A 57,671-nucleotide genomic window follows, 5' to 3' on the forward strand; every position below is an offset into this window, starting at 1 on the left:
CAAATAACAAATAACAAATAACAAATAACAAATAACAAATAACAAATAACAAATAACAAATAACAAATAACAAATAACAAATAACAAATAACAACTGACTAAAAAGTTGAAAACGTCACCGAACACATCGAGGCGAATGCAGATTACAGACGACCTCAACAGATTATTAGACATCGTGCCAGATGAGATCCGGCAGCCCTTAGAGCAGCACCCGCAGCGCAACAATCTCATTGAGATTGTCATGGATTTGGGCCGCCGACCTGAAGCTCGTTTTCCATCCTTGGCCGAACCTCTTTCCCAAACGCCAGTTTCCAAGGCAGACCTCAACTATTGCATCGAGCGAGTCGGCCACTTCGGCGGCGACAATCGAGCCGGTATCGAGCAAACCCTGCACCGAATTAGCGCCCTTCGCAACCGCAGCGGCGAGATTATCGGCTTGACTTTGAGGGTGGGCCGCGCTGTGTTTGGGACGATCGGCATAATCCGCGATTTGGTGGAAACCGGTCAGTCAATTTTGATGCTCGGCCGCCCCGGAGTCGGCAAAACCACGGCCCTGCGAGAAATTGCCCGCGTGCTCGCCGATGACTTGGAAAAACGAGTGGTAATTATCGACACCTCCAACGAAATCGCCGGAGATGGAGATATCCCGCACCCGGCGATCGGCAGAGCTCGCAGAATGCAAGTTTCTCGTCCCGAACTCCAGCACCAAGTCATGATCGAAGCAGTGGAAAACCATATGCCGGAAGTGATCGTGATTGATGAAATCGGCACGGAACTCGAAGCTTTGGCGGCTCGCACGATCGCCGAAAGGGGCGTGCAGTTGGTCGGTACCGCCCACGGGAACCGGCTCGAAAACTTGATGAAAAACCCGACTCTGGCAGATTTAATTGGGGGCATCCAAGCGGTGACGCTGGGAGATGACGAAGCAAGGCGTCGCGGTTCTCAAAAGACTGTTTTGGAGCGCAAAGCACCGCCCACTTTTGAAATTGCCGTTGAAATGCTGGAACGCCAGCGCTGGGTGATCCACGAGCGAGTTGCAGATTCGATCGACACTCTGCTGCGGGGACGCGAACCGAACCAGCAAATCAGAAGCGTCAGCGAGACTGGAGAGGTAATTATCGAGCGCGAGTCGGCCGCTCCCCCCGCCCGGTTTCCAGGGATAACAGCTTCGAGCGGCCCGGCTGCGGTATCGGCAATCCGGCCGGTCACACCGATCTCTGGGTGGCGGAGTGCTGGCAAAATGGTGCCGATGCCCGCTCCCAGCGAGAACTTGGCTGCTAAAAGCGCGCCGGTTGCTGAGACTCGGTATTTCGAGCAACTCCTCGAAGAATCCCTGTCCGTCGAGCCGGTACCTAAGCCCGGACGTTTTTCCCAGAATGTCGGCCCTAACGGCGAAGATTTGCCCCTCCACGTTTATCCTTACGGCATAGCTCGCCACCAGCTCGAACAGGTGATTTCGACGCTGAACCTGCCGGTACTGCTGACGAAGGATATTGAGAGCGCTGACGTGGTTTTGGCTTTGCGATCGAACGTTCGGAACCAGTCGAAATTGAGGCACTTGGCCAAAACTCGTCAAGTTCCCCTGCACACAATTAAGGCCGGCACTATTCCCCACGTAGCGAGAGCTTTGCGGCGCTTGTTGGACATGGATGACCCAGGTACCCCGGAAGTGGCAGACCTCGCCTTATTCGCCCGCAGCGGTTCTTCTGACGAACTCGAAGCTCTCGAAGAAACCCGCTTGGCAGTCGAGCAAATTGTCATTCCCAAGGGACAGCCGGTGGAACTCCTGCCCCGTTCTCCCAACGTCCGCAAAATGCAGCACGAACTTGTGGAACACTATCACCTGAAATCCCACAGTTTTGGGGAAGAACCCAATCGCCGCCTGCGGATATATCCAGCTTAAAGTTGGAGATTGGTGCGTTTGAAGGCAGAAGGTGGAAGGCAGAAGGGATAATTTTTTCCTGGCTTCTGTCTTTTACCTTTTGCCTTTTTCCTTTAAGTAGCTGGCAAGTTTCTGATATGATATGGTGTGACACTGTTCTTGTTCAGGCGATCGGCTAAATTTCTAATTTCCAATTCTCCAATTTCCAATTACCAATACTTCGACTACACGCTCTTACAAGTTCCCCAATTCTCAATAGTTCAGCTACGCACTTCCCTTCAGCTCCCTTCGGCTTTGCGAACGGATGAGCCGCAGGCTAGCAGCTATGCTCAGCACAAACTCAGCACCAGCTCAGTAAAATTTGCCACTTCCCAAATTATTAAATTAATCTCCCTAAGTTGACATGAATGATTCCATAGTTCAGCTATTTATCAACTTAATTACTACTGAGATTGGTGTGCGAATAAGGTCCCAAGATCGAGCTGGTCTGTCTCATAAAATTATGACTCGAATGAGAGCCAAAAAAATCGCAGAACCCGAAAAATATTATAATCTTTTAACTGGCAAAAATTGGGAAAGTAAAAATGAATGGTCAGAATTAGTATTGCTATTAACAACAATTGAAAGTTATTTCATGCGAGATAAAGGACAGTTTTCTCTGTTAAAAAAACAAATTTTCCCTGAATTGATAGAGCAGAAAAGAAAATTGCACAAGACATTGGGAATGCAGCCGACACTGCGAATCTGGAGTGCGGGCTGCTCTACCGGTGAAGAACCTTATTCTTTAGCTATTGTTTTAAAAGAATTGATTCCCGATTGGGAACAATGGAAAATATTAATTTTAGGTACAGATATCAATGAAAAAGTAATCAAAAAAGCGCCCCAGGGAGTTTACAGTCATTGGTCATTTCGCTTGGTTGAACCGCAGATACAAAAGCAGTATTTTCATCAGAGGCAAAATGATTGGCAAATCAATCAAGAATTGCGCGAAAGTGTAACCTTTAGCTGTGTAAATTTAATCACAGATGAGTTTCCTAATATTTACCAAAATCTTTATAACATAGACTTAATTTTGTGTAGAAACGTTTTTGTTTATTTTGAACATAAGTATATTTCACTGGTACTGAAAAAATTTGCCAATACCCTTAGACCTGGAGGATATTTAATGACCGGTCATGCTGAAGTTTACGGTCAAATTATGAACGAGTTTGAACCCAAGATTTTCCCGGAGTCGGTGGTTTATCAGCGTCGGGATGCAGTAATGGAGGAAGGATCTAAAATAGAGTCTAGGGTTGCGACGGTAGGAGAAGCCAACTCGGCATTTCGGGAATTGCCGAAAGCAGATACTATGGGCGATGATAGTGGTGAGTTGCTAACAAGGGAAACGATGCCACCTCGTTTTACTACTAACAGCAATTTTCCAGAGATAGAGATGCCGCCCGTATTAAAAATAAGTAATCCGCTGGGGAAGATGCTGTCCTCTCCCTATCTGGAGCAAGGTTTGCCGAACACTGCCGTGTCAGTTACAGAAAAAATAATAGCAGAAAATACTCAAACTAAAACGCCTCAAATGCTAATTTTAGAGGCTAAAAAATCCTTTAAAAATAAAAATTATGCTGAGGCAATTAACAAGGCACAAGAGGCAATAGACTTGCAGGGGCATAATTTTGATGCTTATTTTTTAATCGCTCAAGTGCAGGCAAATGCAGGCAATTATTCTCAGGCAATAGAATACTGTAATCGAGCTAGAAAAGTAGAGCCTGGATCAGTATATACTGATTATTTACAAGCTCAAATAGCTGAAGAACAGGGGCAATTGGAAATAGCAAAAAAACTATTAAAGAGGACTATTTATATGTGCCCATCTTTTGTTTCAGCTTATATAGAGCTAGGGAATATATACAATAAAGAAGGTCAAGTAAAAAGAGCTCTGAAAATGTACAATTCATCTTGTGAAATCCTGAAAGCACTACCGCCAAACACTCCCATAGATTCCCAGGGTAAAATGACAGCTAGTCAAGTGCTGATGAATGTTAAAAAAAAATTGTTACAATTATACAGTAAAGAAGCTGTACACTAAAATATGGAAACTAAACCGTATCTTATCTTTGAACAGAACGGTTTTCTCTGCGGTATAGAAGCTTGCTACGTTCGGGAAATTTTCTTTCTGCCGGAGTTGACAGCAATTGCAGAAGCACCTCAAGATATTGTTGGGGCGATCGACCTTCGGGGCGAAATTCTCCCCGTGATGGATCTGAATCTCCGTTTTGGATACGCTTGGCAGGATTATGCTGTCACAGATAGTACGATCGTCATCGAGTGGCAAGAATCCAAAGTCGGTATAATTGTCAATCAAGTTCGCGAAGTTAAGGAACTCTCAGAAGATGCCATCACTCCGCAGCTATCTTACGGGCGAGACAATTCAGAAGCTTCTCATCATTTTGTATCTGGATTTGCCCGCTGCGAAGCCGATATTATCATGCTGCTGAATCTCGATCGCTTAATTCGATATTCTCCCAAAAATTCCCAGGAGATCTGGCCTGTTTTTCCAAGCAATGCAGGTAGTGAGTCAGCAGCAGGTGAGGCAAAGACGGAAAATTCACCCTGGCAAATAAATGCAAAATTGTTAGGCAAAAATCCTAAAAGTTTGAGCAATCGTGACGTTTTTTGCCGGCAGGCTACCCCGGAAGAAAAAGCAATTTTTCAATCGCGCGCTAATCATTTGAGACGGCGAGGCGGGGGGGAAAATGATACTGCAATTAATATGTCCGTGGCGGTGTTTGTTTTGAAGAGCGAATACTTTGGTATTCCTTTGGATCTAGTGCGCGAATTTACGGATATTAGCCAAGTAACTCCGGTTCCTTGCACTCCCGACCGCATAGTGGGAAATATAAATTTACGGGGAGAAATTGTGACGCTAATTGATATTCGCAGTGTTTTAAATATGTCTTTAAATATGTTGGATACTGCAAATTATCTCTCTAAGGCGATCATTGTTGAAGTGGCGGATTTAGTCGCTGGTATAGTTGTTGAAGAAATATTAGATATTATATACTTAAATGTGTCGGAAATTGCGGCTGTTCCGGCAGCACTGCATTCTGCTAACCGCGAATATCTACGGGGGACAGCTATTTATGGAGAAAAAATGATGGCCATTCTAAATTTGCAAAAACTGCTGACAAAAGGAGGAGTAGTTGTTGATGAAGAGGTTTGAATCAAGAACAGGGCTTACGCAAAGTATATATCTTATGAGTCAACTGAAGCATCTGGCTTGATAGTTCATTTTCTTCGCAATCCAGATTCAACGCAGAGATCGAGGCTGGTAACCAGCGAAACTTAGCATGAGAGAATTATGTTGAAATGCGTCCAGGACTAAAGAACTTAGTTATACCACAATACGGTTGAGTTAAGCTCGATCCCCCCTTGAGAAAGCAGGGCGGTTTCATTCGACCTAGGCGCACACCCCCGTGGTTGCCCCGATATTTGAAACACCGATTCCCTGGTCCGTGGAGGAGGTAGGTACGGGGGCGCTACCTACAAAACGATGATTTCCTGGAGAATGAAACAGCCCTGTCTTCTCAAGGGAGGGACAAGAACTTACTCAACGTCCTCCCAACGATGGGGGGTATGCGAGGGGGTCTCTGAGGAAGAAATAGTTTTAACCCAAGCGTATTAAGTTATACCAAATCCGCTTTTAAAGCGAGATTTGACTAAGCAATCTAATTAGTGTATTCACGTACTTAAATTAAGGAGAAAAATATGTTTTCTAAGTTAATAAAATTAAATATTAGAAATAGAATGCTGCTGGCCTATGTAGCACCAGCAACTATATACTTGGGTTTTCCTCTGCTAGTTTATACAACTACTAATCAGGTATTGAATAATTTTAAAGAAGTGGAAAGGATAGAAAATGCGATCAGATACACAAATGATATGTCCGCAGGTGCTGAACAAATGGTACGGGGGATGCGTGGGTATTTAATTAATAAAAATCCGCAGTTTTTAAGTGATTTTCAAACAGGTGCAGAATTAGCCCGCCAGTCGGGCAAGAGTGCGGAGTTGAGGATCGAAAATCCTGAGCAGAGAGTTCGTTTAGAGAATATGCTACAACTTTGCAACGAATATTATAATGGTTCTAACCAAATAGTTGTTTTATTACAACAAAATAAGAAGGTCGAAGCATTGGCTATATTTAATACAGGAGAACAGACAAAATTTGTGGAGCAATTTGTGGCCATAAATAAGCAATTTCGCGAAATAGAAGTAAATGCGATTAAGCAAGCTACAGAAAAAACGAAGGAATCTTTAGTTTTCTTGATCTCGGCATTGGTATTTGGTTCTGTATTTTTATTGGTGTTAGGTGCGGTTATAGCTTGGCTGATTTCGTCAGGAATTGCCCAAACTATCGATCGGGCAATTAGCTCGATCGCCTCTTCTTCCACTGAAATTGCAGCCACCGTAGAAGAACAAGAACGCATGGCAAGTCAGCAAGCAGCTTCCGTAAATCAAACTACTACTACAATGGACGAATTGGGAGCATCTTCCAGGGCGACATCACAGCAGATAGAAACAGCCGTGGTTCAAGCAATGCAAGCTTTGAATTTAGCTGGAGGTGGCACAAAAGCTGTAGAACAAACTTTAGAAGCAATGGCAACTCTGAAAACTAAAGTTCAGGATATCCAAGGACAAATTATAGAGTTGAGCGAACAAACAGATCACATTGGTAATATCTCAACTGTAGTTAGCGATTTGGCAAATCAAACTAATATGTTAGCCCTCAATGCTGCTGTTGAAGCTGTGCGGGCGGGAGAAAACGGCAAGGGTTTTGGCGTGGTGGCGTCAGAAATTCGCAAACTTGCCGATCGCAGTAAAAAGTCAGGAGCTCAAATTAATCTATTAGTTGCTGATATTCAAAAGGCGATTAACTCAACGGTAATGGTGACAGACGAAGGAACTAAAACAGTGGAATCCGGCGTGAACATTGCCTCAGAAACCGCAGCGGCATTTGCAGGAGTTGCCAATGCCATTAACAATGTGGTTTTGAGCTCTCAGCAAATTTCGCTGAATGCCAAACAGCAATCGATCGCGATCGAACAGGTAGTGCAAGCTATGAACTCTCTCAATCAAGCCGCAGCCCAAACCGCTTGCGGTATCAGTCAAACTAAAGTCGGAACTCAAAAATTGAATGAAGCAGCCTTAGATTTGAAGGCAGTTTTGTAGGAGATAGATGAATTATGAGTAGTTCCCAAAAAGTGCCAAATATATCCTTAAGAATTAAACCAATCGCTTTGGCGATCGACCTCGCTACAATTCCAGCGACATTAACGGAGTAATAATTTGTTCCTGGTCAAATAAAAATTTGATAAATCAGCATTGTAGTTAGTTGTGAGTTGTGAGTTATTATTAGGGAGTTGTTATTTTTTCTTTACTACCCATTCCCAATTCCCAATACTTCGGCTACGCGATCGTACAATTTTCCAATTTCCTATACTTAGACTATGCGAGCGTACAAATTACCAGTAACCAATTTATAGTAACCAATGATTAACAAATTTTTCCAAAAAATGCAGCACCGACTGTTGCTACTCCTAATTTTAAGTACCTTGATTCCAGTATCTATTGTTGGTTGGTATGGAATTTATTCTTCAACAGAAGCACTGCAAAATTTAGCATTAATAACCCTTAGTGACAGTGTTAATTCTACCGCAAATCAAATGATTAACAAATTTGAAAATATGAGAGCAGATATTTTGTTTCTCCCCAAAACTCCCCCAATTCAGGGAATGATTAGAGCTAAAGAAGGAAATGGAGCAGACAAACAAACTAATTCTAATTATAAAGATTGGCTTTATCGAATGCAAGTCACATTTTTAGCTATGATGGAAGCCAAGCCATATTATATGCAATTGCGTTACATAGATAACAGTGGCAAGGAGATCGTGCGCGTAGATTCTGACGGCACAAATATCCAAGTTATTCCAGAGTCTCAACTACAAAATAAAGCAGACAGAGATTACTTTATGGCAACTATGAAGCTAAAATCAGGAGAAGTCTATGTGTCTTCTTTAGAGCTGAATCAGGAAAGGGGGAAAATAGAAATTCCTTACAAGCCAACAATTCGCTACGCAACTCCAATTTTTAATCCCAAAGGAGAAAGACAAGGTATTTTGATTAGCAATGCTCTGGGTAACACTCTGATCGATAGGGTTAAAAATTTTAATCATGAATTCTCAGATCAATCTTTTATCTTAAATCAAGATGGATATTATCTGGCTCATCCCAATCCTAAAAAAGCATGGGGATTAGAACTTAAAACCAAGGAAAATGTCAAAAACGATTATTCAGCAGGCATTGTTGCTAAAATACTCTCAGGTGGTGAGGGAAATATTGATAATAGGGATCTAGTGATTAGTTATAATACAGTTTTTCCCAGCAAACAAAATACAAATAAATTTTTAGTAATTGTGGATAGTTCACCCAAAAAAATGCTATTTTCTTCTATTGATTATCTTCAAAGAATAGCAGCAATTATTGCTATTGTTTCTCTGGCTGTGGTGCTGGGATTTGGGTGGTTTTTTTTGCAAAAAATAGTTGCTCTAATTCGGGGTTTAATTTACGAGATATCGTCATTTTCAATGCAGATAGAATCTAATATGAACAGGCAAGAGCAAATAGCAAATAGACAATTTGTCTCGGTTAATCAAACAACTATAACTCTAGAAAATTTGGGCAGATCTTCTCAGGAAACAGCCGAGCAAGCTGAGTCTGTTGCCGTTGCCGCTCGCCAAGCTTTAAATCTAGCCGAAGAAGGGACTAAAAAGGTAGATCAAACTCTCAATCAAATGCTGAATCTTAGAGAAGCTGTGGTGGCAATTTCTAAGCAAAATCATCGACTCGACGACAGCACGAGTCAGATTGGCAATATATCGACTCTCGCAAGTTTGGTTAGCGATTTAGCCAGCCAAACTAATATGCTGGCTCTCAACGCCGCTGTTGAAGCAGTCAGAGCCGGCGAGTACGGTAAAGGTTTTGCGGTGGTAGCAAGCGAAATTCGTAAGTTAGCAGATGAAAGCCAACAAGCAGCACAAAAGATTAATGGTATTATTCCAGAAATTAAGGGTGCGATCGACTCAACGGTGAAAGCAACTGAAGATAGTCGCAAAACGGTTGCAGAAGGGGTGAAAACAGCACAAGATACGGCAGAAGCTTTTACGGGTGTGAGGGAAGCTTGCAATATGGTGTTTGCTAGCAACCAGCAAATTTCATTTAACGTTAAACAGCAGGCGATAGCGATTCAGCAAGTAGGTGATGCCATGAGTTCTATGAAGGAATCCGCGTCTCAAACAGTCAGCGGTATTACTCAAGTTAAAATCGGTACTCAACAACTCACAGAAGCTGCATTTAATCTTAAAGAAGTAGTGTATTAATTAGTCATCAGTCATTAGCAATCGACGGATTATTCAACATAATTATCATTACGAATTACCCATGAACCTTGTTCAATTACCTATTACTCAAAAACATATATGATGATTGAAGATCGAGAACTTCGAGATGTATTTAAAGTCGCGAGTCAAGAACACTTACAGAAACTAGACGACGGATTGCTGTACTTAGAACAACATCCGAGCGACTTAGGTAAGTTAGAACAATTGTTGCGCGAAACCCATTCTCTTAAAGGTGATGCTGGGATGCTAGGCGTAAAAGATGTAGCATCTTTAGCTCATCAAATGGAGCATATTTTGGGAGACCTCAAGCGGGGAGAAACTCAACTGAATTCGGATATTAGCGATCGACTTTCGCAAGGTTTAGAAGCCATGCGGAAACTCGTTAACGAAGCCGTTACGGGGGAAGATTCCGGCGTTAATACTTTTTACATCCTAGCTAGCATGATGGGTGCTTCTACTGAGCCACACCTAGCAGCCTCAATAGTAGATGCCTCATCTTCACAAGTACCAGAAGAACCGTTGGTAAAACCGCAATTTACTGAGTCTGCTACCCAAGAACTAGAAACAAATGTTGAAACTTCTCAAGTTCTTAACTTAGAGAAAAATTCCTCTTTTTTACACTTACAATCCAAGCCTGAATTTCTAGTGGAAACTCAAAACCTGCCTGCACCTTCTGAACCAGCCACTGCGTCGGCTTCGCAGTCGGCAGTTACTACCTCCTCAACCTCATCTTACCGCATTGAAACCATTCGCGTTGCTACTCAAAATTTAGACGATTTAATGACTCAAGCGGGGGAACTTACTGTCACAAAAACTCGGCTAGGACACCGAGTTGCAGAAATAGAACAAATTACAACTTTGTGGGAAGAGTGGAGCCGAGAATATTTTGTAACGAGGTTGACTGTCGATCGGATGCAAATAGATGAAAACGGTATTAAAGCCAACGGTAAATTTAGCCAATTGCAGGATTACTATCAACGTACAGAAGAACGTTTAGAAAGTCTCGGAACTTTAGTTAACCACTTGAAAAATCGAGTTTATGAAGATACTGCCAGACTAGAATTAATCGCTGAGGCATTAGAATCAGGAATTCGCACTTTGAGACTGCTGCCTTTGTCTACTATTTTTAATTTATTTCCTCGAACTGTTCGAGACTTAGCGAAACGGGAAGGTAAAGAAGTTGCGTTGGTGATTGAAGGAGGCGAAACTACAGCCGATAAACGCATTTTAGAGGAAATGAAAGATCCTTTAATGCACATGATTAGAAATTCGATAGACCACGGTATTGAGACTGTTGAGGAGCGAAAAAAACTAGGTAAACCTCCCGTGGCTACTCTCCGAATTAAAGGCTATAATATTGCTAGCAATATTATTATTGAAGTTGCTGATGATGGCCGGGGACTAAATCTAGAGAGCATTCAACAAACGGCTGTAAAACGTAATATTTGTACGGTTGAAAAACTGGCAAAAATGACAGAAAATCAAATACAGTCTTTGATTTTTACTCCGGGTTTTTCAACCAAGAAATTTGTTACCGAAGTATCGGGGCGCGGGGTAGGTTTAGATGTAGTTCGGACTAATGTTGAAGCCCTAAAAGGTAGTATTCAAGTAGAGTCTTTACCGGGTAGAGGATGCACTTTTAGACTGCAAATCAGCACGTCTTTAGCTACAGCAAATGTATTAATTGTTATAGTTGAAGACATTCCTTATGCTCTACCAGTCGAGTTTGTAGACACGGCTCAACAGGTGTCTCAGTCTGAGATATTTGCTATAGAAGGTAAGGAAACTATACTTTCAAACGGTCAGCCTCTTTCAGTTGCTCATCTAACAGATTTACTAGAATTAAACAATAGACAAGGATGGCAAAAAAATCGGTATTTGAGGCAGGAAAGCGGGAGCGAAGCTCTGAGAAAAAATCAAAACTACTTCCTAAATTCAACTTCTTCAAAAATGCCTTGTATTGTTTTGAAAGTTGGGGAGGAAAGATTGGGATTATTTGTAGATGCTTTGATAGACGAACAAGATGTGGTGATGAAACCTCAAAGTCAATTGCTGAAACGGGTGCGAAATGTTTCGGGTGCTACAATTCTGGGGACTGGGGAAGTTTGTATGGTACTCAATCCCCACGATTTGATAAAATCTGTACGCCAGCAAGTTTCCTCCCGTATGGTTCCTGGTGCGCGATCGCAACTTGAGACTGCCAGCAGAAAACAAGTTATACTGTTAGCAGAAGACTCGATCGCCACGCGCACTCAAGAAAAGCGCATCCTGGAAGGTGCGGGTTACGAAGTTGTGACTGCGGTAGACGGATTGGATGCTTTCCATAAATTAAAAACTCGCAATTTTGATGCTGTGATTTCTGACATACAAATGCCAAATTTAGACGGTTTGGCTCTGACTATAAAAATTCGGGAGCAAAAAGAATACAGTGAGTTGCCGATAATTTTAGTGACATCTTTGGCATCGGATGAAGATAGAAAAAGAGGAGCTGATGCGGGGGCAAATGCTTATATTCCTAAAGGTACTTTCAATCAAGATGTGTTGGTAGATACACTAAAAAGGTTAGTTTAGTCATGAGTCATTAGTCCTTGGTTATTAGGCATTTGTTATTTACTACCAATTAACAAGGCTCAATACCCAGCATCGATGCACAATTACCAGTGCATCGATGCTGAATACCCAATACTTTGACTACGCGGTTACTGAGCTAGTTGTACTGAGCTTAGCCACTCGCCCTGCGCGGCTTGCCCGCTCACGAAGCCCAAGGGAAGTAAGTCGTAGGGCATTATTACAAGTGCCTAATTCCCCATTCCCCATTTCCCATTCCCCGTTTTCCAGCAAACAGATGTTATCGCCCATTAAACTATTGTTAGTTGAAGATTCTCCAGTAGTTACGATCGTCCTCAAACGAATTTTTGAGTCCTCGCCAGACATCCAAGTTGTAGGAACCGCTTGCAACGGACTAGAAGGACTAGAATTAATCCCCAAACTTCAGCCCCAAGTAATCTGTACCGATTTGAACATGGCACCAATGAACGGGTTAGAATTTACGGAAGAAGTAATGAAGAAATATCCGCTACCAATTTTAGTAATTAGTGCCTCAGTGCAAGCGAATGATACTCAGAATGTATTTCAAGTGTTAAAGGCTGGTGCATTGGATGTTTTTCCTAAACCGATGGGCGGGCTGGTATCAGATTACGCTCTTCTAGCCAATCAATTAATAGCTAAGGTTAAAATACTCTCAGGAGTTAAAGTATTTACACGGCATCAAAAAAAGATGCCAACACAAGATAATAATCAAACTGTAAAAATCAACCAAGCACCTGTCCCTAATTACAAATTTTCCAACGACAATGTTAAATTCTTAACTATTAAAGTATTGGCTATAGGGGCTTCTACAGGGGGACCGCAAGCACTATATACAATTATTTCTAAACTTCCAGCTAGTTTTCCCGTACCTATAATTTGTGTCCAGCACATCAGTGAAGGTTTTTTACAAGGATTAGTTGATTGGCTGGGTAATGAATCAAAACTGCCTGTTAAAATAGCTTCTTTTGGGGAATTGCCACAAGCAGGGACTGTTTATTTCCCGCCCGAAAAACGTCATTTAGAATTGGACTCTCAAGGGCGATTTGTTTATTCAGAAGCTGCTCATGTCGCGGGACACTGCCCTTCTGTAACGGTGACATTTAAGTCGGTAGCTAATTTTTATGGCCGGTCAGCAGCGGGGGTGTTGCTGACAGGAATGGGTAGAGATGGTGCTGACGGAATGTTGGCGATTGCCAGACAAGGGGGGTTGACAATCGCCCAAGACGAAGCTACCTGCATTGTCTTCGGAATGCCCAAGGAGGCGATCGCCCTCGGTGCAGCCCAATATGTTCTACCTGTCAGTGCGATCGCTCCCTTACTCCTGGCTAAATTAAAAATTTAGGACTTACCCCGCAAATAGTGCAGAATACTCCGCCGCCCGACTTGTTAAAGAAGTCGAGGATCAGAGAGCGTGCTCGCAATTTTTTACTTCATTAATTACTCAAATTACTTCATTAATTACTCAAAACCAATTTTTTTTCTAAGTCCGATTATTTGATTTTGATAAACTTACCAATTACCTCGCGCAACTTCTCAGCATCAAACGGCTTAGTTAAATACTCTGTTGCTCCCGCCAAACGCCCCTGTACCTTATCAAAAGCTCCATCTCGCGCTGTCAGCATTACGATCGGCAAATTCTGAAACTGAGGCAAGCTCCGCACCGTGCGGCAGAGTTCCAATCCGTCAATACCAGGCATCGAAACATCCAGCAACAAAACAGAAATTTGTTCGTGATAAATAGTTGACAAAGCATCCACTGCATTGTCGGTTACGAGAACTCGAAACTCTTTGCTTAAGGCCTGTTTAACAAGTCCTTGCATCACGACACTATCATCAACTGCCAAAATAGTTGGTACTTGACTGCTACTTGCAGACATATTCTTCTCCCTGTTTATTTATAGTTCTTGAAAATACAAAACATACTTCCTGCATTTATTTTTTGAGGGTTGCCTCTATACAATAATTGTCAACCCCGTTGGAGCGTTAGTTGAAACATTACCCCTGTTTTTTTACCTCAAACTCGAAAAAAGGAATTGGGAGAGTGGTCGATCGGCAATTACAACAGTTGCCAAATGTGCATCCGGGCCCAGAAATCCTAAAGGTCGAGTTTGAACAACTATTGTTACAAAGTTTAACATCTTACCAATCTTTTGTAATTCATCTCCTAACAGTAGTTGAACTCCCGGCTAAGGCACAGCTCGGTAAAGGACACTGGTATTGTTGCACAAACCCCTGATTTAAATCTACCAGCAAGCAAGCTACCCACGATTAGACAAGTCTGTTAAAATACAATTAAACTGATAAAAAAATTCTAGGTAAGCAATAGTCATATATTTTGGAAAGCGGCTTCCTCCCAACAGAGGCTCTTAAATTTAGAGAGCCGGAGGTATTCAAAAGCATAGTCAACTGGAAGTATAATTTATATAGTCTAAGATTTGGGGTGCTCTAACTCCGATAACTCAAAAGTTTCCCGATCAGTCAAGAGGTTAGTCTGAATTCGGCGCAAGCAACCTGCGCCGAATTTGCGCCCAGAGTCTCCCAGCACAGAATTCATAGCTTGTTTTTCAAGGGAAGTATTGAGAAGGGCGGTTGCCAGCAACTAGACGGGCAGTTACATATGATGAAAGCACCCTTGCCTCTTGGTAAAAAAGTGTTCAAGCTCCATAACATTGACTTGTATCAACTTCTCGGCTCTGCTCCAGACGCTTGCTTGGACAATTTGGTAGGTTTGGCAGCTCAAATCAGCCGAACTCCTATTGCTTTCTTGAGCTTGATTGACGGTAATCGCCACTGGTTGAAGTCGCAGTTAGGTATCGATCGAACTTTGGCCCACCGTTACCTGAATTTTTGCGATCGCGCCCTGAACCAAACTCCCGAAGAGTTCGCCCAGAGATCAAACTCAAACTCGGAATTTGACCGGGCAATTTCCCTGCAACAACCGCCAGTTGCTCCCGAATTGGCGGTTGAACTCCCTATAAATTCCTTTAAAGAACTGCCCGCCGCCATTGTCCGAGACGCTTCCACAGATGTGAGATTTGGCGAACACCCGCTGATCGTTTTCTACCCCTTCGTGAAATTTTACGCCGGCATCCCAGTTGTCAGCTCTGATGGCCAGGTGCTGGGAGTGCTATCCGTCATGGACTCGGTGCCGCGAGACTTGACAAAAGAAACGATAGAATATCTACAAGCTTTGAGCCGGCAAGTTGCGAGTTTGGTGGAGTTGCGCTGGCAATTAGTCAAAGCTCAAAAACAGTTGCCAGAGGTAGAAGATATTAGCTCGGACAGCCAGCAAGTCTCGGAGTTAGTTCGTCGTGACTCGAACCCCTCCAGCTTGTGTGCGGTACATACGCCACAGAGCAGCATGAGAATATACGCAACAAAAAAGCTCCCGACGCTCGATGAAACAGGCAAATCTCAATATTTGTGGGAAACTTCAGCGAGCATCGGGCGTGCAGACGATACCAAACAAATCGGAGAAATTGATGCCGGCCCGCGGGACACCTCCGGTCAACTAACGGCCGCGTCGCTAGAAGAGCGATTGCGCTTGGGAGCTCTGCAAGCTAAAGTCGGTGCCGCCCTCGGACAAGGTGGGAAAATATCGCCCATCCTCAACCGCTGCACCGAGGCAATGGTAGATTACCTCGACGCCAAAGAGGCGAGTATCTGGACGTTCAACCCGCAGACAGAGCAGTTAGAATTGCAGGCCGATTCAGGACTCAGCACCGAAGGGTGGCAACGGGAAATAGAAGATTGGGTGCGAGCAGAACCGGGAAAACTCCAAACGGCTCCTGTATGCCTAATGTCGAACCCGTCTCTCTGCGCCATTGCCTATCCGCTGATAGTGGAGGAGCGACTGGTGGGAGTGATGGCTCTGTGCAGTAGCGCTTTGGTAAGTGAGGGAGCGCTAGAAGTTCTGAGCTGCATGGCTAACGCCATCGCCGTGGCGATCGATCGCATCACGGCCCGAGAAGAATTGTTGAGCCGCCGGGAAGGCTTGCTGTTCGGCCTCGCCAGCCAGATGCGAAATTCCCTCGACCTCGACAAAATTTTAGATACGGCTGTCAACGAAATTCGCAGCTTGTTGCAGGTTGACCAGTGCTACTTTTTGTGGTACTCCATCTCGCGAGACGGGCAGCCAAGCTTTGCAATCACCCACGAGGCGGCAAATCCCGAACTGAAGGAGCGGCTCACAGAATACCCGATCGAACAAGTAACCCTGCTGGCCGAGAAAATTTGCCACCGCCAAACCCTCCGGATCGGGGACGCGGCAACAGCACTGTGCATAGAACCGCCCACGCGAGATTTTTTGACCCGTATGGGGATTGTTTCTAACCTGCTGCTGCCGCTCAAGACTCGCTCCGGTCAAATGGGTGCTGTAGTTTGCAACCATTACAGCAGCCACCGTTCCTGGGCGACGAGCGAAGTGGAATTGCTGCAAGCGGTGGTGGATCAACTGGCGATCGCGATCGACCAAGCCGAACTCTACGCCCAAACCCGCGCGGCAGCCTTAGCAGCCCAAACTCAAGCCCGCCAACTCACGGAAACTTTGCAGCAGTTGCAGCAGAAAGAAGCTCAGCTCATCCAAAACGAAAAAATGTCCTCTCTTGGTCAAATGGTCGCCGGCGTCGCCCACGAAATTAACAATCCGGTTAATTTTATTTACGGCAACTTGACTTATTGCAAGCAGTACATGAAAAATCTGCTGGATTTGCTGCACTTGTATCAAAAGCACTACCCCGAGCCTTGCCCCGAAATACTCGACAAAAACGAAGAAATCGATGTTGATTTCATAGCGCCGGATTTGCTGAAAATTCTGTCTTCAATAGAGATGGGAACTGAACGCATCCGCCAAATTGTCCTGTCTCTGCGGAACTTTGCACGGCACGACGAAGCCGAGATGAAGCGGGTGGACATTCACGAAGGGATTGACAGCACGCTGCTGATTTTGCAGAGCCGCTTGAAGTCAAATGGACTCGTACCGGGAATTGAGGTAATTAAAGACTACGGCAACTTGCCGAAGGTAGAGTGCTATCCCGGGCAGCTAAACCAAGTATTTATGAATATTTTGGCGAATGCGATCGACTCTTTGGAAAATCAGCCTCCACCCAAGACGATTAAAATCTCGACGGCGGTGGTGGGCCCAGGCTCGGAGGCTGATGATTCAGGAAAGTCAAGCGGTCAAGTTGTGGTGATTCGGATTCAAGACAGCGGGCCCGGATTGGCCGAAAAAGCTAAATGCCACTTGTTTGACCCTTTCTTTACCACTAAACCTGTGGGCAAGGGTACGGGACTTGGCTTGTCTATCAGCTACCAGATTGTGGTGGAAAAACACGGAGGAAGCTTGAACTGTATCTCCAAACCAGGAGAGGGAGCGGATTTCAGGATTGAAATCCCGGTAGCTCGCCCGCGTGCGCTCAAAGAATAAACCTGCGGGCGATCGGTTTCAAAAAGATTTTTTAAATTTTATTGTCAAAATGCTTGACAGATTGCTGTGTTTGAATGTTAAGATAGTGAAGGTTAAGACGTTGGGGCGTCGCCAAGTGGTAAGGCAGCGGGTTTTGGTCCCGCCATTCAGAGGTTCGAATCCTTTCGCCCCAGTTAAATTGTTTGATGTCAATCAATTATTTAACTCATAGTTTAGAGTTAGTTCTTGACAGACGATATAAAAAATACTCCATAACTACAAACGTAATTAGGAGTTGCTCACAGGATATAAGAAACCGGCTTTCTTGCGGCGGGTTTTACCTAAAAGCCTAGATTTGTGGTCAAGAAATTGGTTTTTTTGGTCGTCAGTACCCTTTTTTGGTAGAAACCGTTGTTTTTGCGTAAGATCGCTTCTGAGTGCACCGGAATTGTAAAATCGAGTCAACATTCAACACTCATATCAAATCGGGTTGCATTGGAATGATTAAACCGCTCTTGACGCCGAAAAAACAGAGAAAGAGAACACAGAGATGAATAATTCCCATGCTACCGGATTTGATATCAACCATCCTTCAGTTTTTCGACTAACGGTCAACAGTCAACTTTTCGACTAACAGTCAACAGTCAACAGTCAACCCGCCCTACTCCATATCACTGCACAGTGCTGGGGCCACGAGCATTTAGTCGATCGAAAACGTATCGGGAAATTGCCGGAAATGCTGTTTCGTCCTTGGCATAAGCCGGATCGTCTGCAAAAACAACTAAGATATAAATCGCGCGATCGTCTAAAGTTCTAACAAATGCCGCTTCGCTGCGGGATTTGGAAGTATAGCCTACTTTGGAACCAAAATAAATATTAGTTGGTAAAGATTCGCCGAGAAATCCTTGTATCGAATTGCTAGGGTCATTTTTCCACGCCTTGGGGTCTAAGTCTCTCGTTAGCAAGTAAGCCATTTTGCGGCTGGCGACACTAGAAACCGCTTGCCTAGTATAGATTTCATATATTAATCTGGCGGCTTGGTCGGTAGTTACTTGATTGCGAATCGGCTGGGAAGCATCGCCCCGCAATTGCAAGTCGCGACCGATAGGACCTTCTTGCCTCAAATAGTATATGGGATAATTTTTGGTGCTTATACGAATATCATTGTAGCCTGCAGACTGGAAAAATGTGTTAATTTGCGTGCGCTTTTTCAGCCAGGTTTGCAATTCTTCTCCTGCGAGCCGTCCGCCGGATTTTGTATCTGTGATTTTGTCTAAAATCCTGCTGGCAGCATCGTTGTTGGAGACGCGAATCATTTGATCTAGGTCGTTTTTAAAGGTAGATTCTCGTTGCGTAATAATGCCTTTTTCTATGGCTGAGTAAAAGGCTGCCATCCAAAATAACTTGGCAACGCTAGCGGGAAATCGGAGAGTTTGATTTTGATATCCTGCGAAGGTATGAGTTTTAGGATTGCTGACATCAAATAAGGTAATTGATAGCCGTTCTGCCGGCAGTCCTTTGCTGGTTGCAATCTTCACAGATTCATCAACAATCCCTTGCAATTCTTGAGAGTAAACTGGATTGGGAGGCGTTTTGATGTTGTAGCTAAAGGTAGGCTCGCTTTGACGATAGGCTAAATTTTCCGATGGTTCAATTGTCGGAGGCGAGAGTGTTTCTTGAGGCGAGATGGGCTGTTGAGCCAAGATGACTGGCGGTTCTGGGGGACGGCGAATTCTGAACGGTATTGTGACAATCCAACCGATCGCGATCGCCCCGGCAATTAAGCACAGGATGTTACGGTATTTTAACCGAGAAAATTTCGTCCTCACTCGGCGACGGGATTGGACTGGACCTTCGCTGCTTTGGCGGCGGCGTCCGACTGGGCGCTGGCTGCTTTGGCGTCGGGATTGGATTAGACCTGTTGCAGGAATCTTAGCTCGATCGGTCAACCGCAGATACAAGGGAGATGAACGCAGATGAACCCAGATAATTTCAAGAATTGAGAGCGACTTTTGCAAGAGGTCTATGGGGCGTCGGGTCTGGATTGGGCGACGAGATGGGACTGGGCGCTCGGTGCTTTGGCGTCGGGACTGGACTGGACGCTCGCTGCTTTGGCGTCGGGACTCGATTGGGCGTTGGGGCCCGATGGGGCGGCGTCGGCGTTCTACTTGCATTACAGTTTTGTGCTATCAAACTCGCACGATCAGTTTATAATAGGGCGGCATCTAAATGACAAGTGTATCGATCTAGTCCGCTGTTGCCAATTTTATCGGTCTACTAGGCTGATTGAGACTTCTAGTAATTGTAAAATTTTCAGGATAGCACTGAGTTGAAGCAAAATCCTTTGAAAAACATGAGAATTTTTTTGAGTCTGGCTGTTTTGGGATTTGCGATCGTCGGCGTGAATAATTCTTTGATACCTGATGTTTGGGCATTTCAGTCTCAATCTGCTACGGGATATGTTGTCGAGCGACAAACAGCAGGACAGGGCGCGGATTTAGCGTTTTCCTTGACGGGAAAAAGCGAAAATCTGGAAATAACAAACAAGCAAACTGTTTCCAGTTTTCCGAGTATGTTGTGGGACTTCAACAATTTAGCAGAAATTTCCTATTCCGAATTGCTGAATGTGCTGGCAAGACGACCAGACTCAAATAATACCGAGAGAGAAACCGCTGCACAGCCTGAAGACATAGCACGTTTTGAAAAGGTGGTACAGTATGCAAAACAACAAAATTTGCACGATCGCTCGATCGGAGAAATCGTCCAGGCGATCGCCGATAATTTCCGAGGAAAACCCTACGCCGCTGGTTTGCTGGACGAATCCGGCGAAGAAAAGTTGATCGTAACTTTGAATAAATTTGATTGCGTTTTGTTTGTAGAAACTGTTTTGGCGATCGCCAGGGGCATAGCAGTACAAGATTACGACTATCAAAATTTGGTCAATCGCATAGAAGAACAGCGGTATTTAAACGGTAAAATGAACGGTTATTGCAGCAGACTGCACTATTTTTCCGAATGGATTAACGACAATCAAAAACGGCAAACTGTGGAAAATATCACCGCTGAATTAGGTGGAGTACCCATGAATAAAACACTAAATTTCATGAGCCAGCACCGCAGCAGTTACGCGCAAATGGTCAAAGATGAAGCAACTTATCAGTGCATAGTCAGCCAAGAAGCAGAATTAGCCAAAACTACTGTTAATTACATCCCGACAAATCGGATAAAAAGTGTTTATTCTCAGTTAAAACCAGGGGATATTGTAGCAGTAGCCACGGATGTTAAAGGATTGGATGTCACGCACACAGGTTTAGTTTATCGCAATGCTGACGGGAACCTCGGTCTAATTCACGCTTCGCCTGCTGGGGAGGTGACAGTTGCTTACGACTTGCAGAGATATATTAGGAGAGTCGAAAGTGCGATCGGCATTGTAGTCGCTAGGGCGAAAACACCTGATTAAATTGGTTTATACTCCTAGGGTGCATCAGCTTGCATATTTTAGCTGAAAATTTAAAATTTCTGTGGTGACGCACCCTACAAACTACAGAAACCGGGCTTTTTGCCGAATTTACGGTTTGCCACGAAGTATTTTTGTAAAAAAACCCGGTTTCTGGGCCCCCATGCGTAACCCTCAAATCCTATCGTTTCCGGTTGCATCGGAATAATAAAATCGAGTAAACAGTTAACACTCAACCATTCAGTTTTTCGACCCGCCCGTCAACAGTCAACAGTCAACAGTCAACAGTCAACAATAATTCCGGTGCAACCGGAATTGATATCAATTGACAATTTCGCTGCGAGATACCTTACTCTTTCTAGCAGGATTGGGCGTTAATTCCGGTGGCGAAACTTGAACACTTCCCCACTCATTCAAAAAGCTTTTCAGCAAAACCTCTTGCTGAGTGCGAAATGTCTCGACATTTGCCCCTCCATTCATAATCACAAACCACACAGTTTCTTGTTTTTGAGTTGGCAGGGCTCCGCCCAAAGCGCTAACATTATCCAACGTGCCCGACTTGACTACTGCTAATTTGGGAAGGGCGCGTTCTGCCAGTATTCCTTGATCTTTTCCAACTACAGTTAAGACATCAGCAACTGTCATGCTGTAAGGTTCAAGATAGCGTTCTAAAGCTAGAAATAACGCGCAAGCAGCCCGGGGAGAAATGAGATTTTCTTCGCTCAATCCCGAACCGTTGACGAGTTGAATTTCAGCGGGAGGAACTCCGGTTGCTGCTGCTGCTTTTTGCGCGACTGTTTTGGCGCCGCCGACAGTATCAGCTAGCATATCTGCCATGAGATTGTTGCTGTACTGATTCATTTTTTTGATGAGTTCAGCAAGGGGTAAAGAATAATGTTTTACTAAAGGCTGCACCTGGTTGGGAGATGCTGGTAAAACTTGTACAGTACCCTCAATTGCTATTTGGGGTTTTGGCGTATTTGGAGGCAGGGTTTGATACTGGGCGGCGGCTTCGCTGGGCCAGATTTGACTGTTCAATCCTTGTTTGAGCAATTCTCCCGATTTGAGGGGATCGAGTTCAAAGTTCATATAAAACTTATCGACAATTATTAAATTGCCACTGACTCGCTTGATCCCTTTTTGACTTAAGGCGTTACCAAGGGCGATCGCCTCTTCCCAAACAAACAACGGATCGGCGGTTCCCTGAACAATTAAATCGCCTTTTAGTATGCCGTTTTCTATTTTTCCCGTTGTACCAATTAAGGTGATAAATTGATGTTCCGGCCCGAATTGTTGCAGCGCTACCAGAGATGTTGCTACTTTGGTAATAGAAGCGGCCGACAGAGGAACTGTACCTTGGTGATTGGCTAGCAAAGTATTGCCAGATTGCATCCAGACGCCTTGGTTTTCTTTGGCAAAACCTTGGGCTGCCAACCCGTTGAGATATTGCTGGATTTTGGTACTTGTGGGGGTTTCGGGATTGCTAGCAGAGACTATTAAGGGCTGAGGCTGACTTGGTTTAACTGGCGGCGGGGAAGCTTCAGCTACAGGAGAGGGAGATGCAAGTTGAGGTGATTCAGTAGCTGCACATCCGGCAATAATTGTAAGAAGGGCGATCGAACTCGCAGCAGTCAAGTAGCGGTTTTTCAGCATTACTTTAATTTTTTTCATCAAATGTACGATCGTCTGTTCGGCACGCCCGATGGAAATTTTAGCACTAGCCAGCGCGTTGTGGAGCCTCCGCATCTGCGTTACCAGACTCCCGAACCGCTGACATTACCTCTCTTCTTCTCCATCTTCCTTCGCGTTCTTTGCGTCTTCACGGTTCGTTAAATAGATATTTTTTAAAGACTGCGGAATTTTATACCAATAGTCCGGACTGTTTTTAGTTCGTAGTCTGAAACCCTGGATTTTCCGTTGGTAGCTCGATTGCCTTGGAGCCTGGAAACCCTTATTCTACGGTTGGTAATCAAAAACTGCCCGAAGTATTGAAATCTAAAATCTAAAATCTAAAATAGTATGATCTTCAGCGCCTGGGGCCTTCACCCCAGGCCGATCGCTCTCACAAATTTTCGATAAACTGGTTTATCCAGCCATACTCCCTATACTCAGCGGCACCATTTCGCCGTGCATCGTCAGGCCTAATAACATCGGCCCGCCCGGTCGAATCAACTCTCCTGTAAGCGCGCAGCGTTCCTCCTGCTGTGCTGTGGCATTAATGCTGGCTCGAATATCCGATCGAGAAAACATCTGCCGATACTCTCCAGACTTCTGCTGCACGTAATTCCAGAGCAAATCTCGAATCAAAGCTTGATAGCCTTGATTGCCCGCGAGCTCTTTAAGTCTCTCCTTGAGTTCTCTTTCGAGTCGAATGCTGGTGACTTCCATTTCGGTGGTTGAGGTTCTAGGTAGGGTATGCATAATTTTTTCTCCGTGACGGGTGGACATATGTGTAATATCAGTGTAGTATGTTTACAGCTAGATTGAAAGCCTCTTAACCACCTTCTGCCTGCTGTGAAATTTCTCCCCACCTACTCCACCTATCAATTGAAGTGCGATCGCCCCACGGGTCACTCTGAGTCGTTACGGCACGTTTTTAGCACGGGTTTTGCGACTGTCACAGCAACCTCGTGGGCGGGCTTGGGCCTAATTAAACGCGGTTATAGTGGATTAGGACAAATTGCAGAAATTAATTACAACGAGGTAGACCGGGACGGTCTGCAAGTGGCACAGCCACATCGAGATACGCGAAGCGGGAGGTACAGCTAAACGACTGTACCAAGACAGGATGAAAATTTGCCTTTAGCAGTTTTTCTAGCCCCCGCTTCTAAGTAAGAGAAGCGGGGGCATTTGATTGGATATTTGAGAAATTCGATCCGCTTGGGGAACTGGGAAAAAACCAGATGTAGCCAATGCTGACGAAGCAAGCAAAATTCAAAATTCAAAATCTAAAATCCAAAATTGATGAGGAGGAGCAAGCCGTGACCGTAGTAACTGATGTATTGAGGCAATCTGTGGTGGTGTTTTCTCAGAATTACCTACCAATGAGCCGTGTCAACATCAAACGGGCGATCGTACTGTTGGTAACAGGCAAAGCTGAACCTCTGGATTTTAGCATCGGCAACGGCTGGCTGGTACGATCGCCCAGCACCAGCATCCACGTACCCGAACAAATCCGCTTAACTTTTGGTAACAGGGAACGCTTGTGGAAAGTACCCCCGGTCAATCGCCGGGAAGTTCTGCGCCGCGACGCTCATTCTTGCCAATACTGTGGTAGCAATCGGCATTTGACGCTGGATCACGTGATGCCTCGATCGAAGGGCGGCCCGCATACTTGGGACAACGTAGTGACTGCTTGCGAACGGTGCAACTCTCGTAAGGGCGATCGAACTCCTATAGAAGCTGGAATGTCTCTGCGAACTAAGCCAAAGGCTCCCATACACCCCACTGTTGCTTTTGCCGAACTGTTTTGGCACGAATATCAAATAGGGGAATAGGGCATGGGGAATAGGGCATGGACCAAACAAGTAATTGGTAATTGGTAATAGCTAATAGTTAATAGCTAATTAAGTCCTGTAATTGAAAAGGATTTTAGGTCCCAATAGCAAACTTTTCATTCCGACCTATCCAATGTCCGATGGCCAATGCCCAATGCCCGATGCCCGATGCCCAATGCCCGATGCCCTATTCCCCATGCCCAGTTCCCGATTTTCAATTTTAAACTTTCAATTCCAAATTTAGGGCTGTCAATATGCTGAAGTTGACTTACACTGAAACGGGCTTTAACCTCGAGCGTTTGGCTCAATCTCCCGAACAGTTAGTGGCGCTGCGAGTTGTGCTGGCTATGCGAGTTGGTCAAAGCATCAGCGTCGAACCGAGCACTGCGGCATTTTTGCTGCCCGCGAATTTGCCGGCGCTGTCTCTGTTGGAATCTGAGGCCCGCCGAAACGACAACGATGCGATCGAGCTTTGTGTTGCTGATACTGACTTTGTAGAAGTGACTCTGCGCGGTACGTGGATTTCTGAGGCGTCCGAGGGGGCTGACGGCGTGTTTGCGACTGTGTTGGGCGATCGGGCGGAGCTATTGCTGCTCAATCTCTGGCTCGAAACTCAGGCTGCTGCAGAGGTTGTCGGGGAAGTCGGCGATTAATATCGGATGTGGAAGGAAGAGGGAAGAGGGAAATATTTTCTTCATCTTCCACTTTCTCCCACTCCCCACTCTTCACTCTCCCTCTCTCCTTAAGGCGTATAAATTATGTTGAAGTAAATTCCCTTATCTTGCAGATTGTCGCCTTTATCGCTAATTCTCACCAAAGGGAAAGCGTAATCTACCCGCAGGTTCACCCGCTGTATCGGTTCCCAGATTACCCCCAAACCCAGACCGGCTAAAAATGTCTGATTGGTTAATTTATTAGGATTGTTCGCAACGTTCCATACAGTACCTGCATCCAAAAATGGAGCTAATTGTAGTTTTGGATTTCCCGAAGCATCGCGCTGCAAAGTAATCCGATCTTCGATGGAAACTCTGAAGCCGTTATCGCCAGAACGGACATTTTGGCGGTAGCCACGCAAAGATTGCCCGCCGCCAATTACAAATTGCTGGGAAGGCAACAAACTATTAGCTGACAACTGCAAGTCTGCCTGCAAAATTAATAAATGTTTGTCATTCAATCGCTGTACTCGCTGCACTTGACCCAGCCAACTAAAAAATTGTCCGTCCGGGTCAGAACCTTCGTTTTGAGTAGCATCAAACAAGCTAGTGCCGATCGTAAATTGCGATCGCAAAGCCCAAGCGCCCTGAGGGTCGCGCCGAATGTAGTCCTGTCCCAGCTTAATTGAACTCGTAGTGGTGACACCATTGGAATCCGGGCCGATGCCAAAAGCATACGGTTCGCCGGCGAGAAAAGTTCTGCCTGTCTGATAAGTAAAACCGGCAGACAACGCAAATTCTTCGATCGGCGTTCTCCGCAGCGGCTGGCGGTAACTAACTTCAAATAAATGCGATTTTCCTGAAATGTCAAAAGCGTCAAAAGGTGCTTGTACGATACTGTTGCGGTTCGGGGCCGCCCTCAATTGCAAAGTGCCGTTCATCGCATTTAGCGGCACGCGATAGCTGAAATCAAATACGTCTGAATCGCCGAGCGATCGATAATAAGCCGCCGCAAGTTCGTCGCCATTTCCTGTTATATTGCGGTGCCGCAAACTAACTCCCAATCTTTCGGAACCAACACTGGGAGGCGAGTAATTGTCAATGCTGAAAGTAGGCTGAAATGGATTAGCTTCCGAGACTCGGACGATCAGAATGCTCTCGGCTTCATTATCCCCAGCCCGCAGACTGGCCTCTACATTGTCAAATAAAGGATCGACCCGCAACAGCCGGAGTTGGTCTTCTAAGGAAGCTGTGCTTAAAGGCATTCCGGCACCGAGTCGAATCCGGCTGCGGATGTAATTTGGATTCAATCTTTTAGTTCCTTCTACCTCAATTCGGGCTAGCTTGCCTTCAATCACTTGAATTTGGACTACCCCTGCGGTGATAGTTTGGGGTGGCAAGACTGCTCTCGAAGTGATGTAGCCACGATTGAGGTAAATTTCGGTAATTTTGTCGGCGATTTGTTTGAGCTGTTCTAGGGTGGTAGAACGGCCTTCTAAGGGGTTGACTAAGGCATTAATTTCGTCTTGGCTTAAAATTGTGCTGCCCACTACTTGAATTTTCTGCACCTCAATTGGTGTATTCGGCAGGGTTGAGGGAACTGGCGACGGGGACGGCGGCGCTACTGTGGGCGGTACTTGGGGAGGTTCTGGCGAAGGCTGCGGGGCCGGTTGCAGAAATCGATCGCGATTTGGATCTGGCTGAGTCGGCGGCGACGGTAACAGCGGATCTGGTAGTCGCTCGCGGTTTAAGTCGGGCGGGAGGTTTCCCGGTGGCGTCTGCGGGTTCTGAGCTAAAACATGATTACAATTTAGCTGGTTCTGACATTGGGGATCGTTGTCAACCAGATTTGTTTGTTCGGGCAAGATGCCCGCACCACAAGCAGCTTCATCGATTGTGGAACAGGCATATTGGCTGTTCTCGGCGGGGTTCGATTGTGTTTCTGGTTCAGGGTTGGTCTCGATGGAATCGCGAAGCTGATTTAAGTTGGTCGCTGTTTCATCCTGCTTGATTTCCAGTTTTTGCAGTGCTAATACTTGATTGCCCGTATCTGCTGAGTTGTCAGCGGCGACGGGCAACTGAGAAATATCGTTGGTTTGGGATATAGCTTTATTGGTGTAAAAGCAAACCATCGGGAGCGAAGTTAGAAGTGAAATCCCTAACCGAAATAGTGCAATATTTGCATTCGGGCGCATAATTAATAATTTCTCTAAAATAAGTTTGTCGGCTGCTTGACTATGCCAGTTTATCATTTAGTATTAGGCGAAATTTGACCGTCAAAATCTTCACAGTCCGCCTTTCAAGATGCCAGAAGTCAGAACTGCTTGCCGATCGGTACACAAATTTTAATTTATTTAGCACGATCGACCAAACAACCCGCAACAGCCAAAAATCATCTGTGGCGCTGCCAAATACCGCCCTTTAAACCGAGTTTGTCGTACTTGCTGCACCAGTCATACCATTTGAGATTTGAGATTTGGCAATGACTCGCCCAAAAACGGATACCGTACCCCGAACGCTCATCAGCGTAGATCCTAAAATTTTAGACTCCTGTTCGAGATTCCTGATTCAATGCAACAAGTAAATCTAAAATCTAAAATCTAAAATCTAAAATCTAAAATCAACTGACTGATGGCTATCACAGTTTGGGGCTTGCCTACCGTTGCATTCTTTTTTGGAACTGGTGTTTAATTATTTTCTGGTGATAGGTGTTAATTCACTTGTGACTAAGGGTTCTTGGGCTATTTTGCCGAGTTCGACTGAGTTGAGCACTGCTGACCACTCGATCGCTAAACTGGCATCGCTGGGAGACTCGATACGCAATTGAGCTAGAGTTGCCAGGTACTCGTACCAAAGACGTTGTTGGGCGAAGATACTGAGCTTGGTGAGATCGGGCGATCGATCCAACTCTGTTTGCACGGTTGGGGCGAGTGCGGTGCGGTTGATCCACCCGGAAACGAGAACATCATCTCTTGTATTTTTGGGGTTGCATTTGATAGTAAAGTACCATTGATAGTTTTTGCCAACTTCCAGGGTTGGCGAGTTGTCGTCGGAGTCGAGGCTGACGCTAACTACACCTGCACGGCTAGTTACCATGCGAAAACTTTTTTTGTACAGTGTTTTGTCTCTTTGGTCTGCTAACTCAAACTGAACTGTTTTGTCGAGGGCTATAGGAAGGTAGTAGAAAAATGTTGGCTTTGCTGATATGGTTTGCCCCATAGTTGATTGGGGAATCAAAGCAGTTAAGGCAGTTGTGGCCGTGGGGCATTCTAAGCCGCGGGTTCCTCCCCCTTCACGCCTTCCGGGTACTCCGTCCTCCGGCGGTTGAAAGGTATTCCACGTGGAACCCGTTGGCTGAATGTTCGGTCTGCTTCCTCTGGTTTTAGGGGGTTGAACTGTTTGCCAGTTGAGGGGTAGCTGCCGTGGTGAGGGGCGCTTGACAATGTTTGCGGGGCTGTTGAGAGCCTCTGCTGGTATTAAGAAACTACCGGCGGCAACTGCCTCTAAAGACAGAATTAATGAAAAAGCACCGATATTTAGAGCAGACTTCAAAGCCATGACGAACCTGCCTTTTGATGAACCTAGGAACTTTATCGCACGGTTTTATTCTATCCAAGGTTTTGACGGATATAGTAATCTGTTGTACTTAATTTATATCTTTAGGCAGATACTATTATTTTGGTCGCTGTGCTCAACATAGAATTCTGTGTCGCCTTTGTCAGTGGTAGCTTAGTAGTTATACTTACTTCCATTCACGGCACCAGGTTGGGTTGAGCTTGTTAAACCCAACTTTGACAAAGACTAATATTCGGGTCCTTTTAACTCTAGCCAGAGGATACAGCGCGTCTTTTCGTAAAAACACCCGGTTGATGCGTCAATCCTGAATATCAGGAAACTCGGCAATTTTGCTGGTTAACCTCAAGCGAGCGGCTACAAGTTACAAATCAGGTTTTCTGTACAATACCGGCAAGAAATTTAGCATGAATCTCGATTCACCTGTTCTCTCGGACAAACAGCCTTCGGGGCTGCGGATGGTAAGACCCATCGGAGTCTTGGCACTGCACGGCATTGCTTTTTTAGGAAATAGGTTGTTCGCTGTCGATCGCGCCGAAGGGCTGCTATTGGAGATCGATCGAGAAACTGACAACACTACTGTTTTGAATCCTTATCAAACGGCTAAGTTTGCGGGCGCAACCGGGCTGGCTATTTCGGAAGATACTCTCTGGTTTGCGCGGGATGAGGATATTTGTTGCTGTCGGGGCGCAGTTCGGGACGGGGCGATCGCTGCACTCAAACCGGAACATTTTGTTTCACTTTCTTATCCTGCTGACGGGATTGCTGTGTGGAAATCTACGCTTTATGCGACTTGCCAGAGATTAAATGCGATTCTGGTTTTTGACCTGAAAACTGGTCGGGAAATTACTCGGTTTTACGCTCCCGGTATAGGGGTGGAAAATATCACAGTCCGGGATGAGGAAATTTGGGTTTGCGACAAGACTGAGCAAACTGTTTACTGTTTGGAACGGGGAACTGGGGAGATTAAATTTAGCGTTTTGACTCCCTTTGAGTCGCCTTCTGGTTTGGCTTTTCACAAGGATTCCGAAACGGGAGAGGAGGTTCTGTACGTGGCTTATGCCGGGGATGAACTTTACATCCGGGATGACCCGAATTCGGAAGATCCTTTTCAGTTGACAAAGCGCGATCGCACTTTTATTCAGCCTTTATATTTTCACTACAATGAAGCCGAGCGCTACGCTCTGTCAAACGGTTTTTTGATGGAAATGTCTTATGTGGAGGAACTGTCTCCTCTCGATGAGGTAGAAATCGAAAATTTGGAGTGGCGGATTGCTTTGCCTTCGGAAACTCACCGACAAAAGGTCAGGAAAATTACGCCGATTGGAATGCCTTTTACTGAGGAAATTCAGGAAGGGGAACGGGTGGCGGTGTTTAAGTTCGATCGGCTGCACCCTGGGGAACGCCGAATTTTTGGCTGGAAGGCTTTGTTAGAAGTTCGATCGATTAAGTATCAGTTGTCGCCTCGGGATGTCGAAAAGATTCCCAAGCTGTCGCCGGAGTTTGCAGCTAAGTATTTGGTGGATAATGACAATTTGGCGATGGATACGGAGATTGTGCGATCGGCTGCTGGGGCTGCCATTGGCTCAGAAACTAATATTCTGAGGCAGTTACTGAGCATTCGCAATTTTGTTTACGACCAACTTTCTTACGGCATTAGGCCTCACATTGACACTCCCGATATTGTATTACGCCGCGGCATCGGTTCTTGTGGCGAGTACGTGGGACTTTTGTTAGCTTTGGCTAGGTTAAACGGGATTGCTTGCCGCACGATCGGGCGCTACAAGTGTCCGGCTTTTGCTGACAGAAAAGGGGTGTCGCTGGAGCCGGATTTCAATCACGTTTGGCTGGAATTTTACATTCCGGGTTTTGGGTGGGTGCCGATGGAATCTAATCCTGATGATATTCAAGACAGAGGCCCTTATCCTTTGCGATTTTTTATGGGTTTGGCTTGGTATCACGTAGAAATTGGCAAGGGAATTCGGTTTCAAAGTCTCACGAGCAGCGGTCTCCCTTTGAACAAGGAGGATGTTTCCGTGGGGAGTCTGGCAATTAATCATGTGAGGTTTACAATTTTGGAAGATTTGCCTGCAGTTTGAAGAGAGTGTTAACAATTAACAGTTAGCCGTCAACATTCAACTGTTAATTGTTAACATTTTTCATCTAAAATCGAAAGTAGAAAATGTAAAATCAGAGGAAGAGGGGTTGTGGAATTTTCGATTGCTAATATTCTTGTTTTAGTGGCCTTTGTACTGCTGCTGACTGTGACTGGCGGAGTCGCTTATTTGACGGCGGTTGAGTGGCGCGATCGCAGGCGGTTAGATAAGGCTAAACGGAAAAAAAAGTAACGGTTTGCTGTTGACAAATCGCATTTTTTATGATAAAAAACAAGGCGACCTGGTTGGCTCGCCTTGTTTTGTGATTTGAAATATTTTCACTGCAGATGATATCAAGTTCAGTAACATAACCGTTAGAAGTTTGTAGTGACCACTTGAGTCTTCCTACAAAACTACGACTCACGGGCGTCCCGCGCCACAATAAACACAGAGGAAAAAGGGGATTGTGGATTGGGGAGTTTAAGTCCACTGTCGGAAAAATGTGTTTTCTTGCCAAGCCGCAGCGGTGCGTTTTTCAAGTGCTGCCATTTCTGTTTCGTTCAGCGGTTGGAATTCTTGGGCGACTTTTAAGTTTTCTTCTAATTGCTTTACTGAGTCGGCAGCGATGATGCAGCAGTTAACGCCGGGAAGTGAAAGCGTGTAGCCCATTGCTTGGTGCATTCCATCTAAAACACCGTTCTCAAATAATTTGCCGTAAGCGGGTATTTTCATGGCTATGACGCCGATGTTTTTGGCTTTGGCTACTGGTAAAGCGGTGGTAACAAAGGAGCGCGGGTGATGTTTTTCGGCGGCGTTGAGGGAGATTAATATTGTATCAAAAGGATAGCGCTCCAAGCCGGCCACAATGATAGCAGGTTCGTGGTGTCCGGTTATACCGGAAAAACGAATTATTTTTTGCTCTTTGGCTTGTTCGATCGCCTTTATTGCTCCTTTGGCACTGAAAATTTGGTCTTATTCGGCTTGGAATGAGACGTGGTGCAGTTGCCACAAGTCTAGCCGATCGGTTTTCAATCTTTTGAGCGATCGCTCTAAGTCTCTCCACGCGCCGTCTCTGTCTCTGGCGGAGGTTTTTGTGGCTAGGAATAGGCGCGATCGATATGGTGGCAAAACTTTGCCTAAGTTTTCTTCGCTGGGCCCGTACTCGGCCGCCGTGTCAAAATAGCGAATGCCTAGTTCGATCGCGCGTTCAATTTGCGCCGCTGCTTCTGCTTCTCTTCCCGGCTGCGACAGCGGTGTTTGTCCGGCCCCACCCAAACCGAAAATCGGCACTTTGACCCCGGTTTTGCCTAACACTCGTTCTGGCATTTTTACTGTGGTGGCGGCCTTGTTATTTGGTGCGGCTGCGATTTCCCGATCCTGCTGTTCGATCGCCTTAGCGCCTGCAATGCCGCTGGCAACAGCTATACTGCTCAATATAAAATTGCGGCGAGTCTTTTTGCGGGTCATGGTTTCCGTCTCCTCAGAATATGTGAGAGAAATTAACCGCGTTTGTGTTGGCACAATACATAAACTTTTACTGCAAATCGGATAATTTTCCCCCTCTCCGAGGGAGGAGATAGCCTGGGGAAAATTATTTATGTGCCGATCGACTATTGGTCAATTATCCATGCGCGAATCAGTTCGTTTATCTGTTCTGGTACTTCATCGTGGGGACAGTGACCGGCTTTGATAAAGTGTTCTGTTAACTGCGGATAGTGTTTGCGAAATTTGGCGCTTCTTTCTGTGGAATTCATCCACGGATCGCCTTCTCCCCACAGCATTAGCAACGGGCAGGTTAATTGACTAAGTAATACGTCAATTTTTTCGCCTTGGGGTGTTCGGAATACGGAAGCGAATACTTTGGGGGCACCGGGATCGCAGGAGGGAAGGTAAATTTCTTCTACTAATTGGTCTGTGACGGCGCTTTGGTCGAGATATACTTTTTCTAGAGTTTTGCGAATTGTCGATCGCTGGCGCACGTACTGGAACAGCAGAAAACTTGCCCAATCTTGCTGAAATAAGGTTTTAGCTATTGCAGATATGGCTTTTTGCAAGGGGGGGGCTTCGGGTGCGGGCTGCGGTTCGCTGAAGGGGCCGGCGCTGTTGATTAATATGAGTCCGGCTGCTGATTGGGGGCGCTGGGCTGCTACACACAAGGCGGCGTAGCCTCCGAGGGAGTTGCCGGCTAGTACGGCGGGCCGGCCGATGATGTTGGTGATAAAGTCGTGGAGTTGGTCGCGCCAGAGGTCGCCGCTGTACTGCAATTCGGGTTTTGCCGATCGCCCAAATCCCAAAAGGTCGATCGCCCACACTTCAAAGTCTTTGCTCAGCCCGCTGATATTTTTGCGCCAGTGGTCTGTGGAGGCTCCAAAACCGTGAATTAACAGCAGGGGAGGGCGTTCTGGATGCCGATCGCTGGATCGAACATAGTATACTGAATGCCCCCGCCACTGCCAGTAAGTGCCGGCTATGGGGGCTGTGGTGACGGCTGGGTTTGCTTGCATAATGTAAAGAAATAATTATTTACTTTAACTATTGTATCGCGACGCTCAGATTTATAAAGTTTGCCATCCGCGCGGGGGTTCCGCTAGCAAAGGATTCGTCAATGTGAGCGAGTTGAGATCTGGCGATCTTCCGCACTCAGAATTAATAAGTTTTGTAACGAATATTGATTTTGTGAGGGGCGCAGCAATGGGAGATGTTTTGCCCGATCGCATTTGGGAAAATAAATCGGGTTTTGGGTGCAACATACCTAGGTATGATGATTGTTCTGTGTGGCGGTAAGAGATAGCTCTGGGGCTATGGGTGCAAAGCTTGGCGGCGAGGGTCGAACCGGATGGGCGAGAGTCAAGGGATCGACTTTTTTATAGTTATTTGCGAGCTTTTCCAGGTGGGGATCGTTTGTTCAAGAGGTGTTGACGGCGTGGGGATGCAGCGAGCCGTTTGGTTGCGAGTTGACAAAAGCTGAAATCAAAAATTTCGCGGCTGGGAGAAGTTATAAGTAAAATTACCGATGGTTCTCTGCAGAAGTTTCTCAGAATCGCTGAATATTTTGTGACGTTGTTTGCTGTTCTTAATTGCTTAGATACTCTAATATAGAAGTAGAGCTGCGCCGCTCAATTAATTAGCATTTTGAATACTAGGGAGCCAACTATGCAGGGTGTGAACTTTATCCACCTGAAAGTTAGGGAGTTTTCTGAGTGATTGCTATTTCACCTCGTCCCGTCGGACGCAATTGGATTACGATTAGCTTCGCTTCTACTCTATACCTTTGTCCTATTTTGGATCTGCTCCTAGCAGAGGTGCCAGATTACTGGCAAGCGGAATTGCGGTTGGGGCTTCAAGAAGCTTTGGTAAATGCTGCTAAGCATGGAAACAAATTAGACCCCGGTAAAACTGTTGGAGTCCGTTTTTCGATCGTTCAAAACCAATATTGGTGGGTGATATCGGATCAAGGTTCTGGCTTTAATGCCCCTTGCAGTTGTAACCTTTATACCGATGATTGCGACAGTCTCCTAGCAGAGGACGTTTCAGATAACTCTGGACTACCCAATGTGGAACAGGAATGCGGTAGAGGCTTGTTTATTCTTTACCAAATATTCGATCGGGTAGAGTGGAATTCTCAAGGTACAGAGTTACGGCTGTGCAAAGAACTTCCAAGTCGCTACCGACTGCCTCGCTTGCGCTAGCACCGCTATGAAAGCAGCATTTTTCATCTCAGCTAGACCTGGAAAATTTTTCGTTCCCGGACTGAAGTTTGCAATGAGAATTTGAACGCTCTGGCTATTGATAGCTGATCATAATGCAAAATCTGAGTTTTGAGTTAAAAAAGTATAAATCTTTTGAACTCACAATCGCGCTGCTCGATCGAGCAGCGCGATTGTCTAATTTTTGAGCGACTAATCAAACCAAAACTCAAGACTCTATACTCAAAATTATTTGCCGTGGGTGGGACAGGGAGGAGCAGATATCGATCTATCCAGCCATCCTGCTGCTTGGTTTAAGCGCGGGAGAGCTTCTTCGGGCTGTTTTTTGAGCAAAAAGACCAAAGCGGCCGCAGCTTGCTCGCAGGCCCGCGCGGAACGGTTTGCTTTGAGGCGGTGCCAATCTTTTTCGGGGATGGCGAGGCGCGCGGCTAGAGCTTGGGCTAGTTCTACCGTGCTCAGCTCGTTGAGGTTGACAGTTTGGGTTGTTTGTGTAGTTTCAAGCATAGGTGGGTGGTAAGGAAGAAGGAAGAAGGAAGAAGGAAAATGACATAAAATCAATGGTTTCAGCAATTAAAAACGTTTTAAATGCCGATAAAGTTGCTATACTTATGTCTATTTGGCTAGAGTTCGTTAATTTAGAAAATATACTGCATATAATAACAACTTAATTGGAAATCAGTTTTTTTTATTATTATTGTCAGGTTTGCAGATCGAAATGCCTCAACAGCCGTCAGAGTTAAATCCGGAAGAGCAAGAAAGCGAGTTTGTTCAAGCGATCGCAGCAGTGGAGCGATCGCTGGCGGCAGTCAAAGAACGGTACACTCAAATTCAGGTCGATCGACAGCGCCAAGTCGAACTCGGCCATCGGCGCGAAGAAATCCGCCAGTCGGGGCGCCGAAATCCATTGCCGCAACTCAAAAAAGAATTGCGGGAAATTGAGCAAGAATTGGAAACTATCGAGTTGAATTTAGAAAGCAGCCTGTTTTCTTGGGGGAGCATAAAACAACCTTTTTGGCAAGCAGTTCGGTTTGGGGGACTCGGTATTTTGATCGGTTGGATTTTGAAATCCTATGCAGGTTGAACAAGGTTGGGATTTTGGATTTTTTTATTTACCGCAGAGGGCGCAGAAGGCGCAGAGGAAGAGCAAAGAGAGAAATATGGTGCAAAATAAATATTAAATAAACAGGAGTGGATATGACAAATCAACGAATAGCAGCAATTTTGCGCGCAGGTGAACCCGACGAAAGTGTAACTGTTCAAGGTTGGGTTCGTACCAAACGCGAATTGAAAGAATTTGCCTTTGTCGAAGTCAACGATGGTTCGGCGATGGCTAACTTGCAAGTAGTCATAAATTCCGATTTGCCAGACTTTGAAAATGTACTCAAACAACTCAATACAGGTGCATCTCTAGAAGTGTCGGGAGTGCTGGTAGCTTCTCCAGCAAAAGGACAGCGCATTGAGTTGAAAGCCTCACAAGTGCAAGTTTACGGCGATGCAGACCCGCAAACTTATCCGTTGCAAAAAAAGCGGCATTCCTTTGAATTTTTGCGGACAATCGCGCATTTGCGGCCGCGCACAAACACCCACGGTGCTGTCTTTCGAGTCCGCAATGCTTGTTCGGCGGCGGTACACCAATTTTTTCAAGAACGCGGTTTTTTGTGGGTTCACACTCCGATTATTGCTGCTAGCGACTGCGAAGGTGCGGGGGAAATGTTCGCCGTTACCAACTTGGATTTAAAGAATGTGCCGCGCACTGATTCGCAAGAGGTTGATTATGCTAAAGACTTTTTTGGAAAGCGCGCCTATTTAACAGTTAGCGGCCAGTTGGAAGCGGAAGTTATGGCGATGGCTTTCGGAAATGTTTACACTTTCGGACCTACTTTTCGAGCGGAAAATTCTAATACTTCGCGACATTTGGCTGAGTTTTGGATGATTGAACCGGAGATGGCGTTCTGCGATTTGCAGGGAGATATGGATTTGGCTGAGGCGTTTTTAAAGTACATTTTTAAATACGTTTTGGATCGTTGCCCGGAAGATATGGAGTTTTTCAACGAGCGCATTGACAAAACGGTTTTGGCTACTGCTCAAAATATCATTAATAATCAGTTCGAGCGGATTACTTATACGGAGGCGATCGCACTTTTGGAAAAAGCCGACAAAAAGTTTGATTTTCCTGTCAGTTGGGGTTTAGATTTGCAGTCAGAACACGAGCGTTATTTGGCTGAGGACTTGTTTAAAAAGCCGACAATTGTCAGCGACTATCCCGTCGGGATTAAAGCATTTTATATGCGTTTGAACGATGACGAGAAAACGGTGCGAGCCATGGATGTTTTGGCTCCTAATATTGGGGAAATAATCGGCGGTTCGCAGCGGGAAGAAAGGCTGGATGTGTTGGAGCGGCGGATGGAAGCGCAGGGTATGAATAAGGAGGAATTGTGGTGGTATTTGGATTTGCGCCGCTACGGTACTGTGCCTCACGCTGGCTTTGGTTTGGGATTTGAACGGTTGGTGCAGTTTATGACGGGAATGGGGAATATTCGGGATGTGATTCCGTTTCCGAGAGCGCCTTTGAGTATTGATTTTTAGCAAAACTTAGGGACACTCCAAGAACCCATTGGTATCAACTTAACGTCAAACGTATTATCAGTCTACTGTCGGACGATTAAGCCTCGATCCCCCTTAGCCCCCCTTAATCAGGGGGGGACAAGAATATTCTCAAAGTCCCCCTTCTTAATGGATATTTAGAGGGATCTAGACTCAGCTAAAAGCGATGTTTATCAAGGGTTTTAGGCTGAAGTTTACACCAATGGCCGAAAGCCCGCCTCCCTACCTGAAAACAGAGGAATGCAAGCCTTTGTTACCAATTAAGTTGCCGAGGGAATTGTGATATCAACAGATTGCACTTTGACCGAATTTCCCAAACTCGATAACGGCGGTTGAATTGCCGCCGTATTTCCCACTACTAATGTTACAAGATTCTCCGGTTTCAAGTAAGTCTTAGCTACGCGCTGCACGTCGGCAATTGTTGCTGCTTCGATGCTGCGGCGGTAGCGAAAAATGAAATCTTCGGGATAACCGTAGTATTCGTAGCGCATTAATCGCGACAAAGTTTGACTGGGATTTTCAAATTTGAAGATGAAAGAATTCAGGGTGGAATCTTTAGCAAAAGCTAATTCTTCCGGGGTAATGGGTTCGGTGCGGATACGATCGATCTCGGCGCGAATTGCCTGGATAAACGGTACTGTGGCGTCCGATCGCGTTTGGCCTCCAGCGACAAACACCCCCGGATAGTCATATCTCGGACTCCAAGCCGCGTATACTGAATAAGCTAAGCCTTGGCGCGATCGCACGTTATTAAACAAACGACCACCGAAACCGTTGAGAACCCCGTTCATCACGTCCAAAGCACCGTAATCTGGACTGCTGAGCATTCCGCCCAAATGTCCTATTTGCACGTAACTTTGACTTAATTGCGGCTGATTTACCAAAAATACGCCGCCCCTATTTGCTGGCGATACCGTTGGTAGTGCAGGCACTTCTGCACTTTGACTCGGTTGCCAGTTGCCGAATTTTTGCTCGACGAGCGATCGCATTTTAGCTGTATCAAAGTCGCCAGAAATACCCAAAATCATATTCTTGGGATGAAAATATTTCTGGTAGAAACTCACCAAATCATCGCGGGAAATATTGGCGAGGGTTTTGTATTCTACTGTGCGCGCGTAAGGACTGCGAGATCCATAAATTAATTTTTGAAACTCGCGGCCGGTAATACCGTCAGGATCGTCATTGCGGCGGGCGATCGCACCTTGAGTTTGGTTCTTCGCTAAATCCAACTTTTCCTGAGCAAATATTGGCTCCCGAATCACTTCCGCAAATAAGTCAAACACGGGTTCCACATCTTCAGCTAAAGCACTAAAATTAGCCGTACCAGAAGCAACATCAATCCCCGTTTCTACCGAAGCTGCTCGCTGTTCTAGCAACTGATTTAATTCATCAGCCGTATGCCGGCTCGTGCCGCCAGTTCGCATCACTTCTCCCGTCAAACCTCCCAATCCGATTTTATCGGCAGGTTCAAAACGCTCGCCCGTGCGAAATAGCGCCGTTCCCCCGACTAACGGGAGTTCCCGGTCTTCCATCAGATACACCCGAATGCCATTTTTCAGCTCGAAGCGAGTGTATTTAGGCAGTTTAATTTCTGCCAGCGGGGGAAATGTTAATTCGTCGTAGTGTTTGGGTGCCGCCGCAAAGGAAGGTAACAAATTAAACGTGCCAAGTGAAACAGTAAAAAAGCAAAGCGATAGCAGAAATAACTTTACTTTTTTCAGTCTCAATTTAGTCCTTTTCATTCTTTCTCCAATGTTTCCTAAGTTGACAATTCGAGGCAGAGCCTCGCGGATATACGTTCCCAGGCAGAGCCTGGAAACGAGTATTTCTTCCCTCTTCCTTCTTCCCTCTTCCTTCTTCCCTCTTCCTTCTTCCCTCTTCCCTCTTCCTTCTTCCTTCTTCCGACGGACATCGAACTGACATCCGTTACATCCGTTACATCCGTTACAGAATCCGTTGCCGAACCTTCTTCTTACAGTGGCAAAAGCTTACCAATCGTGCGATTTTCCGGGCGAAAAGTTGCCTGAGCGACACGCTGAATGTCAGCGGGAGTAACAGCCGCGATCGCATCCAATTCCTTGAACAAATTTCGCCACGAACCGGTGTTTACTTGATAGTCCGCCAGCGCAAATGCCATGCCCATATTAGAATTGAGCGATCGCAACAAATCGGCTCTCGCCTGAGTTTTCACTCGCTCCAATTCCAAAGCAGAAACGGGCTCAGTTTTCAGGCGATCGATTTCCTTGCTCAAAGCTGCAGCTACTTCATCAACCGTGCGGCCCGGAGCAGTTTGAGCGTAAAATAACATCAAATTCGGATACTTTTCCCCCGGATAACCGCTAAAACCTTGAGCCGCCAGCGCCAATTGCTGTTGTTCTACCAAAGATTTGTAAAGCCGAGAAGTACGGCCATCGCTGAGCAAAGAACCAATCATTTCATAAATCGCATTGTCGGGATGATTCATCGCAGGCCGGTGGTATCCTTCCAAATACCAAGGCTGAGTTTTTAATTGCAGCGTGACTTCCTTAGTTTGCGTTTGGGGAGGTTCGACAATCTGCAATTCTGGAGGCGCTGGTTTCGCCTTGTAACGACCGAAATAAATTTGAGCTAGTCGCTTCACCTCCGAAGCTTTCACGTCTCCTACCACGGCCACAGTCAGCTTGCTGGGGACGTAGTGAGTCTCGAAAAACTTCTGCACGTCGCTGCGGCTGAGGTTTTTAATGTCTTCAGTGTAGCCAATTACGGGGCGGCGGTAGGGATGAGCAGAGAAAGCTTTGTTGGCAAAAACTTCAACCATTTGTCCGATCGGAGAATTCTCGGTTCGGAGCCTGCGCTCTTCTAAAATTACCTGTTTTTCTTTGTAAAATTCCCGAAATACTGGTTCTAGAAATCGCTCGGATTCCAGCGACATCCACATTTCTAACTTATTAGCTGGAAGGCTGTAAAAATACATTGTGGCGTCGGTGGAAGTAGCGGCATTTAGTCCGACTCCGCCTGCTTGTTCCACTATTTTGCCGAGTTCATTACGCTTGACAAATTGCGAAGCTTCAGCTTCAACTTTGTCGAATTCTGCTTTTAATTGGGCGACTTCTTCAGTTTTGCCACTGGCCTTGGCTGCTTGCATTTGCTCGAAGAGTTGGTCTTGTTTTTCTAAGAGCGGCTTTTCGGCTTGGTAGTCGGTAGTGCCGATTTTTGGCGTGCCTTTAAAGGCTAAATGTTCGAGATAGTGAGCGACACCTGTTTGGCCGTCTGGTTCGTTTGCGCCGCCGACATCGGCGTGAATCAGAAACGATGCTACGGGCGCTCTGGGCCTTTCGAGTACGATGAATTTCATGCCGTTGTCGAGCTTAAATTCGCTGACTTGGCTGATTACTCGATCGAGCGACGGTTGAACAGAGACTGCTTGGGAGCCGCTAGCGGGGTTGGGGCGGGCAAGGGCCATTTCTGGAGAAATGCCCCACCACAGCAGTACAGCGGTCAGCAGGGAGGCGATGAATCGAGTTTGGCGATCGGGCGATTCCCTACGGGATAGCTTCGCTTCACGGGGTTTTTGGAACTGCGGGGTCATTCGATTTTAGATTTTAGAATTGAGATTTTGGATTGTCAAACAAAAAATGTTTGTGCTCGGCGGTCAGAGATTCTTTTTTAAGGATAAAGATTTTTGGAGGCATAAGCGATCTGTTGCGCCGCAGATGTTAGGCTGATACAGCAAATCTCAAAAAGGGTCTGGAGTTGAGCGAGGAGTTTTAAGTTTGGGATCAAAGCCGCGCACAACTTAAAACTTAACATTAATTTAGCCATTCAGTCCCGATACCGTAGATCCAAGTCGCCAATTACCGATTGCAAAGCCATGCGAATTTTTAATCAGTCTCCTCCTTCTGAAACAGAAACCAAGAAGCGGATTTTACAAGCCGCTCAGCGGTTGTTTGCCCGCAGCGGATACGACGGCACGACAACTCGCGATTTAGCAGCGGCGGCGGGGGTGGCAGAGGGTACGCTATTTCGGCATTTTGATAATAAAAAAGCGATTTTGATTGAGGTGGCGACGGAAGGATGGGTGGAGTTGCTGACGGATTTGCTGACTGAATTAAGCGAGATGGGCAGTTACAAAGCAGTGGCTCAGGTGATGCGGCGGCGGATGCTGAATATCCGCGAGAATAGCGACATGATGCGGGTGTGTTTTTTGGAGGCGCAATTTCACCCGGATTTGCGCGACAGAATTCAGTTGGAAGTCATCGGAAAAATGACAAATGTGGCTGAGGCTTTTTTTGAAACGGCAATGGAAAAAGGAGTTTATCGGAAGATGAATCCGAAGATTGTCGCTCAGGTATTTTTGGGAATGTTTGCAGTCGCGGGTTTCAGTCAAAATACGATTATGGAGCCGAATGCTTCTGTGCAAGAAATGCAGGAAATGGCTGAAGGACTCGCAGATATTTTTCTGAATGGGGTTTTAATTAAAGATGAATGATTAGTCATTAGTTATTGGTTATTTGTTGGTTGTTACTTATTGGTGATTATAATTAATAACCAATAACCAATAACCTGTCACTAATCCCCAATTACTCTATAAATTCGTACATCTTTTGCACCCACTTTTCCCGATTATCCTGCCATTCATCTGTCACTACTTCCCAAGTTGTATTGCTTTCAAGTTCCAACAAGAGACTTGATACTTCTTCCAGCGTCGATGCTATATGACATTCTTCTACCCAACTTTCACGGATCATTTTCCAGAGACTTTGTACCGCGTCTCGCTGAAAATGTGATTCTAATTCAACTAGCAATTTGGCTAGGTTTTTCTCGTCACTTGCTGCTGACACCTCGCTCATCCAACACTCACGACGTTCTTTCCATTCTTCCCTCACTGCGTCCCAGTTTAGGTGGGATTGAAACTCTAACAGTAATTGGTTTAGTTCTACCATATTAAATTTTGTCTTGTTTGCAGTTTGCGCTATTTTTGTACAAAATTTATTGATTGACAGTGTTGGTTTTTTATAATGAGCGATGTGGCTGAGGCTTTTTTGCAAACGGCGATGGAAAAACAAGTTTATCCAAAGATGAATCCGAAGATTGTCCCTCAGCTATTTTTGGGAATGTTTGCAGTCGCGCCTTTCAGTCAAAATACGATTATGGAACCGAATCCTTCTCGGCCGCAAATACAGGAAATGGCTGAAGGACTCGCAGATATTTTTCTGAATTGGTTTTGCAGAAAGAAAGATCCAGAATTAGTCATTAGTCATTAGTAATTAGGAAACTTTAGAGCCTGAAAACGCATATCTACAGGCTCTGAATAGCCTAAACTACTCCTTAAACTTGTGCATTTGCTGTACCCAATTTTCGCGATTGTGCGACCATTCATCAGCCATAGCTTCCGAATTGGTATTGGTTTCTAGTTCCAGCAATAAACTTGATACTTCTTGAACAATTGATGCTCCCAGACATTCTTCTACCCAACGGTTCCGACGCTCTGGCCACTGAATATCAACCGATTCTCCCTGCAAGTTAGATTCCAATTCAACTAGCAATTCTGCTAGATATGTCAGGTTTACTGATGCTGCCACATCGCTAACCCAACTTTCCCGGCGCTCTTTCCATTCTTTTTTGACTCCTTCCGATTTGAGGTTGCTTTCAAACTCTAACAGTAACTTATTTAGTTCTACCATCTTAAATGTTTGATTTTTTGTAGTTTGTGCTACAATTATACCAAAATTTTCACTAAACAGAGTGTTAAGTTTTTTTTTAAGATTGCGGTCGCAGTGAAACTACAGAATAGATAACGGAATAATGAGCGATGAATTTACTTTAGAGATGCTAGACATTCCCAGCGGCTGGCAGCGCGGGGAAGGTGACTGGACAGGAGTGGCGGCGGCTATGGCTAGAGGGGAAACTGTCGAAGTAATTCAAGAAGTTGGTTCTACTTTGTGGCAAAACAGTCTGCCCGAAAAACATTCTTTGTATTGGGAGGGGGAAAATCTATCGACTATCAAAGCTCGAATTTGGATTAGTTTTACCCAGAGAAGATTTTCGCCGGAATCTGCTTTGCCAAAAGTTCAGTGGCATCCGAGAGTGTTGTGGATAGGGATAGGTTGCGAACGCGGAACAGGGCGAGAATTAATCGAAACAGCGATTCAAAATGTATGTCGCGCTAATCATTTAGCGGAAAGTGCGATCGCAGGGATTGCTACAATAGACACTAAAGCAGATGAAGTCGGCTTGCTAGAACTTTGTCAAGAGCGAAATTGGCCGTTAAAAACCTTTGCTGCTGACATTTTAAGTTCCGTAGAAGTCCCCAATCCTTCAAATATTGTAGTCAAACAAGTCGGGACGCCTAGTGTAGCAGAAGCTGCGGCACTTTGTGCAGTTAAAAAAGAAAATTTAACCGCAGATGAACGCGAATATACGCAGATATCCATCAATCATCAGCGCCCCTCTGCGTTTATCTGCGGTTCAAATCCCCTCTTAGTTCCTAAAAAAATATTTCGCAGCAAAAATCCCCCCCTTTCACAAGGAGGGGTTAGGGCGGGTTCTGCGGTAACAGTAGCGGTTGCAGTTTGCCCGATCGAGTATCTGGGATAATGTATTACTGAGACAAAGTATTGGCATTCACAAATCGACCAATCAACCCAGACACGAATGACAAAACAATCGAACCAAACAAAGCCGGCCAAAAACCGTTAACCGCAAAGCCGATATTGAACGCACCCGCCAACCACGAAGCCAGGGAAAGCGAAATTGCATTCACAACGAATAAAAACAAACCTAAAGTAATAATGGTCAAAGGCAGCGTCAGCAATGTAAGAATCGGTCTGACAACCGCGTTCACCAATCCGATAACAACAGCAGCCACCATCGCCGCCGGAAAGCTAACCACCGAAATACCTGGTACAATGTTAGCGGTAACGATCAGCGAAACTGCTGCTACTATCCAAGTTAAGAAAAAACTTAGCATATCTTTTTTTCCATCTCCATCACTATTAATTAAGATTGTACCTGTTTAGTCGATCGACCCAAGTTCGGGATACACTACGAAATACCCACCTTGCGAGAATATCAGACTTATGAAACTTCGGCAACTAGCAGCATTCCTTTTGGCGCTAACTATCTTCATCCTGCCGCGGCCAGCGCTGGCTCAATCTAAATATTACGCTCCGCCGTTGTCCTTTAGCAATGCCGAACTGACAAGACGCGATTTTTCGGGTCAAATGCTGCGGGCCGCTGAGTTTTCTAACGCTAATATGGACTTGACTAATTTTTCTAATGCCGATTTGCGGGGAGCAATTATGAGCGCTTCGGTGATGACTCAGGCGAATTTGCACGGAGCAAATTTAACTAATGCAATGATAGATCAAGTTAAATTTACTAATGCCGATTTAAGTGATGCAATTTTAGCGGAAACAATTTTGCTGCGTTCTACTTTTGACGGAGTTGATATTACCGGCGCTGACTTTACCGACGCAATTATGGACGGCTCACAAGTTAAAGAATTGTGCACAAAAGCCAGCGGTATTAATTCTCAAACAGGGATTTCTACTCGCGATTCCTTGGGATGCCGCTGATTTATTTTATCATTCCATAATTTCACTGCTGGAATATTGGTAGGGGCGTGCTAGAAGCTCACCCGCAAAATCAATACAAAAAATAAAGGTGTTTGTGGAACGGGCAGGAGAGTCCGTTCCTGAAAGCTTAGCCTAAACCCAATTTACTAAGGCTTTGCTTTTTTCTGAGCAGCCGCATAATGCTCACTCATTAACTGATTAACTTCTGGATTGTAAATCCGCAGATAATTCCAGTAATTCTCAAACACCGATTTCACGTATCCTTTCGTTTCAGGAAAGGGAATCTTTTCCGCAAAAGCATCCGGGTCACTAAAATTAAACCTCTTCAACCAATCTGATACTGCATTCGGACCGGCATTATAACTCGCCACAGCTAACATCGAGTTATTCTTATACTCGTCGTGAGTGTGATCCAAATACCACGTACCGAGTTTAACATTGTCGTCCACATTCTCCAATGAATACTTTTTGAGGCTGATTTGAGCGGCAACCCAAGCTGCTGTTTCGGGCATTACTTGCATTAAACCGGTGGCGCCAACTGATGATTTGATGGAGGGCATAAACCGCGATTCTTGCCGAATTAATGCGGTTACTAATACTGGATTTATTGTGCGTTCTTTTGACCACTTGACAATGGTTTCTAAGTAAGGAAAAGGATAAAGCGCTTGCCAATAAATCGGTTGCTGTCTCAGAGCGAGGTATTCGGTTCTATCATCTGGTTTTTCGCGCTGCCGCAAACTACTAACCATCCACAAACCGTCTAAATTATCTCCGACTGCAACTCGCATTAAACCGTCGGTAAACTGTTCGGCAATACTTGGTTCTACGCGGTCGATAAATTCTACTTGCCACAGCGTCCAAGCATCTCTATCTTGACCTAATTGATAAAGTTCTTTCAAGGCAGGAGAACCCGCAGTTGGTTCGGGGCGCTGAGGGGGTCGCACTACATTGGGAGACAAATCTCGGACTGTGGTAAAGTCGCCGACTGGCCAGCCGAGAAGTACAGCCGATCGCCACGCAAAATATGATTCTGGATAGCGTAAGATCGTGTAGTCAAATGCGGTCTTGGCGTCTTGTTCGCGGCCGAGTTGCTGTGCCCATTTCCCCACCCAAAATGCTGCTTCTGGAGCTTGTTCGCTGTCGGGATTGTGGGTGGTTAATTCTCTCGCCCACTGCCAAGCTGATTTTAAATCTCCGCCTTTGGCAAACTGCTGGGCGATCGTCCACCGCAATTCGCCAGCTTTATCAGAATTATTGTATTTTGTCAAGAGCAACTTCCGGGTATCTGAGGCGGATTGACCGCTGCGTGCTTTGTCGAGAAGTTGGGATTTATCTAACAAAGCTTCGGGGGCATAATTGGGGAATTTGCTAATAACTCGATCGAGCAAAACGATCGCTTCTTTCGGTTCGCTCAGCCGCGATAGCCGAATTAAACCCAAACCAGTATCTTCGGCATCGGGAAACTCGCGCACTAATTCTTGATAGGCAATTCTCGATTCCGGGATTTTTCCGTCGAGCCACAAACCGCGAGCTTTGCGGTAAAGATTTTTGGCGTTGCGGGGAGCTTTCCCGTAAGCAATAGCTCCTTTGCCGTAATCTTGTTTTTCCCAATACCCAAAGGCAATTTCTTCCCAATCTTCCGGTTTCAAAGCGGCGCTGTTTCGCTGCACCAGTTGTTCCAAAATTGTCCCGTAGTCTTTGACATAATGACCGTGTTTTGCTACGAGCAGCATCAACTGCGGCTGATTGGGATTTTCTTTTAACTTGCGGAGGGCAATTTCTACGCTGCGGGGATGACCGGGAAATTCAGTAATTGCCTGTTGCCAATATTCCAGTTTTGACTTGCCTAAAACATATAAAGCTTCTGCTGCTACGGGGTCGTTCGGATAGTTTTTGAGCAGTTCCTGCCAAGCTTTTTGGGCTTTGCCTTTGTCGCCGCTCAATTGGTAAGCTTGCGCTCTTTTTAGGGCAATGTGAGCAGCTAAAACCGGATATTCTTGCTCTAATTTGTCCAATAATTTTAATGCTTTGGCCGCATTTCCTTGCTGGATTAAATCGCTGGCAAGCAGGTAGCGGGCGCGGCTTTGAGGGGAGATTTCCTGCTGCGGGTTCGTACTTTCAGACTGACTGGCTGCGAGTTCAACTAATTTTGCCGATCGCTCGCTCGGTGACAGCGACACCAGCATCTTGACTTCCGATTCGGAATTCGCTGCATTCAGGGGCTGCTGAGCCTTCTGGACCGAGCCAAAACCCATCCATTTCGTCCCAGCAACCAAAGAGCCGATCGCAATAACGCAAACTGAAACGCTGATTAAAACAGAAAATCGGGCCCGGCGTCGTTTTAGCATGGGAAAATTTAAGAGAATAACAATAGATAAGCGATCGTTTGTCAAAAGCCATCAGAGGCAGGATGGGTGTTCCACGCCATCACAGGCAGGAGACCTGTTTAACGAGAAATAAATGTTAAGAGTGGGGCAAAAACGGACAGCCGACCCCCAAACAGATGATTGAGATTGGTGGAAGATCCGATCGCAGGCGGACTTGGCTGATATAGTAGCAGAATTTATTTTGATGTGGAGCGGAAAATTTGTGCGATCGATCTATTTACCCGCACCAACGAAAAACCACAAACCACCCACTGCAAAGTACAATCAAAAATCTAAAATCTAAAGTGTAAATCAAAACATGGAATTTCTAGTCACCGATACGCCCCGCTCTGTTTGGACCGGAGACGCCTTGGCAATTGGTCTATTTGAGGACGCCCTGGAACTCACCGGCGATCTGGCACAATTAGATGAAAAGCTTGCAGGCACTTTGAAAGAGCTGCTACTGGAAGTAGATTTTAAGGGCAAAGTGGGCACGAGCGCCATCACCCGCGTCGGCGGCAATAATCCCATTCGCAAAATTGCGATCGTCGGTTTGGGCAAAACAGAGGACTTAAAATTAGACACCGTGCGGCAAGCAGCAGGCGTTTGCGCCAAGTTAGCCAAAAAAGAGAAATGCAAAACCCTCGGAATTAGCTTTCCGGTGTGGAAAAACGCGCCGGATGTTACAGCAAGCGCGATCGCCGAAGGTGTAGAACTCTCCTTGAATCAAGACAACCGTTTCAAATCGGAACAGGAAGACAAAAGCCCGCAACTCGAACAAATTCATTTGCTCGGTTTTGCCGGTACCGAAAGTGCGATCGCCCGATCCCGTCAAATCACTGCCGGAGTCATTTTAGCACGGGAATTAGTCGCAGCGCCGGCAAATTTTGTCACCCCAATTACCATGGCAGAAACTGCTCAAAGTCTGGCTGCCGAATGCGGTTTAGAATTAGAAATACTAGAGCGGGAAGACTGCGAAAAACTAGGAATGGGAGCCTTTCTCGGCGTGGCACTAGCCTCTGATTTACCACCCAAATTCATCCATTTGACTTACAAACCCGAAGGCACGCCGCGCCGCAAAATAGCAATTGTGGGCAAAGGATTGACTTTTGATTCTGGGGGTTTGAACATCAAAGGTGCGGGCAGCGGCATTGAAATGATGAAAATAGATATGGGCGGCGCTGCGGCTACTTTGGGAGCGGCAAAGGCGATCGGACACATCAAACCAGATGTAGAAGTTCACTTTATCAGCGCCGTCACTGAAAACATGATCAGCGGCCGCGCCATGCGCCCTGGAGACATCCTTACAGCTTCCAACGGCAAAACAATAGAAGTCAACAATACGGACGCTGAAGGTCGTTTAACACTAGCTGATGCTTTGGTATTTGCTGATAAATTGGGAGTTGACGCGATTGTCGATTTAGCAACTCTAACCGGAGCCTGCGTAATTGCTTTAGGCGACGATATCGCGGGTTTGTGGAGTCCTCAAGATAGCGTCGCTGCCGAAATAGTCGCCGCCTCAGAGTTGGCAGGCGAAAAATTTTGGCGAATGCCGATGGAAGAGAAGTATTTTGAGGGCTTGAAAGCATTGCACGCCGACATGAAAAATACTGGCCCTCGTCCCGGCGGTTCGATTACGGCGGCGCTATTTTTGAAGCAGTTTGTAAAGGATACTGCATGGGCGCATTTAGATATTGCCGGCCCGGTTTGGACTGACAAAGAAAATGGTTACAATGGCCCTGGGGCTACCGGTTTTGGAGTTCGGACTTTGGTGCAGTGGGCCCTGGGCGGCGCTTAATTGTGGATTTCCACCCCAAAAATTGAGATTTTCTCTGCCTTAAAAGTCTGCTAGTCCATCTGTGATCCAGGGGTTAAAAACCCCTGGATCACTGCTTAAGTAATCTAAAAGAAAATTTAATAGCGATCATTAACAATTTAAATGTTTCTGAATCAATAGCTACGCGAACCTATGTATTCCGTTACAGGGAGCAACTTAAGCGTTGCTAGCCGTGAGGCTCACCATTGCTCATACTTGGGAAAATCTTCCTTCCCATGGCCCCACCTCGACAGTTTTGACATTTCCTGAAAAAATAGCTGTTTCATAAAAAATGAAAAAAGTATATAATTATGTAAATATTTCACTAGCCGAAATCAAATAATTAGATTTGATCGGATTTGCATTGGTACAGATAATTTTTTTCTTGAACTTTATGCAAGAACAATTAACAAATTTTTTTTCAACAATTTCTGTATCTTCTACACTCGCCTGCAAGCTGGTGCCGGAGTTGCGATTGTACGCTGTTTTTGACTCGCTGACTGCACTGGCTTATTGTTCGATCGCCCTATCTTTAGTTTATTTTACCCGCCAAGGTTCTCACCGCAGGATTTTCCGGGTGTTTGCCGTTGTTTTTTTTGCCTGGGGTGCGGCTAAATTGACGGAAGTTTGGACGCTTTGGCATTCCATATATTGGCTGTCGGTAACTCTTAAAGCTACAAGTGCTTTGATTTCTTGGCTTTTAGCCGCAGTCGCCTTCGCCCTGATGCCGAAAGCACTTGCCGAGTCTGGTTTTAATCAAAGAGAAAAATTTCAACAACAGTCGTTAAAACAGGTAGAAGAAAATCCGCACCAGCATGATATAGAGAAAGGAGAATTGGCGAAAGAATTGATCGATTTTTACGCTTCAGATACTATTGTCGATCGCGCTTTAGCTCTCAATTCGCTTAATGAACAGTTAGAAAAAGAAATTGCAGATCGCCAGCGAGTTGAAGAAAAGTTGCAACTGACTCAGTTTGCGATCGACCGATCGGCAGATGCGATATTCTGGATCGGACCCGACGGTAAATTTTTGTACGTCAACGACGCTGCTTGCACTTCATTGGGATATTCTGCAGCAGAATTGCTCTCGATGACAGTGCACGACATCAATCCAGATTTTCCCCAAAGTGCTTGGAGCTTGCACTGGAAAGTCTTAAAACGCTGCGGTTCAGTTAATATTGAAGTTCACCACCTCACTAAGTACGGTCGCATTTTTCCGGTAGAAATTACGATCGACCATTTGGAATTTAACGGCAAAGAATATCAGTGCGCGTTTGCTCGCGATATTAGCGAACGCAAGCGGATTGAGGCAGCTTTGCGAGAAAGGGAAGAAGAATTTAGGTCATTAGTTTCTAGCATTCCCGGTGCGGTTTACCGATGCAGTGCTGCTGGGCGATCGAGCCTAACTTTTATCAGCAGTGGCATAGAAGCTATTTCCGGCTATCCTGCAGCTAACTTTATGCAAAAACCGGTGCAGGCTTTTCCGAGTATAGTTCATCCCGATGACGCTGAGCAGATCGAGACAATTATCGATCGGGCTATTAAGACAAAACAACCTTACATCATCGAATATCGCCTGATGCACTGCGACGGAAATGTGCGGTGGGTTGCAGAGAAAGGTCAAGCCCTTTTCAACGCAGACGGTGAAGTTTTATCCCTCAACGGTGCCATTTTTGACATGACTGAGCGCAAAGCAGCGGAGGATGCTTTGCGGCTCTCCGAGGCGATCGCCAACAACAGAGCCCAGCAGCTAGAAATCGCTCTCAAAGAACTTCGAGAAACTCAAGCTCACCTAATTCATACCGAAAAAATGTCAAGTCTCGGTCAAATGGTAGCTGGAGTAGCTCACGAAATTAATAACCCTGTCAGTTTTATCTACGGCAACATTTCCTACGCCAGCCAATATATCCGAGACTTGTTGCAGCTTGTGGAACTTTACCAAAAACACTATCCTCAGCCCGTGGTAGAAGTTCAAGAATTTATTGACAATATCGATTTAGAATTTTTGAGAGAAGATTTAGTAAAAATATTATCTTCGATGAAAATGGGAGCCGATCGCATTCGCGAAATAGTTCTGAGCTTGCGAAATTTCTCGCGTTTAGACGACTCCGTAAAAAAGCCTACCAACCTTCACGAAGGCATAGATAATACCCTCTTAATATTGCACAACAAACTCCGAGCCAGAGGCGACTATCCAGAAATAAAAATCATCAAAGATTACGGTCAACTCCCTTTAATAGAATGTTATGCTGGTCAGCTCAATCAGGTATTTATGAATCTGCTTAGCAACAGTATTGACGCCTTGGAAGATGCTTGCAACCAAAAAAGGCGATCGGCTGCAGGTGGCGACGATTGGACACCAACTATTAGGATTCGCACAGAAGCCCTGAACGAAAATAGTATTTGCATCCGCATTGCCGATAATGCGATCGGCATGACAGAAGACGTGCGGAGTCGATTATTTGACCCGTTTTTCACGACAAAACCCATGGGAAAAGGCACTGGTTTAGGGTTAGCCATCAGTTACCGAATTGTCGCGGAAAAACACGCCGGAGCCTTGAGCTGCCGTTCCACCGTAGGAGAAGGTACGGAATTTGCGATCGAGATTCCTTTATGAATTAGTCCGACGGAAGTATCAAGAATTTGGCAGAATTTATCGCTCACTATAAATTGTAAAGTGGGGTGTAAAAAACTTTCAAGTTTCAAGAAAAATCCCAAAATTGGCTATAAATTACCCAGCTAATGCTCAACATGGCAGTGAAATTATAAATTCTGTACCGCGACCTAAAGTTGAGTTGACTTCGAGCGTACCAAAGTGTTGCTCAACTACAATCAACCGTGCGATCGCCAATCCTAATCCCGTTCCTTTCCCTACCGCTTTCGTCGTAAACAAATGATCGAATATTTTCTCTTTGACTGATTCACTCATACCCTTTCCATTATCAGTAATGGTAATTTTAGCCTGGTTATCTTCTAGTGAGGTTGTAATTGTAATGCGGTTGGGATTCGCCTGAATTTCCGCAAAACTTCGACCAGTATTTGATTCATCTAACGCATCAATCGCATTGGCTAGAATGTTCATAAATACCTGGTTAAGCTGTCCGGGGAAGCATTCGATCGCCGGAATATTGCCGTAGTCTTTCACTACTTCAATGGCGGGTCGCTCATCGTTCGCTTTCAATCGATATTTGAGAATTAAGAGCGTACTATCTATGCCCTCGTGGATGTTGAAGGGCGCTTTATAGTCTTTGTCAGCTCTAGAAAAGGTGCGGAGCGAAGTGCTGATACTTTTAATGCGATCGCATCCCACTTTCATGGAGTCAATCATTTTAGGCAAGTCTTCGATGATATAGTCTAAATCGATATCTTCGGCATGGTCTGCAAGCTCTGTTTCTGAGGCGCGATCGCGATAGAGATTGAGATGCTCCACTAAGTCTTCCACCGTTTGCTGGGTTTCATTCAAATTGCCCCAAATAAAGCCCACGGGGTTATTAATTTCATGAGCAACACCTGCTACCAGATTTCCGAGTGATGCCATTTTTTCGCTTTGCACCATTTGCAGTTGGGTGTTCTGCAAATCTGCCAGAGTCTGTTCGAGTTCCTGTGATTTTTGAATCACACCTGCTTCTGCTTGCTTGCGATCGGTAATATCAATCAGCATTCCATCCCAAACGGTTTCTCCGTCTTCTCTACGTTCTGGCTGAGCAGCGGCTTTCACCCATTTCACTTTCCCATTGGGAGTAATAATCCGCCACTCATGTTGAAATTGGGTGAGCGTTTGAGCGGACTCGATAACTGCCCGAAACGTCTCTGCTCGATCGTCGGGATGTTCAAAATCGCGTAGGCTGTATTTTCCTACCATCACATCCTCTGCCGCCACTTCATAGAGTGTTTGACATCCAGAACTGACGTAGGGCACTGAAGCAGAACCATCGGCTTGAATCCGAATCTGATAAATCAAGCCAGGTACGTTATTGGCAAGTTTCTGAAAGCGGGCTTCACTATTCTTTAACTCTTCCAGAGACTGTTCTAGCTGTTGAGCATAGTTCTGAGATCGCTCGTAAAGTCGAGCATTTTCTAAGGAAATCGCCGCTTGAGCGCAAAGTAAGTTAAGTAGTTCAACGCGATCGCTTGTAAATGCTCCCGTAACTAAATTGTTTTCTAGATATAAAATGCCCATCAGCTTCCCTTGATGCAAAATCGGACTACACAAGATACTCTTCGGCTGCTGACGCATGATATATGGGTCATTTATTAAAGTCCGCTCGGTCGTCGCATCCAGCAGCACAACAGTCTGCCTGTTGTGCTTGACTTTGTAAATCAGCTTCAGGGGAATTTCTTGACTCTCTTCAATGGGAAGACGCTGCAAGACAACTGGCTTGGAACCCTCGGTAATTGACCCTTTAATTAACAGGCGATCGTCTCGCAAGAGCATGAACACGCATTTATCAGCCCCCGCATTTTCAATGACGATTGAAAGCAACGATGAAAGTAGCTTTTCGAGTTCGATTTCACCGGATATTGCTTGGGAAGCTTTGAGAATAGCAGCTAAATCTAAAGCCACAGAAACACTACTACTGGATGTGGCAGAACTGGTGGAGGTAACACTCCCTAAAGTGAAGATAGTTTCGTGAGTGGAGAGAGGAGAACGGATTTGCTCTAATATAGGTGCAAGCAGTTGCGGATAGCGAGCTTCTAGGTCAGCAACTTTGGCTTTTGCACCCCAACGAGCATAGGCATAGTAGGCTGCAATCATGTATTCCCCGGCTATGCGCTCTTTGCCCCAATCTAGGTAGAATTTAGCAGCCAGTTCGTTAGCAAGTGCTTCTTCTTGGGTATATTCGTTGGCTTTGGCAAGAGAAATCGCCTTGTCGTAAAACTCAATTGCTTCGGCTCTTTGTCCTAACACTCGACATTTTTCTGCCGCTACCAAATCAACCTTATGTTGATAATTCATGGGTGCATGATACGCCCATTGCTGTAACTTGGTTTGGTTTTCTATGACACCCTGCAATGCTTCTGATGTTTCATCTAACTCTGGATTCAATTGTGCCAGAGTTAGCAGAGACTCATAAAGATAAAATACTGGTTCGCTGACTAATCCCGCACCAGCCATAAAATAGCGCCTGACTTCAATAGCATGATTTTTCGCTGGCTCAATTTCTCCAAACAAGAAACAAAGCATCAGTTTATACAAATGGAAAATATACAATCCATATCCATCCTTGGCAGATTGTAGCTGCTGGAGAAATTCTGTTTCTTCAAGGGCTTTCCCAGACAAAAGGGTAGTATGTTCTGCAAGACCTAGCAAATTTAAAACAGGCTGCCAATAGATCCGGCAATAATTTGCGGTTGTCAATTGATTTAATTGCATCAAACTATGGCAGTAAGCGCAAATTTCCTGCTCTAACGTAGCCAGGGATTGACCACACCAAAAAGAATTGAGGCAAAAACTGTGGCCATTATACCCAGCAAGTACCAAGTTCCCAAATTCTATGGCAGTGATGTAACCTTCTTGCAACAGGGGTAGTGTTTCTTGAATGTGAGAGTTTCGGTGTACAACAAATAACCCCAAGAGCATCAAAACATCTGTTTTACTTGCTTTGGCATCGAGTTTTGAAATAATCTGGAGTGCCAAGAAACCAAACTGTGTTCCTGTATCCACGACTTGGAAGAAATTGCAGAGAATATTGCCATAGTTCACATAGCCGTAAGCAGAAATCGATGTGTTACCGTACTGAATGGAAAGTTTAACCGACAAAGTACTCAGCAATGGGAACAGCGCAGAGCCAGTGAGGTAAGCTGCTGGGCTGATGATACTGGCAATCTTAATAGTACCGAGTTTTTCCACATCCCTCATCTCAGGCAAGTTAACCAAATCGGCAATTTCCCTATTTCCAATAAGTTCCTCAATCTCTTGGATTTCCTGTTGAAGATCTGATCGTGTTGGTGTTTCAGGAAAGGTGACGCCAAGCTGTTGTAAAACTGGTTGGGCGATCGCGATCGCTGAGGTTAATTTACTTTGGGAAATATGAGATTGAATTCTAAAGCAGTAAACGTTGACTTTTTCAGGTAAGGAGCGTGCCTGTTGAATCACAATATCAATGAACTGTTCCATCGCCTCAAAATTACCGTTTAGCATTGCCACTTCCGCTGCTAATTCATACAAGGCTAGGGTCATTTCATACTGCTGCTGCCAAGTATTTTCTGCCAACAAAGACAATCCCACTGTGGCATATTCATGGGCGGCTTGATAGGCGGTTGAAGTTTTGGCTTTGCGACAGGCAATTAAATTGAGTTGGGCTAATTCTTCTCCTTCTGTTGGTTTGGTAATTAAAGCAGTTCCGTGATTTAATTGATTGACAATTTCAAAAATACGGTCTTCTCTTGCTTGTGCGGAAATCTGTTGCAGCAGCAGTTGTCCGATTTGGTAATGAGTCGCCTGTTTTTGGTCGTCTGGAATTAGGGAATAGGCTGCTTGTTGAACGCGATCGTGTAAAAATTTGTAGGAGGTAACATTTTGAGAATTTTCTGGCGTAACGGCTTGAGTTTCTTCCCCTAGATAAAATTTATAAACATCACCGATCGGTAAAATCAAACCTTCTTGTAATGATTTCCATAGATTGGCTGCGGTTTCTACATCTGAGTGTTCTGAAACAATTGCTAATGTTGCTAGATCGAACTGATTGCCAATACAAGCCGCTAACTTCAGAATATTCTGGGTTACTAAGGGTAACTTCTCTAACTGCAACGCCATAAATTCTACAACATCATCGGTCAAGGCTTGTTGATTAATTTTGGACAGATCGCATTGCCAACAGCCTAACTCCAAGTTAAATTGAATGAGATTTTCTTCGTGTAGGGCTTTGAGAAATTGGGTGGCAAAAAATGGGTTGCCTTTAGTTTTTTGAGAGACTAATTGTGAAAGGGGTAATGCCAAATTTTCGGTACTTTTTAGGGTATCAGCGACTAATTGATTGATTTGGCATTGACTCAGGGGTGTTAAAGTAATAGTATTAATGGCTGCTGGGTTTTTTTGAATTTCGCTCAAAGTCAGCATTAATGGATGGGCTGGATTGACTTCGTTATCCCGATAGGCACCAATGATGAAAAGATGATCTGTATCAGCCATTAATAGCTGCATCAACTTTAATGATGCTGAATCAGCCCATTGTAAATCATCTAAAAACATCACTAATGGATGTTCGGCGCTAGTAAAGACTTGGGTGAATTTTTGAAACAATAAATTAAAGCGATTTTGGGCTGGCGCTCCTGATAATTCTACTGCTGATGGTTGTTCACCAATGATTTTTTCTAATTCGGGAATGACTTCAATAATTACCTGACCGTTGTCTCCGACAGTTTCTAATATTTGATTTTTCCATTGCTCTAGTTGGACATCACTTTCGGTTAACAATTGCCCCATTAAATCCCGAAATGCTTGGACAAAAGCAGAGAAGGGAATATTGCGTTGAAATTGGTCAAATTTTCCTTTGATAAAATAACCGCGTTGCCGAACAATTGGTTTATGAACTTCGTTGACAACGGCGGTTTTACCAATACCCGAAAAACCTGCTACCAGCATCATTTCTGTTGCACCAAGACTGACTCGCTCAAATGCTTGCAGTAAAGTTTCTGCTTCGGTTTCTCGTCCGTAGAGTTTGTCGGGGATGATGAAGCGATCGCTCCTATCCCGTTGTGCAATTTTAAAGCTCTGAATTTTCTCAGTTTTTTGTAGTTGATGTAAACATTTTTTTAAATCATATTTCAGTCCTAATGCACTTTGATATCTATCTTCGGCGTTTTTTGCCATCAATTTACTGACAATCTCTGAGACTATCGAGGGGAGTTGTGGGTTATTTTTATGTACTAATGGTGCTGCTTTGGCAATATGACAATGTACCAACTCCATTGGGTCATTTGATTCAAATGGTAATTTCCCTGTGAGTAATTCGTAGAAAGTCACACCCAAAGAATAAAAGTCACTTCGATAGTCAATCCCCCGATTCATTCGACCAGTTTGTTCTGGGGAAATATAAGCAAGTGTCCCTTCTAATACATTGGGATTTATCAAAGTTTGTGTTTCTCTTGGAAGTAAAGACGCAATACTAAAGTCAATTAATTTGACTTGTTTGGTTTCGGGATTAATTAAGATATTGCTGGGTTTGATGTCTTTGTGAATAATGCGCTCTCGGTAGAGAATATCTAAGGTATTGCATAGTGCGATCGCGATTTCCAAAAACTCTCTCAAAGATAGTGCGTTTTTCCCTTTAATCGCCCATTCCTGAAGCGAAATTCCCCCAAAGTCTTCCATGACTAATGCATAGCCATTTCGAGAGGGTTCGAGACTATACGTTTGGATGATTCCCGGTTGACAAAGGTTTTTAGCTATGGTATATTGATTGCGAAATTGCACCAGCTCGCTAAAGGTGGGATACTCGTTTTTCAGCAGTTTGATGACGACAGGTAATCGGTCACTGGTACGGATGGCCCGATAAACTAAGGTGCGACTTCCTGAATAAACTGTTTGGAGAATTTGATAGTTGGGAATTTGAATGCTTATGTTTTGGTTGCGGTTTTGGTGAGAGTTATTCATGGTTGTTGTTATTTGGTAATTGGTGGGTTAACGAGCGGGTAAATGGGTCTGAAGAAGAGAAAAAAATTAACTTTTTTGTTAGGCATTAGTGGGTAAGGTGATGATAAATTCTGTTCCGGCTCCCTGTCGAGAGTTGATGTGAATAGAACCGCTATGTTTCTCAACTACAATCTGCCGTGCGATCGCCAAACCCAATCCCGTGCCTTTGCCCACTGCTTTCGTTGTCAATAAATGAGCGAATATTTTTTGTTTGACATCCCAACGGGCTTAGCAGTAAGAAGATTCTTTAGGCTCTAATATAGCTGATAGGAATCTCGATCGCTAACTCTGTACCATCTCCAACTCTAGAATTACAGGTTAATTTACCGCCATGTTTTTTGACAATACCATAGCTAACAGATAAACCTAAACCTGTACCGCTACCCAC

The 57,671-nt window shown here is 45.1% G+C and carries 41 protein-coding genes, 1 tRNA gene and 1 pseudogene (1 of these 43 running past the window's edge); 24 read left to right on the plus strand and 19 right to left on the minus strand.

What is annotated here, in order from left to right; genetic code table 11:
- Positions 1–136 precede the first annotated feature (136 nt).
- The 7 genes from QUA33_RS14430 to cheB all read left to right on the plus strand — a co-directional run bounded on the left by QUA33_RS14430 (position 137) and on the right by cheB (position 13,261).
- Complete coding sequence (locus QUA33_RS14430; RefSeq protein ID WP_333149166.1) at positions 137–1,903, plus strand: R3H domain-containing nucleic acid-binding protein; 1,767 nt, start codon at positions 137–139, stop codon at positions 1,901–1,903.
- Positions 1,904–2,285: 382 nt separating this feature from the next.
- Positions 2,286–3,962 (plus strand): CheR family methyltransferase, encoded by a 1,677-nt coding sequence (locus QUA33_RS14435; RefSeq protein WP_333149167.1) that lies wholly within the window; start codon positions 2,286–2,288, stop codon positions 3,960–3,962.
- A gap of 3 nt (positions 3,963–3,965) precedes the next feature.
- Complete coding sequence (locus tag QUA33_RS14440; protein ID WP_333149168.1) at positions 3,966–5,096, plus strand: chemotaxis protein CheW; 1,131 nt, start codon at positions 3,966–3,968, stop codon at positions 5,094–5,096.
- A 545-nt stretch (positions 5,097–5,641) separates the two neighbouring features.
- Complete coding sequence (locus tag QUA33_RS14445; RefSeq protein WP_333149169.1) at positions 5,642–7,102, plus strand: methyl-accepting chemotaxis protein; 1,461 nt, start codon at positions 5,642–5,644, stop codon at positions 7,100–7,102.
- A gap of 344 nt (positions 7,103–7,446) precedes the next feature.
- The gene (locus tag QUA33_RS14450; RefSeq protein WP_333149193.1) at positions 7,447–9,309 is read left to right on the plus strand and encodes a methyl-accepting chemotaxis protein; all 1,863 of its coding nucleotides are present in this window, start codon (positions 7,447–7,449) and stop codon (positions 9,307–9,309) included.
- 102 nt (positions 9,310–9,411) lie between these two features.
- Positions 9,412–11,901, plus strand: a complete 2,490-nt coding sequence (locus QUA33_RS14455) for a hybrid sensor histidine kinase/response regulator (RefSeq protein WP_333149194.1) — start codon at positions 9,412–9,414, stop codon at positions 11,899–11,901.
- A 274-nt stretch (positions 11,902–12,175) separates the two neighbouring features.
- Entirely contained in the window at positions 12,176–13,261 is a 1,086-nt protein-coding gene (gene cheB, locus QUA33_RS14460) for a chemotaxis-specific protein-glutamate methyltransferase CheB (protein ID WP_333149170.1), read from the plus strand.
- Between the two features lie 148 nt (positions 13,262–13,409).
- Here cheB and QUA33_RS14465 read toward each other — a convergent pair whose 3' ends face one another.
- The gene (locus QUA33_RS14465; RefSeq protein WP_006631154.1) at positions 13,410–13,796 is read right to left on the minus strand and encodes a response regulator; all 387 of its coding nucleotides are present in this window, start codon (positions 13,794–13,796) and stop codon (positions 13,410–13,412) included.
- 740 nt (positions 13,797–14,536) lie between these two features.
- Here QUA33_RS14465 and QUA33_RS14470 point away from each other — a divergent pair.
- Together QUA33_RS14470 and QUA33_RS14475 are read left to right on the plus strand one after the other, a co-directional pair.
- On the plus strand, positions 14,537–17,344 hold the full coding sequence (locus QUA33_RS14470; RefSeq protein WP_333149171.1) for a GAF domain-containing protein: 2,808 nt from the start codon (positions 14,537–14,539) through the stop codon (positions 17,342–17,344).
- Positions 17,345–17,445: 101 nt separating this feature from the next.
- A tRNA-Gln gene (locus QUA33_RS14475) sits at positions 17,446–17,517 on the plus strand.
- Between the two features lie 477 nt (positions 17,518–17,994).
- Here QUA33_RS14475 and QUA33_RS14480 read toward each other — a convergent pair.
- A complete protein-coding gene (locus tag QUA33_RS14480) occupies positions 17,995–19,497 on the minus strand; it encodes a serine hydrolase (protein WP_333149172.1) in 1,503 nt (500 codons plus the stop codon).
- Between the two features lie 179 nt (positions 19,498–19,676).
- Between QUA33_RS14480 and QUA33_RS14485 the strand changes: the two genes are divergently transcribed.
- Positions 19,677–20,783, plus strand: a complete 1,107-nt coding sequence (locus QUA33_RS14485) for an N-acetylmuramoyl-L-alanine amidase-like domain-containing protein (protein WP_333149173.1) — start codon at positions 19,677–19,679, stop codon at positions 20,781–20,783.
- 318 nt (positions 20,784–21,101) lie between these two features.
- On the opposite strand, the gene QUA33_RS14490 is transcribed toward QUA33_RS14485, so the two are convergent.
- On the minus strand, positions 21,102–22,433 hold the full coding sequence (locus tag QUA33_RS14490; RefSeq protein ID WP_445243246.1) for a D-alanyl-D-alanine carboxypeptidase: 1,332 nt from the start codon (positions 22,431–22,433) through the stop codon (positions 21,102–21,104).
- Between the two features lie 432 nt (positions 22,434–22,865).
- Positions 22,866–23,201, minus strand: a complete 336-nt coding sequence (locus QUA33_RS14495; RefSeq protein WP_039886507.1) for a ribbon-helix-helix domain-containing protein — start codon at positions 23,199–23,201, stop codon at positions 22,866–22,868.
- 93 nt (positions 23,202–23,294) lie between these two features.
- Between QUA33_RS14495 and QUA33_RS14500 the strand changes: the two genes are divergently transcribed.
- The 3 genes from QUA33_RS14500 (at position 23,295) to QUA33_RS14510 (ending at position 24,930) form a co-directional block, all read left to right on the plus strand.
- The gene (locus QUA33_RS14500) at positions 23,295–23,549 is read left to right on the plus strand and encodes a hypothetical protein (RefSeq protein WP_333099801.1); all 255 of its coding nucleotides are present in this window, start codon (positions 23,295–23,297) and stop codon (positions 23,547–23,549) included.
- Between the two features lie 212 nt (positions 23,550–23,761).
- Positions 23,762–24,277: an HNH endonuclease gene (locus QUA33_RS14505; protein WP_190660760.1), complete on the plus strand. Its 516-nt coding sequence runs from the start codon at positions 23,762–23,764 to the stop codon at positions 24,275–24,277.
- Positions 24,278–24,531: 254 nt separating this feature from the next.
- Positions 24,532–24,930 (plus strand): alr0857 family protein, encoded by a 399-nt coding sequence (locus tag QUA33_RS14510; RefSeq protein WP_333099802.1) that lies wholly within the window; start codon positions 24,532–24,534, stop codon positions 24,928–24,930.
- A gap of 89 nt (positions 24,931–25,019) precedes the next feature.
- Here QUA33_RS14510 and QUA33_RS14515 read toward each other — a convergent pair whose 3' ends face one another.
- Both QUA33_RS14515 and QUA33_RS14520 read right to left on the minus strand, forming a co-directional pair.
- The gene (locus tag QUA33_RS14515; RefSeq protein WP_333149174.1) at positions 25,020–27,182 is read right to left on the minus strand and encodes a ShlB/FhaC/HecB family hemolysin secretion/activation protein; all 2,163 of its coding nucleotides are present in this window, start codon (positions 27,180–27,182) and stop codon (positions 25,020–25,022) included.
- Between the two features lie 439 nt (positions 27,183–27,621).
- Positions 27,622–28,488, minus strand: a complete 867-nt coding sequence (locus tag QUA33_RS14520; protein WP_333149175.1) for a DUF928 domain-containing protein — start codon at positions 28,486–28,488, stop codon at positions 27,622–27,624.
- 422 nt (positions 28,489–28,910) lie between these two features.
- Between QUA33_RS14520 and QUA33_RS14525 the strand changes: the two genes are divergently transcribed.
- Both QUA33_RS14525 and QUA33_RS14530 read left to right on the plus strand, forming a co-directional pair.
- A complete protein-coding gene (locus QUA33_RS14525; protein ID WP_333149176.1) occupies positions 28,911–30,602 on the plus strand; it encodes a transglutaminase family protein in 1,692 nt (563 codons plus the stop codon).
- 108 nt (positions 30,603–30,710) lie between these two features.
- Positions 30,711–30,851, plus strand: coding sequence for a hypothetical protein (locus QUA33_RS14530; protein ID WP_333029071.1), 141 nt, complete (start codon positions 30,711–30,713; stop codon positions 30,849–30,851).
- A 228-nt stretch (positions 30,852–31,079) separates the two neighbouring features.
- Here the strand turns inward: QUA33_RS14530 and QUA33_RS14535 are convergent, their stop codons facing one another.
- The 3 genes from QUA33_RS14535 to QUA33_RS14545 all read right to left on the minus strand — a co-directional run bounded on the left by QUA33_RS14535 (position 31,080) and on the right by QUA33_RS14545 (position 33,103).
- Positions 31,080–31,463, minus strand: coding sequence for a hypothetical protein (locus tag QUA33_RS14535; RefSeq protein ID WP_333149177.1), 384 nt, complete (start codon positions 31,461–31,463; stop codon positions 31,080–31,082).
- 108 nt (positions 31,464–31,571) lie between these two features.
- Entirely contained in the window at positions 31,572–32,066 is a 495-nt protein-coding gene (locus QUA33_RS14540; RefSeq protein WP_333149178.1) for an aldo/keto reductase, read from the minus strand.
- A 143-nt stretch (positions 32,067–32,209) separates the two neighbouring features.
- Positions 32,210–33,103: an alpha/beta fold hydrolase gene (locus tag QUA33_RS14545; RefSeq protein ID WP_333149179.1), complete on the minus strand. Its 894-nt coding sequence runs from the start codon at positions 33,101–33,103 to the stop codon at positions 32,210–32,212.
- Positions 33,104–33,799: 696 nt separating this feature from the next.
- Here QUA33_RS14545 and QUA33_RS14550 point away from each other — a divergent pair.
- Complete coding sequence (locus tag QUA33_RS14550) at positions 33,800–34,288, plus strand: anti-sigma regulatory factor (protein ID WP_333076090.1); 489 nt, start codon at positions 33,800–33,802, stop codon at positions 34,286–34,288.
- 246 nt (positions 34,289–34,534) lie between these two features.
- On the opposite strand, the gene QUA33_RS14555 is transcribed toward QUA33_RS14550, so the two are convergent.
- Positions 34,535–34,810: a DUF6439 family protein gene (locus QUA33_RS14555; RefSeq protein WP_333056391.1), complete on the minus strand. Its 276-nt coding sequence runs from the start codon at positions 34,808–34,810 to the stop codon at positions 34,535–34,537.
- 211 nt (positions 34,811–35,021) lie between these two features.
- Here QUA33_RS14555 and QUA33_RS14560 point away from each other — a divergent pair, with 211 nt between their 5' ends.
- A complete protein-coding gene (locus tag QUA33_RS14560; protein ID WP_333099811.1) occupies positions 35,022–35,387 on the plus strand; it encodes a DUF2203 domain-containing protein in 366 nt (121 codons plus the stop codon).
- Positions 35,388–35,500: 113 nt separating this feature from the next.
- Positions 35,501–36,892, plus strand: a complete 1,392-nt coding sequence (gene asnS / locus QUA33_RS14565) for an asparagine--tRNA ligase (protein ID WP_333149180.1) — start codon at positions 35,501–35,503, stop codon at positions 36,890–36,892.
- A 278-nt stretch (positions 36,893–37,170) separates the two neighbouring features.
- Here asnS and QUA33_RS14570 read toward each other — a convergent pair whose 3' ends face one another.
- Entirely contained in the window at positions 37,171–38,652 is a 1,482-nt protein-coding gene (locus QUA33_RS14570; protein WP_333149181.1) for a pitrilysin family protein, read from the minus strand.
- A 230-nt stretch (positions 38,653–38,882) separates the two neighbouring features.
- The gene (locus tag QUA33_RS14575) at positions 38,883–40,478 is read right to left on the minus strand and encodes a pitrilysin family protein (RefSeq protein ID WP_333149182.1); all 1,596 of its coding nucleotides are present in this window, start codon (positions 40,476–40,478) and stop codon (positions 38,883–38,885) included.
- A gap of 282 nt (positions 40,479–40,760) precedes the next feature.
- On the opposite strand from QUA33_RS14575, the gene QUA33_RS14580 reads away from it, so the two are divergent.
- Positions 40,761–41,378, plus strand: coding sequence for a helix-turn-helix domain-containing protein (locus QUA33_RS14580; RefSeq protein ID WP_333149183.1), 618 nt, complete (start codon positions 40,761–40,763; stop codon positions 41,376–41,378).
- Positions 41,379–41,469: 91 nt separating this feature from the next.
- Here QUA33_RS14580 and QUA33_RS14585 read toward each other — a convergent pair whose 3' ends face one another.
- Positions 41,470–41,832, minus strand: a complete 363-nt coding sequence (locus tag QUA33_RS14585; protein WP_333149184.1) for a hypothetical protein — start codon at positions 41,830–41,832, stop codon at positions 41,470–41,472.
- Between the two features lie 75 nt (positions 41,833–41,907).
- On the opposite strand from QUA33_RS14585, the pseudogene QUA33_RS14590 reads away from it, so the two are divergent.
- Positions 41,908–42,153, plus strand: a pseudogene (locus tag QUA33_RS14590) (TetR/AcrR family transcriptional regulator); the annotation flags it as partial.
- 57 nt (positions 42,154–42,210) lie between these two features.
- On the opposite strand, the gene QUA33_RS14595 reads toward QUA33_RS14590, so the two are convergent.
- Complete coding sequence (locus tag QUA33_RS14595) at positions 42,211–42,573, minus strand: hypothetical protein (RefSeq protein WP_333149185.1); 363 nt, start codon at positions 42,571–42,573, stop codon at positions 42,211–42,213.
- Between the two features lie 121 nt (positions 42,574–42,694).
- On the opposite strand from QUA33_RS14595, the gene QUA33_RS14600 reads away from it, so the two are divergent.
- Positions 42,695–43,486, plus strand: a complete 792-nt coding sequence (locus QUA33_RS14600; RefSeq protein ID WP_333149186.1) for a cobalamin biosynthesis protein — start codon at positions 42,695–42,697, stop codon at positions 43,484–43,486.
- Positions 43,487–43,490: 4 nt separating this feature from the next.
- On the opposite strand, the gene QUA33_RS14605 is transcribed toward QUA33_RS14600, so the two are convergent.
- The gene (locus QUA33_RS14605) at positions 43,491–43,859 is read right to left on the minus strand and encodes a phage holin family protein (protein WP_333149187.1); all 369 of its coding nucleotides are present in this window, start codon (positions 43,857–43,859) and stop codon (positions 43,491–43,493) included.
- A gap of 109 nt (positions 43,860–43,968) precedes the next feature.
- Here QUA33_RS14605 and QUA33_RS14610 point away from each other — a divergent pair, with 109 nt between their 5' ends.
- Complete coding sequence (locus tag QUA33_RS14610; protein ID WP_333149188.1) at positions 43,969–44,466, plus strand: pentapeptide repeat-containing protein; 498 nt, start codon at positions 43,969–43,971, stop codon at positions 44,464–44,466.
- A gap of 146 nt (positions 44,467–44,612) precedes the next feature.
- Here QUA33_RS14610 and QUA33_RS14615 read toward each other — a convergent pair whose 3' ends face one another.
- Positions 44,613–46,814, minus strand: a complete 2,202-nt coding sequence (locus tag QUA33_RS14615; RefSeq protein WP_333149189.1) for a transglycosylase SLT domain-containing protein — start codon at positions 46,812–46,814, stop codon at positions 44,613–44,615.
- Between the two features lie 337 nt (positions 46,815–47,151).
- Between QUA33_RS14615 and QUA33_RS14620 the strand changes: the two genes are divergently transcribed.
- Together QUA33_RS14620 and QUA33_RS14625 are read left to right on the plus strand one after the other, a co-directional pair.
- Entirely contained in the window at positions 47,152–48,630 is a 1,479-nt protein-coding gene (locus QUA33_RS14620; RefSeq protein WP_333099824.1) for a leucyl aminopeptidase, read from the plus strand.
- A 412-nt stretch (positions 48,631–49,042) separates the two neighbouring features.
- Positions 49,043–51,265 carry a PAS domain S-box protein gene (locus tag QUA33_RS14625; protein ID WP_333149190.1) on the plus strand — a complete coding sequence of 741 codons (2,223 nt, stop codon included), beginning with the start codon at positions 49,043–49,045 and terminating at the stop codon, positions 51,263–51,265.
- A gap of 129 nt (positions 51,266–51,394) precedes the next feature.
- Here the strand turns inward: QUA33_RS14625 and QUA33_RS14630 are convergent, their stop codons facing one another.
- The 3 genes from QUA33_RS14630 to QUA33_RS14640 all read right to left on the minus strand — a co-directional run.
- Positions 51,395–57,244, minus strand: a complete 5,850-nt coding sequence (locus tag QUA33_RS14630; protein ID WP_333149191.1) for an AAA family ATPase — start codon at positions 57,242–57,244, stop codon at positions 51,395–51,397.
- 78 nt (positions 57,245–57,322) lie between these two features.
- Positions 57,323–57,487 carry an ATP-binding protein gene (locus tag QUA33_RS14635; protein ID WP_333149196.1) on the minus strand — a complete coding sequence of 55 codons (165 nt, stop codon included), beginning with the start codon at positions 57,485–57,487 and terminating at the stop codon, positions 57,323–57,325.
- A 43-nt stretch (positions 57,488–57,530) separates the two neighbouring features.
- The coding region annotated (locus QUA33_RS14640; protein ID WP_333149192.1) for an AAA family ATPase crosses the window boundary (this coding region is incomplete at its 5' end): on the minus strand, positions 57,531–57,671 show 141 of its 4,645 nt. 4,504 nt of the annotated region lie beyond the right edge of the window.

It is taken from the genome of Microcoleus sp. Pol14D4 (assembly GCF_036701245.1).
Classification (GTDB): domain Bacteria; phylum Cyanobacteriota; class Cyanobacteriia; order Cyanobacteriales; family Microcoleaceae; genus Microcoleus.

Excerpts from the sequence above, each read along its gene's own strand:
- QUA33_RS14430 (WP_333149166.1), top strand. The coding sequence starts at position 137 with ATGCAGATTACAGACGACCTCAACAGATTATTAGACATCGTGCCAGAT.
- QUA33_RS14435 (WP_333149167.1), top strand. The coding sequence starts at position 2,286 with ATGAATGATTCCATAGTTCAGCTATTTATCAACTTAATTACTACTGAG.
- QUA33_RS14440 (WP_333149168.1), top strand. The coding sequence starts at position 3,966 with ATGGAAACTAAACCGTATCTTATCTTTGAACAGAACGGTTTTCTCTGC.
- QUA33_RS14445 (WP_333149169.1), top strand. The coding sequence starts at position 5,642 with ATGTTTTCTAAGTTAATAAAATTAAATATTAGAAATAGAATGCTGCTG.
- QUA33_RS14450 (WP_333149193.1), top strand. The coding sequence starts at position 7,447 with ATGCAGCACCGACTGTTGCTACTCCTAATTTTAAGTACCTTGATTCCA.
- QUA33_RS14455 (WP_333149194.1), top strand. The coding sequence starts at position 9,412 with ATGATTGAAGATCGAGAACTTCGAGATGTATTTAAAGTCGCGAGTCAA.
- cheB (WP_333149170.1), top strand. The coding sequence starts at position 12,176 with ATGTTATCGCCCATTAAACTATTGTTAGTTGAAGATTCTCCAGTAGTT.
- QUA33_RS14465 (WP_006631154.1), bottom strand. The coding sequence starts at position 13,796 with ATGTCTGCAAGTAGCAGTCAAGTACCAACTATTTTGGCAGTTGATGAT.
- QUA33_RS14470 (WP_333149171.1), top strand. The coding sequence starts at position 14,537 with ATGATGAAAGCACCCTTGCCTCTTGGTAAAAAAGTGTTCAAGCTCCAT.
- QUA33_RS14480 (WP_333149172.1), bottom strand. The coding sequence starts at position 19,497 with ATGCAAGTAGAACGCCGACGCCGCCCCATCGGGCCCCAACGCCCAATC.
- QUA33_RS14485 (WP_333149173.1), top strand. The coding sequence starts at position 19,677 with ATGAGAATTTTTTTGAGTCTGGCTGTTTTGGGATTTGCGATCGTCGGC.
- QUA33_RS14490 (WP_445243246.1), bottom strand. The coding sequence starts at position 22,433 with ATGCTGAAAAACCGCTACTTGACTGCTGCGAGTTCGATCGCCCTTCTT.
- QUA33_RS14495 (WP_039886507.1), bottom strand. The coding sequence starts at position 23,201 with ATGCATACCCTACCTAGAACCTCAACCACCGAAATGGAAGTCACCAGC.
- QUA33_RS14510 (WP_333099802.1), top strand. The coding sequence starts at position 24,532 with ATGCTGAAGTTGACTTACACTGAAACGGGCTTTAACCTCGAGCGTTTG.
- QUA33_RS14515 (WP_333149174.1), bottom strand. The coding sequence starts at position 27,182 with ATGATAAACTGGCATAGTCAAGCAGCCGACAAACTTATTTTAGAGAAA.
- QUA33_RS14520 (WP_333149175.1), bottom strand. The coding sequence starts at position 28,488 with ATGGCTTTGAAGTCTGCTCTAAATATCGGTGCTTTTTCATTAATTCTG.
- QUA33_RS14525 (WP_333149176.1), top strand. The coding sequence starts at position 28,911 with ATGAATCTCGATTCACCTGTTCTCTCGGACAAACAGCCTTCGGGGCTG.
- QUA33_RS14540 (WP_333149178.1), bottom strand. The coding sequence starts at position 32,066 with ATGACCCGCAAAAAGACTCGCCGCAATTTTATATTGAGCAGTATAGCT.
- QUA33_RS14545 (WP_333149179.1), bottom strand. The coding sequence starts at position 33,103 with ATGCAAGCAAACCCAGCCGTCACCACAGCCCCCATAGCCGGCACTTAC.
- QUA33_RS14555 (WP_333056391.1), bottom strand. The coding sequence starts at position 34,810 with ATGCTTGAAACTACACAAACAACCCAAACTGTCAACCTCAACGAGCTG.
- QUA33_RS14560 (WP_333099811.1), top strand. The coding sequence starts at position 35,022 with ATGCCTCAACAGCCGTCAGAGTTAAATCCGGAAGAGCAAGAAAGCGAG.
- asnS (WP_333149180.1), top strand. The coding sequence starts at position 35,501 with ATGACAAATCAACGAATAGCAGCAATTTTGCGCGCAGGTGAACCCGAC.
- QUA33_RS14570 (WP_333149181.1), bottom strand. The coding sequence starts at position 38,652 with ATGAAAAGGACTAAATTGAGACTGAAAAAAGTAAAGTTATTTCTGCTA.
- QUA33_RS14575 (WP_333149182.1), bottom strand. The coding sequence starts at position 40,478 with ATGACCCCGCAGTTCCAAAAACCCCGTGAAGCGAAGCTATCCCGTAGG.
- QUA33_RS14580 (WP_333149183.1), top strand. The coding sequence starts at position 40,761 with ATGCGAATTTTTAATCAGTCTCCTCCTTCTGAAACAGAAACCAAGAAG.
- QUA33_RS14585 (WP_333149184.1), bottom strand. The coding sequence starts at position 41,832 with ATGGTAGAACTAAACCAATTACTGTTAGAGTTTCAATCCCACCTAAAC.
- QUA33_RS14595 (WP_333149185.1), bottom strand. The coding sequence starts at position 42,573 with ATGGTAGAACTAAATAAGTTACTGTTAGAGTTTGAAAGCAACCTCAAA.
- QUA33_RS14600 (WP_333149186.1), top strand. The coding sequence starts at position 42,695 with ATGAGCGATGAATTTACTTTAGAGATGCTAGACATTCCCAGCGGCTGG.
- QUA33_RS14605 (WP_333149187.1), bottom strand. The coding sequence starts at position 43,859 with ATGCTAAGTTTTTTCTTAACTTGGATAGTAGCAGCAGTTTCGCTGATC.
- QUA33_RS14610 (WP_333149188.1), top strand. The coding sequence starts at position 43,969 with ATGAAACTTCGGCAACTAGCAGCATTCCTTTTGGCGCTAACTATCTTC.
- QUA33_RS14615 (WP_333149189.1), bottom strand. The coding sequence starts at position 46,814 with ATGCTAAAACGACGCCGGGCCCGATTTTCTGTTTTAATCAGCGTTTCA.
- QUA33_RS14620 (WP_333099824.1), top strand. The coding sequence starts at position 47,152 with ATGGAATTTCTAGTCACCGATACGCCCCGCTCTGTTTGGACCGGAGAC.
- QUA33_RS14625 (WP_333149190.1), top strand. The coding sequence starts at position 49,043 with ATGCAAGAACAATTAACAAATTTTTTTTCAACAATTTCTGTATCTTCT.
- QUA33_RS14630 (WP_333149191.1), bottom strand. The coding sequence starts at position 57,244 with ATGAATAACTCTCACCAAAACCGCAACCAAAACATAAGCATTCAAATT.